The organism is Poseidonibacter parvus, from assembly GCF_001956695.1.
GTDB classification, from domain to species: Bacteria; Campylobacterota; Campylobacteria; order Campylobacterales; family Arcobacteraceae; genus Poseidonibacter; species Poseidonibacter parvus.
The window spans coordinates 2,479,874-2,537,544 of the sequence record NZ_CP019070.1; the positions used below are offsets into that span (position 1 = coordinate 2,479,874).

At 27.8% G+C, this 57,671-nt stretch carries 64 protein-coding genes (2 of these 64 running past the window's edge); 31 read left to right on the forward strand and 33 right to left on the reverse strand.

All coding sequences use genetic code 11. The features are described from left to right. The 5 genes from LPB137_RS12185 to LPB137_RS12205 form a co-directional block, all read right to left on the reverse strand. Positions 1–48, reverse strand: the start of a protein-coding gene (locus LPB137_RS12185) for a DMT family transporter (RefSeq protein WP_076088452.1). Its footprint begins 831 nt before the window's first position; 48 of the gene's 879 nt are visible here — the first part of the coding sequence; it begins with the start codon at positions 46–48; its stop codon lies beyond the left edge, outside the window. A gap of 95 nt (positions 49–143) precedes the next feature. After that, entirely contained in the window at positions 144–713 is a 570-nt protein-coding gene (locus tag LPB137_RS12190; protein WP_076088454.1) for a TetR/AcrR family transcriptional regulator, read from the reverse strand. 7 nt (positions 714–720) lie between these two features. Next, the gene (locus tag LPB137_RS12195; protein WP_076088456.1) at positions 721–1,224 is read right to left on the reverse strand and encodes a dihydrofolate reductase; all 504 of its coding nucleotides are present in this window, start codon (positions 1,222–1,224) and stop codon (positions 721–723) included. Between the two features lie 20 nt (positions 1,225–1,244). After that, positions 1,245–2,108, reverse strand: a complete 864-nt coding sequence (locus tag LPB137_RS12200; protein ID WP_076088458.1) for a thymidylate synthase — start codon at positions 2,106–2,108, stop codon at positions 1,245–1,247. 63 nt (positions 2,109–2,171) lie between these two features. After that, positions 2,172–3,149, reverse strand: a complete 978-nt coding sequence (locus tag LPB137_RS12205; RefSeq protein WP_076088461.1) for a hypothetical protein — start codon at positions 3,147–3,149, stop codon at positions 2,172–2,174. A gap of 176 nt (positions 3,150–3,325) precedes the next feature. Here LPB137_RS12205 and prpB point away from each other — a divergent pair, with 176 nt between their 5' ends. The 4 genes from prpB (at position 3,326) to prpF (ending at position 9,402) form a co-directional block, all read left to right on the forward strand. Further along, a complete protein-coding gene (prpB, locus tag LPB137_RS12210) occupies positions 3,326–4,210 on the forward strand; it encodes a methylisocitrate lyase (RefSeq protein ID WP_076088463.1) in 885 nt (294 codons plus the stop codon). A 54-nt stretch (positions 4,211–4,264) separates the two neighbouring features. After that, positions 4,265–5,413: a bifunctional 2-methylcitrate synthase/citrate synthase gene (gene prpC / locus LPB137_RS12215; RefSeq protein WP_076088465.1), complete on the forward strand. Its 1,149-nt coding sequence runs from the start codon at positions 4,265–4,267 to the stop codon at positions 5,411–5,413. 102 nt (positions 5,414–5,515) lie between these two features. After that, a complete protein-coding gene (acnD, locus tag LPB137_RS12220; RefSeq protein ID WP_076088468.1) occupies positions 5,516–8,113 on the forward strand; it encodes a Fe/S-dependent 2-methylisocitrate dehydratase AcnD in 2,598 nt (865 codons plus the stop codon). A gap of 113 nt (positions 8,114–8,226) precedes the next feature. Then, the gene (gene prpF / locus LPB137_RS12225; RefSeq protein ID WP_076088470.1) at positions 8,227–9,402 is read left to right on the forward strand and encodes a 2-methylaconitate cis-trans isomerase PrpF; all 1,176 of its coding nucleotides are present in this window, start codon (positions 8,227–8,229) and stop codon (positions 9,400–9,402) included. 81 nt (positions 9,403–9,483) lie between these two features. Here the strand turns inward: prpF and LPB137_RS12230 are convergent, their stop codons facing one another. The 6 genes from LPB137_RS12230 to murI form a co-directional block, all read right to left on the reverse strand. Next, positions 9,484–9,867 (reverse strand): glutaredoxin domain-containing protein, encoded by a 384-nt coding sequence (locus LPB137_RS12230; protein WP_076088472.1) that lies wholly within the window; start codon positions 9,865–9,867, stop codon positions 9,484–9,486. Between the two features lie 13 nt (positions 9,868–9,880). Continuing rightward, positions 9,881–10,423 carry a hydrolase gene (locus LPB137_RS12235; protein ID WP_076088474.1) on the reverse strand — a complete coding sequence of 181 codons (543 nt, stop codon included), beginning with the start codon at positions 10,421–10,423 and terminating at the stop codon, positions 9,881–9,883. Positions 10,424–10,501: 78 nt separating this feature from the next. Then, the gene (hemC, locus tag LPB137_RS12240; RefSeq protein WP_076088476.1) at positions 10,502–11,440 is read right to left on the reverse strand and encodes a hydroxymethylbilane synthase; all 939 of its coding nucleotides are present in this window, start codon (positions 11,438–11,440) and stop codon (positions 10,502–10,504) included. Positions 11,441–11,451: 11 nt separating this feature from the next. Then, the gene (locus LPB137_RS12245; RefSeq protein ID WP_076088478.1) at positions 11,452–12,294 is read right to left on the reverse strand and encodes a DsbA family protein; all 843 of its coding nucleotides are present in this window, start codon (positions 12,292–12,294) and stop codon (positions 11,452–11,454) included. A 66-nt stretch (positions 12,295–12,360) separates the two neighbouring features. Next, entirely contained in the window at positions 12,361–14,463 is a 2,103-nt protein-coding gene (locus LPB137_RS12250) for a DNA polymerase III subunit gamma/tau (RefSeq protein ID WP_076088480.1), read from the reverse strand. Beyond that, entirely contained in the window at positions 14,460–15,257 is a 798-nt protein-coding gene (murI, locus tag LPB137_RS12255; RefSeq protein ID WP_076088482.1) for a glutamate racemase, read from the reverse strand. The genes LPB137_RS12250 and murI overlap by 4 nt, the downstream gene beginning before the upstream one ends. A gap of 85 nt (positions 15,258–15,342) precedes the next feature. On the opposite strand from murI, the gene LPB137_RS12260 reads away from it, so the two are divergent. Further along, positions 15,343–16,005, forward strand: a complete 663-nt coding sequence (locus LPB137_RS12260; RefSeq protein WP_076088484.1) for a uracil-DNA glycosylase family protein — start codon at positions 15,343–15,345, stop codon at positions 16,003–16,005. Here LPB137_RS12260 and LPB137_RS12265 read toward each other — a convergent pair. The 4 genes from LPB137_RS12265 to LPB137_RS12275 form a co-directional block, all read right to left on the reverse strand. Further along, positions 15,992–17,020 (reverse strand): fatty acid desaturase family protein, encoded by a 1,029-nt coding sequence (locus tag LPB137_RS12265; protein ID WP_228144670.1) that lies wholly within the window; start codon positions 17,018–17,020, stop codon positions 15,992–15,994. The genes LPB137_RS12260 and LPB137_RS12265 overlap by 14 nt on opposite strands. Continuing rightward, positions 16,993–17,157 (reverse strand): hypothetical protein, encoded by a 165-nt coding sequence (locus tag LPB137_RS14680; RefSeq protein ID WP_228144671.1) that lies wholly within the window; start codon positions 17,155–17,157, stop codon positions 16,993–16,995. Before LPB137_RS14680 ends, LPB137_RS12265 begins: the two co-directional genes overlap by 28 nt. A gap of 73 nt (positions 17,158–17,230) precedes the next feature. After that, entirely contained in the window at positions 17,231–18,553 is a 1,323-nt protein-coding gene (gene rho, locus LPB137_RS12270; protein ID WP_076088486.1) for a transcription termination factor Rho, read from the reverse strand. Between the two features lie 195 nt (positions 18,554–18,748). Beyond that, positions 18,749–19,345 (reverse strand): peroxiredoxin, encoded by a 597-nt coding sequence (locus LPB137_RS12275; protein ID WP_076088488.1) that lies wholly within the window; start codon positions 19,343–19,345, stop codon positions 18,749–18,751. A 301-nt stretch (positions 19,346–19,646) separates the two neighbouring features. Here LPB137_RS12275 and LPB137_RS12280 point away from each other — a divergent pair, with 301 nt between their 5' ends. The 6 genes from LPB137_RS12280 to LPB137_RS12305 all read left to right on the forward strand — a co-directional run bounded on the left by LPB137_RS12280 (position 19,647) and on the right by LPB137_RS12305 (position 23,051). Further along, positions 19,647–19,922, forward strand: coding sequence for a 4Fe-4S dicluster domain-containing protein (locus LPB137_RS12280; RefSeq protein ID WP_076088490.1), 276 nt, complete (start codon positions 19,647–19,649; stop codon positions 19,920–19,922). Positions 19,923–20,041: 119 nt separating this feature from the next. Further along, complete coding sequence (gene ndk, locus LPB137_RS12285) at positions 20,042–20,455, forward strand: nucleoside-diphosphate kinase (protein ID WP_076088491.1); 414 nt, start codon at positions 20,042–20,044, stop codon at positions 20,453–20,455. Positions 20,456–20,481: 26 nt separating this feature from the next. Beyond that, positions 20,482–20,859, forward strand: a complete 378-nt coding sequence (locus LPB137_RS12290) for a hypothetical protein (protein ID WP_076088492.1) — start codon at positions 20,482–20,484, stop codon at positions 20,857–20,859. Between the two features lie 11 nt (positions 20,860–20,870). Beyond that, the gene (rpmF, locus tag LPB137_RS12295) at positions 20,871–21,023 is read left to right on the forward strand and encodes a 50S ribosomal protein L32 (RefSeq protein ID WP_076088495.1); all 153 of its coding nucleotides are present in this window, start codon (positions 20,871–20,873) and stop codon (positions 21,021–21,023) included. Next, positions 21,023–22,015: a phosphate acyltransferase PlsX gene (gene plsX / locus LPB137_RS12300; RefSeq protein ID WP_076088507.1), complete on the forward strand. Its 993-nt coding sequence runs from the start codon at positions 21,023–21,025 to the stop codon at positions 22,013–22,015. The genes rpmF and plsX overlap by 1 nt, the downstream gene beginning before the upstream one ends. 37 nt (positions 22,016–22,052) lie before the next feature. Further along, a complete protein-coding gene (locus LPB137_RS12305) occupies positions 22,053–23,051 on the forward strand; it encodes a beta-ketoacyl-ACP synthase III (protein WP_076088509.1) in 999 nt (332 codons plus the stop codon). Between the two features lie 68 nt (positions 23,052–23,119). On the opposite strand, the gene LPB137_RS12310 is transcribed toward LPB137_RS12305, so the two are convergent. Genes LPB137_RS12310 through LPB137_RS12320 form a run of 3 tightly spaced genes read right to left on the reverse strand, consistent with a single transcriptional unit; the run spans position 23,120 to position 24,563 of the window. Beyond that, entirely contained in the window at positions 23,120–23,440 is a 321-nt protein-coding gene (locus LPB137_RS12310) for a branched-chain amino acid transporter permease (protein ID WP_076088511.1), read from the reverse strand. Further along, positions 23,433–24,119 carry an AzlC family ABC transporter permease gene (locus tag LPB137_RS12315; RefSeq protein WP_083657258.1) on the reverse strand — a complete coding sequence of 229 codons (687 nt, stop codon included), beginning with the start codon at positions 24,117–24,119 and terminating at the stop codon, positions 23,433–23,435. The genes LPB137_RS12310 and LPB137_RS12315 overlap by 8 nt, the downstream gene beginning before the upstream one ends. Positions 24,120–24,128: 9 nt before the next feature. Then, positions 24,129–24,563: a hypothetical protein gene (locus LPB137_RS12320; protein WP_076088514.1), complete on the reverse strand. Its 435-nt coding sequence runs from the start codon at positions 24,561–24,563 to the stop codon at positions 24,129–24,131. Between the two features lie 42 nt (positions 24,564–24,605). Here LPB137_RS12320 and LPB137_RS12325 point away from each other — a divergent pair, with 42 nt between their 5' ends. Further along, positions 24,606–25,253: a transglutaminase-like cysteine peptidase gene (locus LPB137_RS12325; RefSeq protein ID WP_076088516.1), complete on the forward strand. Its 648-nt coding sequence runs from the start codon at positions 24,606–24,608 to the stop codon at positions 25,251–25,253. Here LPB137_RS12325 and LPB137_RS12330 read toward each other — a convergent pair. The 3 genes from LPB137_RS12330 to LPB137_RS12340 are packed head-to-tail and all read right to left on the reverse strand — an operon-like array spanning position 25,235 to position 27,666. Continuing rightward, positions 25,235–25,801 (reverse strand): aminotransferase class IV, encoded by a 567-nt coding sequence (locus LPB137_RS12330; RefSeq protein ID WP_076088519.1) that lies wholly within the window; start codon positions 25,799–25,801, stop codon positions 25,235–25,237. The genes LPB137_RS12325 and LPB137_RS12330 overlap by 19 nt on opposite strands. A 20-nt stretch (positions 25,802–25,821) precedes the next feature. Then, the gene (locus LPB137_RS12335) at positions 25,822–26,787 is read right to left on the reverse strand and encodes an aminodeoxychorismate synthase component I (RefSeq protein ID WP_076088521.1); all 966 of its coding nucleotides are present in this window, start codon (positions 26,785–26,787) and stop codon (positions 25,822–25,824) included. A gap of 3 nt (positions 26,788–26,790) precedes the next feature. After that, entirely contained in the window at positions 26,791–27,666 is an 876-nt protein-coding gene (locus tag LPB137_RS12340) for an aspartate carbamoyltransferase catalytic subunit (RefSeq protein WP_076088523.1), read from the reverse strand. A gap of 97 nt (positions 27,667–27,763) precedes the next feature. On the opposite strand from LPB137_RS12340, the gene LPB137_RS12345 reads away from it, so the two are divergent. From LPB137_RS12345 to LPB137_RS12355, 3 genes are all read left to right on the forward strand, one after another. After that, complete coding sequence (locus tag LPB137_RS12345; protein ID WP_076088525.1) at positions 27,764–30,091, forward strand: fatty acid cis/trans isomerase; 2,328 nt, start codon at positions 27,764–27,766, stop codon at positions 30,089–30,091. An 88-nt stretch (positions 30,092–30,179) separates the two neighbouring features. Next, entirely contained in the window at positions 30,180–31,364 is a 1,185-nt protein-coding gene (locus LPB137_RS12350; protein WP_076088527.1) for an aspartate aminotransferase family protein, read from the forward strand. Continuing rightward, positions 31,342–32,538, forward strand: coding sequence for a TolC family protein (locus LPB137_RS12355; RefSeq protein WP_076088529.1), 1,197 nt, complete (start codon positions 31,342–31,344; stop codon positions 32,536–32,538). The genes LPB137_RS12350 and LPB137_RS12355 overlap by 23 nt, the downstream gene beginning before the upstream one ends. 57 nt (positions 32,539–32,595) lie before the next feature. Here the strand turns inward: LPB137_RS12355 and pyk are convergent, their stop codons facing one another. Beyond that, a complete protein-coding gene (pyk, locus tag LPB137_RS12360; RefSeq protein WP_076086392.1) occupies positions 32,596–34,041 on the reverse strand; it encodes a pyruvate kinase in 1,446 nt (481 codons plus the stop codon). A gap of 126 nt (positions 34,042–34,167) precedes the next feature. Between pyk and LPB137_RS12365 the strand changes: the two genes are divergently transcribed. From LPB137_RS12365 to LPB137_RS12385, 5 genes are all read left to right on the forward strand, one after another. Beyond that, a complete protein-coding gene (locus tag LPB137_RS12365) occupies positions 34,168–34,890 on the forward strand; it encodes an OmpA family protein (RefSeq protein WP_076088531.1) in 723 nt (240 codons plus the stop codon). A gap of 69 nt (positions 34,891–34,959) precedes the next feature. Next, the gene (locus tag LPB137_RS12370) at positions 34,960–35,967 is read left to right on the forward strand and encodes an SAM-dependent methyltransferase (protein ID WP_172802486.1); all 1,008 of its coding nucleotides are present in this window, start codon (positions 34,960–34,962) and stop codon (positions 35,965–35,967) included. A gap of 26 nt (positions 35,968–35,993) precedes the next feature. Then, positions 35,994–37,901 (forward strand): FIST N-terminal domain-containing protein, encoded by a 1,908-nt coding sequence (locus LPB137_RS12375; RefSeq protein WP_076088533.1) that lies wholly within the window; start codon positions 35,994–35,996, stop codon positions 37,899–37,901. After that, complete coding sequence (locus LPB137_RS12380) at positions 37,898–38,563, forward strand: response regulator transcription factor (RefSeq protein ID WP_076088535.1); 666 nt, start codon at positions 37,898–37,900, stop codon at positions 38,561–38,563. Before LPB137_RS12375 ends, LPB137_RS12380 begins: the two co-directional genes overlap by 4 nt. A 5-nt stretch (positions 38,564–38,568) precedes the next feature. After that, entirely contained in the window at positions 38,569–38,901 is a 333-nt protein-coding gene (locus LPB137_RS12385; protein WP_076088537.1) for a YraN family protein, read from the forward strand. A 10-nt stretch (positions 38,902–38,911) separates the two neighbouring features. Here LPB137_RS12385 and LPB137_RS12390 read toward each other — a convergent pair whose 3' ends face one another. Next, a complete protein-coding gene (locus tag LPB137_RS12390; RefSeq protein WP_076088539.1) occupies positions 38,912–40,096 on the reverse strand; it encodes a YbfB/YjiJ family MFS transporter in 1,185 nt (394 codons plus the stop codon). Continuing rightward, positions 40,089–40,928, reverse strand: a complete 840-nt coding sequence (locus LPB137_RS12395) for an AraC family transcriptional regulator (RefSeq protein ID WP_076088541.1) — start codon at positions 40,926–40,928, stop codon at positions 40,089–40,091. The genes LPB137_RS12390 and LPB137_RS12395 overlap by 8 nt, the downstream gene beginning before the upstream one ends. 242 nt (positions 40,929–41,170) lie before the next feature. Here LPB137_RS12395 and LPB137_RS12400 point away from each other — a divergent pair, with 242 nt between their 5' ends. The 5 genes from LPB137_RS12400 to mqnE are packed head-to-tail and all read left to right on the forward strand — an operon-like array spanning position 41,171 to position 44,532. Further along, positions 41,171–42,265, forward strand: a complete 1,095-nt coding sequence (locus tag LPB137_RS12400) for an aminotransferase class I/II-fold pyridoxal phosphate-dependent enzyme (RefSeq protein ID WP_076088543.1) — start codon at positions 41,171–41,173, stop codon at positions 42,263–42,265. Next, positions 42,262–42,498, forward strand: coding sequence for a hypothetical protein (locus LPB137_RS12405; RefSeq protein WP_076088545.1), 237 nt, complete (start codon positions 42,262–42,264; stop codon positions 42,496–42,498). The genes LPB137_RS12400 and LPB137_RS12405 overlap by 4 nt, the downstream gene beginning before the upstream one ends. Further along, the gene (locus tag LPB137_RS12410) at positions 42,499–43,152 is read left to right on the forward strand and encodes a carbonic anhydrase (RefSeq protein WP_076088547.1); all 654 of its coding nucleotides are present in this window, start codon (positions 42,499–42,501) and stop codon (positions 43,150–43,152) included. Beyond that, complete coding sequence (locus LPB137_RS12415) at positions 43,142–43,462, forward strand: hypothetical protein (protein ID WP_076088549.1); 321 nt, start codon at positions 43,142–43,144, stop codon at positions 43,460–43,462. Before LPB137_RS12410 ends, LPB137_RS12415 begins: the two co-directional genes overlap by 11 nt. A gap of 8 nt (positions 43,463–43,470) precedes the next feature. Continuing rightward, positions 43,471–44,532 carry an aminofutalosine synthase MqnE gene (gene mqnE / locus LPB137_RS12420; protein WP_076088551.1) on the forward strand — a complete coding sequence of 354 codons (1,062 nt, stop codon included), beginning with the start codon at positions 43,471–43,473 and terminating at the stop codon, positions 44,530–44,532. 28 nt (positions 44,533–44,560) lie between these two features. Here the strand turns inward: mqnE and LPB137_RS12425 are convergent, their stop codons facing one another. Genes LPB137_RS12425 through LPB137_RS12440 form a run of 4 tightly spaced genes read right to left on the reverse strand, consistent with a single transcriptional unit; the run spans position 44,561 to position 48,323 of the window. Beyond that, positions 44,561–46,120, reverse strand: coding sequence for a hypothetical protein (locus LPB137_RS12425; RefSeq protein WP_076088553.1), 1,560 nt, complete (start codon positions 46,118–46,120; stop codon positions 44,561–44,563). Between the two features lie 20 nt (positions 46,121–46,140). After that, positions 46,141–46,755: a lysophospholipid acyltransferase family protein gene (locus LPB137_RS12430; protein ID WP_076088555.1), complete on the reverse strand. Its 615-nt coding sequence runs from the start codon at positions 46,753–46,755 to the stop codon at positions 46,141–46,143. After that, positions 46,755–48,065 (reverse strand): tRNA (N6-isopentenyl adenosine(37)-C2)-methylthiotransferase MiaB, encoded by a 1,311-nt coding sequence (gene miaB, locus LPB137_RS12435; RefSeq protein WP_076088557.1) that lies wholly within the window; start codon positions 48,063–48,065, stop codon positions 46,755–46,757. The genes LPB137_RS12430 and miaB overlap by 1 nt, the downstream gene beginning before the upstream one ends. A 15-nt stretch (positions 48,066–48,080) precedes the next feature. Beyond that, on the reverse strand, positions 48,081–48,323 hold the full coding sequence (locus tag LPB137_RS12440) for an HP0268 family nuclease (RefSeq protein WP_076088559.1): 243 nt from the start codon (positions 48,321–48,323) through the stop codon (positions 48,081–48,083). 157 nt (positions 48,324–48,480) lie between these two features. On the opposite strand from LPB137_RS12440, the gene nusA reads away from it, so the two are divergent. Continuing rightward, positions 48,481–49,653, forward strand: coding sequence for a transcription termination factor NusA (gene nusA / locus LPB137_RS12445; RefSeq protein WP_076088561.1), 1,173 nt, complete (start codon positions 48,481–48,483; stop codon positions 49,651–49,653). 1 nt (position 49,654) lies between these two features. Beyond that, entirely contained in the window at positions 49,655–51,058 is a 1,404-nt protein-coding gene (cysS, locus tag LPB137_RS12450; RefSeq protein WP_076088563.1) for a cysteine--tRNA ligase, read from the forward strand. An 80-nt stretch (positions 51,059–51,138) separates the two neighbouring features. On the opposite strand, the gene rpsR is transcribed toward cysS, so the two are convergent. The 4 genes from rpsR to holA all read right to left on the reverse strand — a co-directional run bounded on the left by rpsR (position 51,139) and on the right by holA (position 53,392). Then, entirely contained in the window at positions 51,139–51,396 is a 258-nt protein-coding gene (rpsR, locus tag LPB137_RS12455; protein ID WP_076088565.1) for a 30S ribosomal protein S18, read from the reverse strand. 18 nt (positions 51,397–51,414) lie between these two features. After that, positions 51,415–51,945, reverse strand: a complete 531-nt coding sequence (locus tag LPB137_RS12460) for a single-stranded DNA-binding protein (RefSeq protein ID WP_076088567.1) — start codon at positions 51,943–51,945, stop codon at positions 51,415–51,417. Positions 51,946–51,970: 25 nt separating this feature from the next. Then, positions 51,971–52,327, reverse strand: coding sequence for a 30S ribosomal protein S6 (gene rpsF / locus LPB137_RS12465; RefSeq protein ID WP_076088569.1), 357 nt, complete (start codon positions 52,325–52,327; stop codon positions 51,971–51,973). An 84-nt stretch (positions 52,328–52,411) separates the two neighbouring features. Beyond that, a complete protein-coding gene (gene holA, locus LPB137_RS12470) occupies positions 52,412–53,392 on the reverse strand; it encodes a DNA polymerase III subunit delta (RefSeq protein ID WP_076088571.1) in 981 nt (326 codons plus the stop codon). Positions 53,393–53,453: 61 nt separating this feature from the next. Here holA and LPB137_RS12475 point away from each other — a divergent pair, with 61 nt between their 5' ends. Next, positions 53,454–53,831 carry a flagellar assembly protein FliW gene (locus LPB137_RS12475; protein WP_076088573.1) on the forward strand — a complete coding sequence of 126 codons (378 nt, stop codon included), beginning with the start codon at positions 53,454–53,456 and terminating at the stop codon, positions 53,829–53,831. A 139-nt stretch (positions 53,832–53,970) separates the two neighbouring features. Continuing rightward, a complete protein-coding gene (locus LPB137_RS12480; RefSeq protein ID WP_076083344.1) occupies positions 53,971–54,333 on the forward strand; it encodes a hypothetical protein in 363 nt (120 codons plus the stop codon). Between the two features lie 62 nt (positions 54,334–54,395). Here the strand turns inward: LPB137_RS12480 and LPB137_RS12485 are convergent, their stop codons facing one another. Then, a complete protein-coding gene (locus LPB137_RS12485) occupies positions 54,396–56,249 on the reverse strand; it encodes an RNB domain-containing ribonuclease (RefSeq protein WP_076088575.1) in 1,854 nt (617 codons plus the stop codon). 132 nt (positions 56,250–56,381) lie between these two features. On the opposite strand from LPB137_RS12485, the gene ilvC reads away from it, so the two are divergent. After that, positions 56,382–57,404: a ketol-acid reductoisomerase gene (gene ilvC / locus LPB137_RS12490; RefSeq protein WP_076088577.1), complete on the forward strand. Its 1,023-nt coding sequence runs from the start codon at positions 56,382–56,384 to the stop codon at positions 57,402–57,404. A gap of 44 nt (positions 57,405–57,448) precedes the next feature. Then, on the forward strand, positions 57,449–57,671 hold the 5' end (the start) of the coding sequence (locus LPB137_RS12495) for a divergent polysaccharide deacetylase family protein (protein WP_076088579.1). It continues 920 nt past the right edge of the window; only the first 223 of its 1,143 coding nucleotides appear in the window; it begins with the start codon at positions 57,449–57,451; its stop codon lies beyond the right edge, outside the window.

A 57,671-nucleotide genomic window follows, 5' to 3' on the forward strand; every position in this document is an offset into this window, starting at 1 on the left:
ATATAATAGTATAAATAAAAAAGGTAGAATTGATTTTTTGATTAACATTTTTTACCCTTTTTAATTTACTTGACCAATTAGTCAAGTAAAAGAATAGCAAAACTTAATCACTTATGTCAAGTAAATTTATTAAAATAAAACTATTATTTGATTTTTAAAGAATTTAAATAAAATTCTAACTGTGAAATACAAGAGATATAAATATCTGAAGAATTGGATTTTTTAGCTGTTGCTAAGCATCCTTCAATAGAAGCTACAACAAAAACAGCTAAATCTTTAATATTTGGATGTGAGATTTCATTGTTTTTTACTGCCTTTATTAAAACAGTTTCAATAATCTCTTCAAAGTGAAAATATACTTTTTCTAAAGCTATTTTAAACTCTTCATCTTTAGATGAAAGTTCTTGTACAAGATTATTTAACCTGCAACCATAAGTGTAATTATATTTATCTCTTGTTGAAACTAGTTTGATTAAACCATCAATAATATTTTCTTCAAGTTTTAGTAAACTTGCATATTTATTTTCAATATAATCGTTTATATGAACTTCAATAACCCCAAGAGTTAACTCTTTTTTAGATTTAAAAAAATGATACATCGAGCCTTTATTCATAGCGGCTTTTTTTAAGATTTTATCAACTGAAGTAGCACTATAGCCATTTTCATATATCTCATTAAATGCTGTTTGAAGTAATTTACTTTTTGTATTCATTTTTATTCTAATCTTTTTTTACCCAAACTTTAAATTTCCAAGCAGGCGACTTTACCTTTCCATGTTCAAGTATTTCATCATAAGATTTTTCTTGCGCTAAATCCCAAGTTGAGAAGTCAATAGGCTTTAAAAATGCATCAGCAACACCTTCAAAATCAACTTCACTTAAATACATTTTATCAACATAAGGAAAAAGTGTTTCATAAATATTAGCACCGCCAATTATAAAAAGTTCTTCTTCAGCATTAGCTCTTGCAAAATTAAAAGCTTCTTGGACATCATTAAAAGTATGTACACCCTCATGTTCAAAGCCAGAATTTGATAAAACAAGTGAAGTTCTATTTGGAAGCGGTTTTCCGATACTTTCAAAAGTTTTTCTTCCCATTAAAATATGATGCCCTGAAGTTATAGTTTTAAAATTTTTAAAATCTTCACTTATATGCCATAACATTTCATTGTTTAAACCAATTTCCCAGTTCTTTCCGTAAGCTACTATCATTGAAATTTTCATAATTTTCCTTTAAGTTTCTACTATACAGCCATTACAGCTTTAATAGATTCATCACACTCATAATTAGTAAGTTCAAAATCACTCATTTTAAAATCATTAATATCTTTTATATCAGGATTAATTTTCATACTAGGTTTTTTATATGGAGTACGAGAAAGCTGTAAATTAACTTGTTCCATATGATTAGAATAAATATGTGCATCACCAAAAGTGTGAACAAAATCTCCTACTTCAAGCTCACAAACTTGAGCAATCATCATAGTTAATAATGCATAAGAAGCAATATTAAAAGGAACACCTAAAAACACATCTGCGCTTCTTTGATATAACTGACAAGAAAGTTTTCCATTTGCTACATAAAACTGAAAGAAAGTATGACATGGAGGAAGTGCCATTTTTTCTAACTCAGCTACATTCCAAGCAGATAAAATTAATCTTCTAGAGTTTGGATTAGTTTTAATTTGTTCAATTAATTCAGCTAACTGATCAATACTACTTCCATCTGTACCCTTCCATGATCTCCATTGAGCTCCATAAACAGGGCCTAATTCTTTAATTGTATCTGTGTTTACATAACCTAAGTCTTTACCTTGTGCATCTGCATTTGCAGTCCATACAGTTTTTTTGCCAATTAAATTTTCTGCCTTATCTCCAAAATTTATCTCAGCAAGTCTTCTTTCATCTGTGCTTCCTTCAATAAACCATAAAAGCTCTGAAATAATTGCCTTTAAATGTGTTTTTTTAGTAGTAACTAATGGAAAACCTTCATTTAAATCAAATCTCATTTGATATCCAAATACAGAAGTAGTACCTGTACCTGTTCTATCACCTTTAAAAACACCCTTGTCTAATATATGTTGTAATAAATCTAAATATTGTTTCATTTTCTACCTATTCTTTTATCTTTGAAATTGTAGCAAATTTAAAATAAACATGCTATTTTTATATTAATTTCTTCGCTGACCTGGCTTTGGTGCCGATACCTCTTTTTGTAAATCAAGGGATAAATTATGGTAAAAAAGCTCACCGTAATCTGTAGTTCTATTTATTATCTCATAAGCTTGAACTAATGTATTATTGTATTTTATAGCATCTTGTAGTATCTTAATTATCTTAACAGATTCTAAGAAATTCACATGAGATGGGGCTTCTATTGGTGAAGAGTAATACTTATGCATTCTTTCAACTAAGTTTTTATTTCTTATTTCAATAAATACAGACTCAATTGGTGATTTAAAAAATAGTATTTTTTGCTTTACATTAATAGATATATATGTTGTTTCCATTCCATATATTTTTCTAGAAAAAGAATCAAATAAAAAAAGTTTTTTATTATAATTATTATTGAATAATTCATATATAAGTTCAAGTATTTTAATCTTTTCTTCTCTTGAATAAAAATTTCCAATACTTGCAAAACAAAAAGATAATACTGATTTAATAGAATACCATTCTGTTGTATCATAATCATATCTTAGCATCTGATCAATTCTTCCTTGTTTCAACTCTTCTATGTCTTTACTAGATTTTGTTCTGTACACTTCTTGTACAGCAGTATCTCTATACATAGGTCCAGGGAACTGTGCTTGAATAACAAATCTTCTGTTTTGTTCTAGTTCCATGATGTATTTTAAACGCCCATAATAGTCTTCATCTATAATTCGCACCTCTTTTTGAGGTATTTGAGTAATTGATTTTAAAAACTCATCACTATGACAACCCTCTTCCCAAATATAATCAGGATATCTAAATATATTACAAATTTTATCTTTAATTTCATTACTTGGTTCAATATCTGTAACATTATCAATCCACGATGTAACAGTTCTTCTATCTTTATTAATAAGTGATGCAAATTTTGAAATACTAAGATTTGACCTTTTAAATATTTCAATAAATTTATCAATAGAGTTTTTATAATTCATCATTAACCTTCTTATTATCTTTAACAATAATTGTACCATTATAAAACATAAAAACAAATATTGTACATTATGAGACAATTGATGAAAAAGTTGCTATTTATAAAACAAAAATCATACAACAGCATAATCTATTAATGATGTATAATATTTCAACAAAACTAATTTAAAGGATGCACATGAGCGCAGGAAAAAAATTTAGAGAAGCATTAGAGGCAGAATCACCTTTACAAATCGTAGGAACAATTAATGCATACCAAGCATTACAAGCTACAAAAGTAGGACACAAAGCAATTTACCTTTCAGGTGGAGGAATTGCAAATGCATCTTACGGTTTACCAGATTTAGGTATGACTATGATCGAAGACGTTTGTATTGATGTAAGAAGAGTTACTTCAATTTGTGACACTCCATTAATCGTTGATGCTGATACTGGTTGGGGACATGCATTTAATGTTGCTAGAACTGTTAAAGAATTTATTAGATCTGGAGCTGCTGGTTTACATATTGAAGATCAAGTTGCTGCTAAAAGATGTGGACACAGACCAAATAAAGAGTTAGTATCTACTGAAGAAATGTGTGACAGAATTAGAGCTGCTGTTGATGCTAAAAATGAATTAGATCCAGATTTCTATATCATTGCAAGAACTGATGCACATGCATCTGAAGGTCAACAAGCTGCTGTTGATAGAGCATTAGCTTATGTTGAAGCTGGAGCAGATGCAATTTTTGCTGAAGCTGTTCATACATTAAAAGAATACAAAGAATTTACATCTCAAATGTCTGTTCCTGTATTAGCAAACATTACTGAGTTCGGTGCAACTCCAATGTTTACAACTGAAGAATTAGCTGAAGTTGGTATTGATATGGTTCTTTACCCATTATCTGCATTTAGAGCAATGAATAAAGCTGCTTTAGCTGTTTACCAAGAATTAAAAGACAAAGGTACTCAAGAAGGTGTTCTTGATACAATGCAAACAAGAATGGAACTTTACGATATGTTAGGTTACCACGATTATGAGCAAAAAATGGATGCATTATTTTCAAAAGGTAAAGCGAAGTAATTCGCTTTATTTAAACTAGAATAAAAATTAATTTAAAATAATAAGGGGAAATTTATGAGTACTACTACAGGATTTAAACCAAAAAAATCAGTTGCATTATCAGGACAATCAGCGGGAAGTACAGCAATCTGTACAGTTGGGAAAAGTGGAAATGACTTACATTATAGAGGTTATGATATTTTAGAATTTGCTGATAAATCAGAATTTGAAGAAATTGCACACTTAATTGTATATGGTAAATTACCAAACAAAGCAGAATTAGCTGCATATAAAACAAAACTTCAAGGATTAAGAGATATTCCTGCTGGAGTTAAAGTTGCATTAGAGCAATTACCAAAAACTGCTCACCCAATGGACGTTATGAGAACTGGTTGTTCAGTTCTTGGAGCAATTATGTCTGAAGATGAAGCTCATCCAAAAGATGAAGCACAAGCAATTGTTGATAAATTAATGGCATCATTTGGTTCTATGTTATGTTACTGGTACCATTATGCATATAATGGAAAAAGAATTGATGTTGTAACTGATGATGATTCAGTTGGTGGTCACTTCTTACACTTATTACATGGTGAAAAACCAAGAGAATCTTGGGTTAAAGCTATGCATACTTCTTTAATTTTATATGCTGAACATGAATTTAATGCATCTACATTTACTTCAAGAGTAATTGCTGGTACTAATTCAGATATGTATTCTTGTATTACTGGTTCTATTGGAGCTTTAAGAGGTCCTAAACACGGTGGTGCAAATGAAGTTGCATTCTATATTCAAGAAAGATACTCTTCAGCTGATGAAGCAGAAAAAGATATCTTAGAAAGAATGGCTAAAAAAGAAATTATTATCGGATTTGGACACCCAGTTTATACTTCTTGTGATCCAAGAAATGTAGTAATTAAAAAAGTTGCTGAAGATTTATCAAAAGAAAACAACAACACATTAATGTATGATGTTGCAGAAAGAATTGAAACAATTATGTGGGATAACAAAAAAATGTTCCCTAACTTAGATTGGTTCTCTGCTGTTTCTTACAACCAAATGGGAATTCCAACAGATATGTTTACTCCAATATTCATTATCTCAAGAGTTACTGGATGGGGTGCACACGTAATTGAGCAAAGAGAAGATGGAAAAATTATTAGACCATCAGCTACTTATACAGGACCTGAAGATTTAAAATTCGTTCCTTTAGAAGATAGAAAATAAGAACTTAATCTTAATCTAAAAAAATTCTAGCGCCACTTTGGCAAACAAAACTAAGGATGAGTTTCACTCATCCTTTTAATCTCAAATAAATGGATATACAATATGACAAATGATAAATATCTTAAAAAATTAGAAGGTTTTGACACAAGCTTTTATGATGTAAAAGCAGCTGTTGAAGATATTACTCCTGGTTCTTTTGAAAAATTAAACTACATTTCAAGAGTATTAGCAGAAAACTTACTTAGAAAATGTCCTAGTGAAGATTTAAAAGATTCTTTAATTCAATTAATTGAAAAAAGAACTGATAAAGATTTCCCATGGTACCCATCAAGAGTTGTAACTCATGATATTTTAGGACTTACTGCATTAGTTGATTTAGCTGGTTTAAGAGAAGCAGTTGAAGCTGGTGGTGGAGATCCTAAACAAGTTAATCCTGTTGTTCCTACTCAATTAATCGTTGATCACTCACTAGCAGTTGAATGTGGTGGATTTGATCCAGAAGCATTCCAAAAAAATAGAGATATCGAAGATAGAAGAAATGCTGATAGATTCCACTTTATTAACTGGACTAAAGAAGCATTTGATAATGTAGATGTTATTCCTCCAGGGAATGGTATTATGCACCAAATCAACTTAGAAAAAATGTCTCCAGTTGTACATAATATTGATGGAATTGCAAGTCCAGATACATTAGTTGGAACTGATTCACATACTCCACATGTTGATGCTTTAGGTGTTTATGCACTTGGTGTTGGTGGATTAGAAGCTGAAAATGTAATGCTTGGAAACCCTTCATTTATGAGAGTTCCTGAAGTTATTGGTGTAAATGTAATTGGTGTTAGAGCGCCAGGAATTACTGCAACTGATATTGCATTAACATTAACATCTTTCTTAAGAGAAAATAATGTAATTTCTTCATTCTTAGAATTCTATGGTGAAGGATTAAAATACTTAAACTTAGGAGATCGTGCTACTATTTCTAACATGACTCCTGAATATGGTGCAAGTGCTGCTATGTTTGGTATTGATGAGCAAACTTTAGATTACTTAACTTTAACTGGTAGAGAAGCAGAACAAGTTAAACTAGTTGAAGCTTATGCTAAAGCAAATGGTTTATGGGCAACAGAATTAACAAAAGCAACTTATGCAAGAGAATTAACTTTTGATTTATCAGAAGTAACAAGATCATTAGCAGGTCCTTCTAAACCTCATAAATTAGTACCAACAAATACATTAGTATCAGAAGGTATTATTAAAGATTTCAAAGAAGAAGATGAAAATAAAATCCCAGATGGTGGTATTTTAATTGCTGCAATTACATCGTGTACTAACACTTCTAATCCAAGAAATGTTATTGCTGCTGGTTTATTAGCTAAAAAAGCAAATGAATTAGGATTAAAAAGAAAACCATGGGTTAAATCTTCATTAGCACCAGGATCTAAAGTAGTTGAAACATACTTAAACGATGCAAAATTACTTCCTGAATTAGAAAAGTTAGGATTTGGTATTGTTGGATTTGCATGTACTACTTGTAATGGTATGTCAGGTGCACTTGATCCAAAAATTCAACAAGAAGTTGTTGAGAATGATATTTATTCAACTGCTGTATTATCTGGAAACAGAAACTTTGATGGAAGAATTCACCCATACGTAAAAGAAGCATTTTTAGCTTCACCTGCATTAGTAGTTGCTTATGCATTAGCTGGTTCTATTAGATTTGATATTGAAAAAGACTCATTAGGAACAGATAAAAATGGTAATGAAATCACATTAAAAGATTTATGGCCAAGTGATGAAGAAATCAACGCAGTTGAAAAAGCATCAGTTAGGCCAGAAATGTTTGATGCTATTTATGATCCAATGTTTGCTAAGAACTCTTTAGACAATGTTGAGATTTCACCATTTTATAAATGGAATACTCAATCAACATATATTAATAAGCCACCTTATTGGGAAGCTGAGTATATGGAAATGCCAGCTCTAAAAGGTATGAGACCATTAGGTGTATTCCCAGATAATATCACTACTGATCACTTATCTCCATCAAATGCGATTTTACCAACATCTGCATCTGGTGAATATTGTTTATCTAAAGGTCTTCCAGTTGAAGATTTAAACTCATATGCTACGCATAGAGGGGATCATCATACAGCTAGTAGAGCTACTTTAGCAAATCCAAAATTATTTAACGAAATGGTTAAAAATGAAGATGGAAGCGTTAAACAAGGTTCATTAACTAAAATCATGCCAGAAGGTACTGAATCTAGAATGTGGGAAGCAATAGAGACTTACACTACTAGAAAACAACCTTTAATTATTGTTGCTGGTACTAACTATGGACAAGGGTCTTCTAGAGACTGGGCTGCAAAGGGTGTTAGACTTGCAGGTGTTGAAGTTTTAATTGCTGAATCAATTGAAAGAATTCACAGAACTAACTTAGTTGGAATGGGTGTATTACCATTACAATTTAAAGATGGTGAAACTAGACATACTTACTCTATTGATGGAAGTGAAACTTTTGATATTGAAGGTGAGATTACTCCTAGAACTGATTTAACAGTTGTAATGACAAGAGCAAATGGTGAAGTTGTTAAGTTTACTGTTCTTTGTAGATTAGATACTTCTGCTGAAGTTGATGTTTACAAAAATGGTGGTATTTTACAAAAATTCGCTAAAGATGTTATTGCTTCTTCAAAATAGTAAAAAATATCTATAAACACTTTTAGGGTTCTTCCCTAAAAGTATTTAGAAGAAATTATCAAATTTTTTCTAAATACTTTTAAATATCAAAAAATTAAACTCAAGGAAAATAAATGTCTTACCAACCACAATTTAAAGTTAAAGCTACATATATGAGAGGTGGAACTTCTAAAGGAACTTTTTTCAATATTGCTGATTTACCAAAAGAGGCACAAGAAGATTCAAGAAAAAGAGATAAACTTTTACAAAGAATAGTAGGAAGTCCTGATGTTTATAAAAAACAAATGGATGGTATGGGTGGAGCTTCTTCTTCTACTTCAAAAGCTATCTTAGTTGGGAAATCTGATGTAGAAAATCATGATGTTGATTACTACTTTTGTCAAGTTGCAATTGATAAAGATTTTGTAGATATGAGTGGAAACTGTGGAAACTTAAGCTCAGCTGTTGGTCCTTTTGCAATTCATGAAGGTTTAGTAGATAATGTTCCCCAAAATGGAGTTTGTTGTGTAAGAATTTGGCAAGCAAATATCAAAAAAACTATTCTATGTTATGTAACAATGGAAAATGGAATGGTTAAAGAAATGGGTGATTATGAAATTGATGGTGTTGCATTTCCTGCTGAAGAAATTCAATTAGAGTTCGTAGAACCAGTTGATCCTAGTGAAGAATTATTCCCTACTGGAAACTTAGTAGATGATTTAGAAGTTGAAGGAGTTGGCACATTTAAAGCTACAATGATAACTGCAGGAATTCCAACTGTATTTGTAAATGCTGATGCTATTGGATATAAAGGTACAGAGCTTCAAGGTGATATTAACTCTGACACTGAAGCTTTAGCTAGATTTGAAAAAATCAGAATTGCAGGTGCGCTTAAAATGGGTGTTATGAAAGATGCATCTGATGCACTAACTCAACAACATACTCCAAAAATTGCATTTGTATCTCCTGCTCAAGATTTTACAACATCTTCAGGTAAAGAAGTAAAAGCAGCAGATATGGACTTACACGTACGTGCTTTATCAATGCAACAATTACACCATGCAATGATGGGAACAGCTTCTGTTGCTATTGGTGTTGCTGCTTGTATTCCTGGAACTCTTGTAAATATCGCTGCAGGTGGTGGAGATAAGGATACAGTTACTTTTGGACATCCAAGTGGTGCTATAAAAGTTGGAGCTGCATTATCACAAAAAGATGGGAAATATGTAGTTGAGAAAGCTTCAATGTCAAGATCTGCTAGAATTATTATGGATGGAAATGTTCATGTTCCAGCAGGAACTATGGATTAGTAATTAATCAAAAATTACTTGCATAAAAAAAGGCTTATGATTTTAAATCATAAGCCTTTTTTATTTGTTATTTTAAATATATTAAAAATCATCATCACTATCTAAAATTTTAAGAATATTACTTCTTTTTTGATAACCTTGAAACTCATATCTAATATGTAATTCACCCTCTTCTTTTTTTACAATAAATGAAGTTGGATAAACTTCTATTGGAAAAGCATAATTTTCAATTAATTCTTCATAGATTATATTATCATCTTGAACTTTCATATATTCAAAATTATCTCTATTTTCTTTTATTTTTTTTAGTACTTTTAATTGTCGTTCGCACCATGGACAAGAAGGAATACTAAACATAATAAATATATCCTTATTTGAAGGCATTTCTTTTACACTGTTAAACTCTTTTGCTTGAACTGCTATTAATAAACTAATAAAAAAACATAAAGTAAATACTCTTTTCATTTAACTCTTCTTTTTATTTCACTAATGATGAAATCTCTTTAAATACTGGATTCTTTGCATTTACAGTTAATTCAAAAAGAAGTGATTCATAAGTAGTTGGAATCACACCTGCTTGAATTAATCTTTGTATTGCAACATCCGTATCTCTTTGTTTTCTTGAAGTTACACAATCTGTAACAAGTACAGGTTGTAAACCAGCTTCAAGTAAATCAATACAAGTTTGTAAAACACAAACATGTGTTTCAATACCTGCAACTATTACTACTTTTTTATTAGCAGCTTTAATTGCATCCATTGTTGTTTCATTTTTACAACAAGAAAAAGTTGTTTTTTCAAAATGAGGATAATCATCAACAAGTTCTCTTAAACTTGGAATTGTTTCCCCTATTCCTTTTTTATATTGTTCATTTACAATAAAAGGAACATCATGAACTTTTAAACCTTTTACTAACGTAATTAAATTCTTTTCAATTTCATCTTTATTTGTAACATGAGGATATAACCTCTCTTGAACATCTACTAAACAAAATACTGTATCTTCAACATTGATTCTCATTTGTACTCCTTAATTTATATTATAAATAGTACTAAAATTTCATCTTTAATTCTTGGAAAATATTGCTAATTTTAACTTTTATTTAAAAGCTACTTTTTCTGCTCGCTCTAATAAATCTTTTGCACCTTGGTCTATAAAAGTTTGCGCTAAAATTTGTCCTACATTTTCATAATTTTTAATATCAGCTGTAATTTCTTCTGAAATTGACTCACTACCATCAGGCATTCCAACAATTGCTTGAACTCTAACAGAATTCTCATCTGCAATTGTAGCTTTTACTCCAATTGGCACTTGACAACCACCTTCTAATGTATGAACAAAACTTCGCTCAATAGTTGATTCAATTTGTGCATCATTATCATTTAATACAGATATTAACTCAACAATCTTAGGATCTGTAGTTGTTTCAATACCAAGTGTTGCTTGTCCCATTGAAGGTATCATTAAATCCGTTGAAATAGGTTCAAAATATTTAACTTCATTCTCAATACCAAGTTTTTGTACACCAGTTGCTGCTAAGATAATTGCATCATACTCACCTGCATTTAATTTTGCAATTCTTGTATTGATATTCCCTCTTAAATCTTTAAGTTCAATATCAGGACGTAAAAGTTTTAAAGCCATTCTTCTTCTTAAACTAGTAGTTCCAATTACAGCACCTTTTGGTAATTCATCAATTGATGAGTATTTATTACTTAATAAAGCATCTCTTGGATCATATCTTTTAGTAACTGCTGTAAGTTGTAAACCATCTTCAAATTGTGTAGGAACATCTTTTAATGAGTGAACAGCTAAATGTGCATTACCTTCAAGCATTGCTACTTCTAACTCTTTTGTAAATAAACCTTTTCCACCAATTTTTGCTAATGGTACATCAAGAATTTTATCACCTTTTGTTACAAATTCTTGTAATGTAATTTCCATATTGGGATAATGTTTTTTAAGTTCATCTCGTATAAATTCTGATTGCCATAAAGCTAATTTACTTCTTCTTGTTGCAATTACTAGTTTTTCCATATTTTATGCCTTTATTTATTTTTACCTAATTGTTCAAATTTAGTTTTCATTGTATCTTTTTCTCCATTAACAAATATAGTTGGAGTTCCTTGAACCATTACATCTTCACCCATTTTCATATCATTTTCAATTAATTCTAAAAGTTCAATTGATGATAAGTCATCTTGAGTAAATGATGTATTAAACTCTTTATTAAATCCATTAATTATCTTTTTTTCATCTTTTTCTTTTGAATCAAAATAATCATCCCAATTGGCTTTATAAACTTTTAATTCAATATCTTTAATACCTTTTTGCTTTGCTAAGTCCATTAATTTAGATAAAGGACCTGCTGCTGGATGTATTCTTAATAATGGGAAATGATAATAATATAAAGCAATTGAATCTTTATTTTTATTTACATGCTTAATTACATCAGGAACATAGTCCATACAAAATGGACATAAGGGATCTGAGAAAATTACAATTTTATCTTTTGCATTATGATTACCTGCAATTAATTTTGATTTATCATAATATTTTGAGCTTAAACTAGGACTTACTAAGTCTTTTAGAGATTTTCCATTTGTTGAATCTAATAAATCAAGTGAAATATATCTTCCGTCGGAAAATATAATATCTTTTGCATTTATAATTTTATCATCAATTTTAGCTTCAACATCTAAAACATAACCAAACCAACCTTTTACAGGTAATTCTTTTTTTGTATTTATTGTTATATTTTTTACTTCTAAGTTTGGGTTTTGAGATATTCTTTTCTTTTCAAATTTTATTACATTATCATCACTAACATTTGCAAATAAACTACTTGTTAATAAAACTGCAAGTGTTAATACTTTTGATACTTTTTTCATATATTTATTCCTTATAATTTAAAACTATTTATATTTTAACTGCATAGTATTAATCAAGAGTTAATACTAAGATCTTGATTTTACAGTAATTTTTTTAATATCAAAAAGCTCTTTTGCTCTATTTAACATAGGAGAATTAATAATATCATTTAATTGTAATTCTTGTTGTGCAGGAGTTTGAACTGCACTTTTATGCATATCAGCAACACAACCTGAACTCATTTCAACTTCTTCAATCATTGAACCTGATTCATTTTGGGTATTTACATTTTGATTTATTTCTTCTTTAATATCCTCGTTAACTTCTTCAACTTTTTTAATAGCTTCTTTTTTTAACTCAACGGAGGCTTCATCCTTTTTAAAATCTAACTCAACATCGTTTCCATAAACATCTTGGGCAAAGGTTCTAATTAATGCAAAGTGCTTATATAAAAACTTTCTATCTTCATCTTTAGCATAAGAAATAATTGATAATTTATTGTTTTCATAACCATTAAAGATAAAGTTTTTTTCAAAACACTCTCCTAAAGAGTAGTCTCTATCATAAACCTTTGATGTAAGTTGTTCATACATTTCATCTTTTTCTTCCATTTGTGGTTCATCAATGGGTACAACTTCAACTTCTTGAGATATATTAACTTCTTTATGCTCTTGAACAATTGGTTCTATTTGAACTTCTGCTGAAACTACAGGTGCTACTTCATTGAGATTTTTAACTTCTTTTTTTTCATTTGAATTTGTGTCTGTATTTATATTTGATAATGTCTCTTCTTTACTTGTAGGCAAATCATCAAAAGGTGTTGGATATGAAACTTCAGGAATTGAATCAATTACAGATAAATCAACCATTGAAGTGCTTTCAATTAAAACTTTATCAGCTTCATTTACCTCTTCAATCTTTGTTTCTGGAATGTTTTCCATAATTTCTTCAGTCATATTACTTTCAAAAGGATTAGATTCAATTACCTCAGGCTTAGGTTCTTGTTGTGTTTTTATTACCTGAGGAGTTTTTTCAACTAATTTTTCAACTGGCTTTTCTACTACTTCTTCTATCGGCTTTTGTATTATTTTCTCAACTGGCTTTTGTTCAGCTTTTGGTTTAATATCTTCAACTTGTGAAATTATTTCTTCAATTGTTTTAATATTTGTAGCTTCAATCATCTTCATTAAAGTTAAAATAAGAACAAAGCCACCATCAGAGTTAATCGATAAAAGATGCTTAGCATCTCCTATTATTCTAAAAAATCTATCAAATAAAAGTAAATCAAATCTTGCATCTTTTTCAAGCATTTTATGTTTTAAATAAATTGACATTTCATCACATACTTGTGATACATCATAATTTTCTAAATCTTTAATTATAGGTGTAATATCAGCTTTATTTAGAACTATTGTAAATACATTATCCATTACTTTTGGGTCTATTAAACCTAACATGTCAACTACAGTTGCTGTTGTAATTCTTCCACGCGAGAAAATAATAGCTTGGTCTAATAACGTTAGTGTATCTCTTAAGCTTCCCTGACCGCTTCTTGCAACAATTTCTAATGCATCTGTATCAAATTCAATATTTTCTTCATTTAAAATATGTGATAAATGATGAGTTACATCTGTATCTGATATTTTATTAAATCTAAAATGCTGAGTTCTTGAAAGAATTGTTGCAGGTAATTTAAGTGGATCTGTAGTTGCAAGTATAAACTTTACAAATCCAGGAGGTTCTTCAAGTGTTTTTAAAAGAGCATTGAAAGCTTGAGTAGTAAGCATATGAACTTCATCGATTATAAATACTTTAAATCGTGCAGAGCTTGGTTTGTATTTTGTATGTTCAATTAAATCTTTAATATCATCAATACCTCTATTTGAAGCAGCATCCATTTCAATTACATCTAGATGTCTATTTGCATTTGAGCTAACACAGTTATCGCAAACTTCACAAGGTTTTGAAGTTGGACCATTTGAGCATAAAAGTGCTTTTGCCATAATTCTAGCAGTTGAAGTTTTACCACTTCCTCTTAAACCTGAAAAAAGATAAGCATGTGATAATCTATTTGAATCTAATGCCAAAGATAAAGTTTGAGAAACAGTACTTTGACCTACTAAATCTTCAAATCTATGAGGTCTATATTTTAAAGCTAATACTTTTGTCTCTTGTCTTAATTCACTCATATATTGCATTTCCTAATTATAATTTTATTTTTATATTCACTTTTTTCAAATATTTTATTTATCATATTTTCATTAATATCATCTGTGGCATAGATTGTAATATCTAATGAACCTTCGTTAACATGACCTTTTTTACTACTTAGATCTATTAATCTTTTTGCAATTGCTAAACCAGTTTGAATTACTGTAATATCATATTTCATAATATTTTTGATTTGTTTTTCAATTAATGGATAATGAGTACAACCTAAAACAATTGTATCAACATTATATTCTATCATTGGCTTTAACCAAGATTCCAACATTGAATAAGTTAACTTTGAATCAGTTTGTCCTTTTTCAATTTGTTCAACTAATCCAGGGCAAGCTTGCTCATATAATTTAACTTTTTTATTCTCAAATAATTCATTAACAAGCAATTGATATTTATCACCTTTTAATGTAGCAGGAGTTGCTAAAACTCCAATATTATTTGTCTTCGTAGCTTCAATTGCAGGTTTAATACCAGGTTCTGTTCCTACTAAAATTAGCTTTGGAAATTTTTCTCTTAAATGTTTAACAGCAGCAGAAGTTGCAGTATTACAAGCAATAATTAAAGCTGATATTTGATGTTCTTTTATTAGAAATTCTGTTATATCAATACTACGCTTTAAAATCTGTTCTTGTGTCTTTTGTCCATAAGGTGCATATTTTGTATCAGCTACATAAAAAAGTTTTGCACCTTTAAATACTTCTGTTATAGAAGATACAACTGTTAATCCACCTAAACCAGAATCAAATACTCCAACTTTCAAATAAAACCTTAATATTATTTTTTAGATTATATCTAAATATGTTAAAATTCAATTAAAATTTTGTTTACCCAAAAGGTTGGTTTTCATGTTTCATCATTTTCATCCATATGAGCCATTTATAAAAGAAGATACTAAAAAACTAATAGTAGGAACACTACCTCCTCCTAGATTTTGTACAAAAGCGTATAAAGTAAATGATGTAGATTTTTGTTATGGTTCACAAGATGGATTATTATGGAAAGCTTTAGATGTAATTTTTGATTTAAAACTAGAATATTTAAATACAAAAGATGAAGTTACAAAAAGAAAAAACTTTTTAATAAAAGAAAAAATAGGGGTTTGTGATATTGTTAATTCTTGTAAAAGAGAAAAAATTGATGCAAGTGATTTAGGAATGAGTGAAGTTGAACTGCGTGATATTTTAAAATATATTAAAGAATTTAAAAACATTGAGACTATTATTTTTACAGGAGGAAATAGTAAGAATGGTCCTGAATATTTTTTAAGAAAAATTCTAAAAGAAAAAAATATAAAATTTATGCAAACTTCAAAAGAAATTCCAAAAGTTCATGAATTTAGTTTTGACAATAGAGTAATTAAAACAATAAGTTTAACCTCTCCTTCAAATGCAGCAAATAGATTTATTGGTTCAAATTCTTTGTATAAAGAAAATAAGATTAAAAATCCTGCTTATACTACTTTTGATTTTAGAGTTGAGCAATATGAAAAAGTTTTCAAATGCTATTAACTTTTAAAAGTTTAGTTTTTCCAACCATAAGTTCGATTGTCATATACATTCTTTTAAAAACACTTTCTTGTCTATATTCTAAGTTATGCTTTTTACATAAATCTTTTATAAGTGGTTGAAGCTTTTGATATTGACTTAGAGGTAAGTTTGGGAAAAGGTGATGTTCTATTTGATAGTTTAACCATCCATGTCCAAAATCAATTAAATTACTTCCTGTGTTGTAGTTTACACTTCCCATAATCTGTCTTAAGTAAAACTCACCTTGTGATTTATGAGGAGTATCAAACCTATATATATCTTCTGCTGAATGATTTGGAACAATTACTAAAAATGAGTGTAAGTTTGCAATATATTCAGCTATTAATGTAATAATAAAAACATTAAATACTGCTTCTAAACCTAATGGTAAAAATAGAAAAGGTATTAGTATAAATTTAACAGAAAAATATGGAAGTATATATTGTTTCCATAAAATTGCACCATTCTTTTTAAATGGACTTACTTCATAAGATTTAACTTCTTCTAGTTTTAACTTACGTCTTTTTTTATTCTCTAATATTTTCAAAGTATTTGGAGCATAATACGTAAGCTTCCAAGTTCCAGCAAAAGCATAAACAAAAACATATCTTAACCACATAGGAGTTTTTGATTGAATTAACCATTGCAAGTTATTCTCAACATTATCAGGATCTTCATCTTCCCCTAAATGATAGTGGTGCATAATATTATGCTCATGAATCCAAGCTTCAGGTTTAATCCAATCTAACCAGTCAAGATATCTTCTATTGTCTTTGGCAAATCCAGCTTTTGTATATCTAAAAGGAATTCCAGGAACTTTATCATATGCACCATGAAGTATAGGATGAGCAACATTAGCCCATCTTGATACATTTCCAACTGCAATTAAAGTTGCTGAAAATAGTGCTAGAATCCAGAAAAGAAATCCACTTAAAGCAAAAGATGATATTTCTAAAAAGCTTATAAGAGCTACAAGTCCATAGCCAGAAAAGTACAAGCCCTTCCCCAACGTTCTAGTTTTAGTAAATGTAAGAAGTCATCATAAGTACTTCCGTTTAAACTTTTTTTTACTTCGTCAATATCTTTTTTAAGTTGATTTTTATCAATATCTTTATAGTTTGCATAGGTACTCAATAATTTTCCTGAAATAAGTTTTTGTAATAAGTTTTGATTTAAATAGTTATAAAAAGTAGCCTAAAGCTACTTTTTATTCATTCATTCCAGCGAAGAATTCAGCGTTGTTTTTAGTTTTTTGCATTTTTGAATAAAGAAATTTTAAAGCTTCAACTTCATCCATTGAAGCAATTGCATTTCTTAAAATCCATGTTTTTTGTAAAATTTCTGGAGAAAGAAGTAATTCTTCTTTTCTTGTTCCTGATTTGATAATATCTAAAGCAGGATATACTCTTTTGTTAGCCGCATTTCTTGATAATACAACTTCAGAGTTTCCAGTACCCTTAAACTCTTCAAAAATAACTTCATCCATTTTTGAACCAGTTTCAATAAGTGCAGTAGAAATAATAGTTAAACTTCCACCCTCTTCAATATTTCTAGCAGCCCCAAAGAACCTTTTTGGTTTATGTAAAGCATTTGCATCAACTCCACCTGAAAGCACTTTTCCAGAAGATGGTGTAACAGTATTATAAGCACGAGCAAGTCTTGTAATAGAATCAAGTAAGATAACTACATCTTTTTTCATTTCAACAAGTCTTTTTGCTTTTTCAATAACAATTTCAGCAACTCTTACGTGATTTTGAGCAGGTAAATCAAAAGTAGAAGAATAAACCTCACCTTTTACAGATCTTTGCATATCTGTAACTTCTTCTGGTCTTTCATCAATTAATAAAACCATCAAAGTAGCTTCAGGATGGTTTTTAGAAATACCATGAGCTAAATCTTTTAAAAGTTCAGTTTTACCAGTTTTTGGAGGTGCAACAATTAATCCTCTTTGACCTTTACCCATTGGAGCAAATAAATCAAGCATTCTTCCTGTCATTCTTTTTGAATCATATTCAAATTTAAATCTTTCTGTAGAATATAGAGGTGTTAAGTTATCAAATAATGGTCTATTTTTTGATTCTTTTATTGGTAAGTAATTAATTGCTTCAATTTTTAATAAAGCATTATATTTTTCACTATCTTTATTAGGAGGTCTAACTTGTCCTGAAACAATATCCCCTGTTCTTAATGCAAACTTTCTAATTTGAGTAGCACTTACATAAGAATCATTTGATGTATCAGAGAAGTTTCCATCAATTGCACGAAGGAATCCAAATCCACCATCTTTAATCTCAAGAATTCCAGTGAATAAGATAAATCCACCAGCATCAATTTGAGATTTTAAAATGTTAAACATTAAATCTTGTCTTTTTAATTCTTGAGGGTTTTCTACATCTAATTCTTTTGCAATATTTAAAAGTTCTTCTAATGTAAGTTCTCTTAACTGCTCGATTTTATAACCTTCTACAGGTACGTGAGTTCTAGCTTTTCTAGGACTTTTAGTTTTATTCTGAGTTTTTGACTCTTCCATAAGTAATTTTTGCCTTTTTGATTGTACATTTAAGTATGTAATTTGTAGTTTTTTTGTAGTTTTCTATTAAGTATTATCGATATTGTAGTGTGAATTTTAAAATTTGTCAATAATTTTGACCTTTTATAAAATTAAAGACATAAAAAAAGCTATCAATATATATTGATAGCTTTTTTATTTAATTAAAAATGATTATTATAAATCACCCTCATGTTTTCCTAAGTATTCTGCAACACCTTCAGTTGAAGCTTTCATACCTTCGTCACCTTTTGACCAACCAGCAGGACAAACTTCACCATGCTCATTAGTAAATAACATTGTATCTACCATTCTGATCATTTCGTCAATGTTTCTTCCTAATGGTAAATCATTAACTACAGAGTGTCTAACAGTTCCATCTGCATCAATTAAGAAAGAACCTCTTAATGCAACAGCTTCACCAAATAATACATCGTAATCTTTTGAAATTTGTTTTGAAAGGTCAGCAACTAATGGGTATTTAATTCTTCCAATTCCACCATTATTTACATCAGTTTCTCTCCATGCAAAGTGAGAAAATTGTGAATCAACAGAAACACCAATAACATTAACACCTCTTGAAGTAAACTCTTCGATTCTTTTTGAGAAAGCAATAATTTCAGATGGACATACAAAAGTAAAGTCTAATGGGTAGAAAAATAATACTGCACCTTTTTCTCCAATATTTTCATATAAATTAAAATCTGCTACTATTTGACCGTCTGCAAGTACAGCTGTTGCTGTAAAATCTGGAGCTTTTTTTGTTACTAACATATATATTCCTTTTATTTTTGTTTAATTTTTTTGTATTGACATTATATAACAAATATTATAAATAAAAACTACAAATTAGCTTAAATTCTAAAATTTATAAAAAATTTTATTCTTTGATAATTTTTATCTTTTGTTTGCTATAATAATGAGTTCTTTATACACGAAATTAACTATTATTTTTTACATTTATTTAATTGTTTCAATTTTACTAATTTTTCTATTAATATTGATAATATATCTATTTTAAAGATAATTTTATAATTTGTGTGATAAAGTTTTTTAAAATTAAAAGGAGTTATATATGGCAGTAATAATTACAGATATTTGTATTAGTTGTGATGCATGTTTAGACGAGTGTCCTACAGAATCAATTGTAGACAATGATGAGAACCCAACAGGTGAAGATATTTATTATGTAAACCCAGAAACATGTACTGAGTGTATTGGTGATAATGATGCACCTGCATGTGCAGACGCATGTCCTACTGAAGGATGTATTCAATGGGATAATAGAGATTCAGCAGCTAATCCAGTTAGAGATGGAAAAACAGCTGGTGAACCTTGTGTTGAAGACTAATATTTAATTAGTTTTACACTTTTCACTACTTACAAAAAGGCAAGTAATTTTTAATTACTTGCCTTTTTTTTATTTTTTAGATATAATCCGCGACTTAATAAAAATCGAGGAATAACACTATGGAACAAACTTTATCAATCATTAAACCTGACGCAGTAGCAAAAAATGTTGTTGGAAAAATCTTATCAAGATTTGAAGACGCTGGATTAAGAATCGCTGCAACTAAAAAGATGCAATTAAGCAAAGCTGACGCTGAAGCTTTTTATGCTGTACATGCTGAAAGACCATTCTTTGGTGACTTAGTAGAATTCATGATTTCTGGACCAGTTGTTGTAACTGTTTTAGAAGGTGATAATGCAATGGCTAAAAACAGAGACTTAATGGGTGCAACTAACCCTAAAGAAGCTGAAGCTGGAACAATTAGAGCTGACTTTGCTGAATCAATTGATGCAAATGCTGTTCATGGTTCTGATTCAGTAGAAAATGCAAATATTGAAATTAATTTCTTCTTTGCACAGAAAGAAATTTGTTAATTATTGATTAATTAACTTATTTTATAATGAAAATAGAATTTAAAAAAGTACCACAAACTCCCAAAACTTTGGAAGCTGAGTTAAATTCAGTTAAAATTGAAGGTACTTTTTGTAAAATGTCGCAATCATTAGTAAAAATTGATGCAAAGTTAATTGGAAATACAAACATTGATTGTTGCCGATGTGGAACAATTGATAATATTGAAGTTAATGAAAAGCTAGACTTTTTATTAAGTGATGGTATATTCAAAAATGACGATTGCGAAGATTTAGTAATTGAAATAGAAGATGGTTTAATAGATTTTGATGAAATAATTCAAAGTGAACTTGAAGCTATAAAGAGTGATTATCATATTTGTGAACAATGTTCAAAAGATAATGATGATTTTGAAAAAGAATTTTAAAAGGAAATAAAATGGCAGTACCAAAGAGAAGAGTCTCTCATAGTAGAGCAGCTAAAAGAAGAACACACTACAAGATTACATTAAAAAGACCTGTTAAAGACACTGACGGAACATGGAAAATGCCTCATACAGTTAATCCAAATACTGGTGAATACAAAAACTAATGCATAAAATCGCAATAGATGCAATGGGTGGGGACTTCGGTCCTGAACCTATTATTGAAGGGCTTATTTCTGCTTTAAAAAGCAATAATAACTTTACTGCAATTGCAGTGGGAAAAAAAGATGTACTATTATCTTTAATACCTCAAAACTTTTTATCAAGAATAGAAATACTAGATACAGATGATGTAATTAGTATGAGCGATTCTGCTACTGATGCACTTAAAAGAAAAGAATCTACAATTTACAAAGCTATGGAATTAGTAAGAGATGGGAAAGCTGGAGCTGTTGTTTCTGCTGGTCATTCTGGAGCTTCTATGTCATTAGCAACTTTAAGAATTGGTAGAATCAAAGGTGTTTCTAGACCTGCTATTGCTACACTTATGCCTACAAGCGAAAATCAAAATACATTAGTATTAGATGTTGGAGCAAATGTAGACAGTGATGCAAAAAATTTATTCGAATTTGCTGTAATGGGTCAAGTTTATGCAGAAGATGTATTACAACTTGAAGATCCAATTATTGGATTATTATCTAATGGTGAAGAAGAAAGCAAGGGTAATGAAGTTACAAAAGAAGCTTATGGCTTAATATCAAAAGTTCCAAATTTCGCAGGTAATGTTGAAGGTAGTGATATCTTCAAGGGAACAGTTGATGTTGTTGTTTGTGATGGTTTTGTAGGGAATATCCTATTAAAAACTGCCGAAGGTGTTGCTGATACCATCGGAAAAATCATAAAGAAAAGTTTAAAGCGATCATTAATTTCAATTGCTGGTGCAGTACTAATGAGAAAAGTATTTAAAAACTTAAAAGTTAGAGTTGATTATGCTGAATATGGTGGAGCTCCATTACTTGGAGTAAAAGCACCTGTTATTATAGCACATGGTAAATCTAACCCAAAAGCTATTCATAATGCAATTCTTCAAGCAATTAGTGCAGCAAGTTCAAACTTGAACGAAGATATTGAAGAAAGATTAGCTAAATATAGTAAATAAGTTTTATTTATTATACTTTTATAATAAGGATATGTAAATGGCATATGCAGCTTTTAGATCTATTGGAGCATACGTACCTCCAAAGATTATGACAAATGCAGATTTTGAAAAAATAATTGATACTAGTGATGAGTGGATTACTAAAAGAACTGGTATTAAAGAAAGAAGAATCTCTGAAGAAAATGAAGCTTCATCTGATTTAGGTGCAAAAGCAGCAGAAGTTGCAATAAATAGAGCTGGAATCGCTAAAGAAGATATTGATTTAGTAATCTGTGCTACTGTTACACCTGACTATTTATGTATGCCTTCAACTGCATGTTTAATTGCATCAAAACTTGGACTTCCAGCTGTAATGGCTTATGATGTTAGTGCAGCTTGTACAGGATTTGTTTATGCTACTTCTATTGCAAAAGCTTTTGTTGAATCTGGTATGAAGAAAAATGTATTAATTATTGGAGCTGAAACTTATAGTTCAATCCTTGATTATACAGACAGAGGAACTTGTTTTATCTTTGGAGATGGAGCAGGAGCTGCTATAATTTCTGCAACTGATAATAAAGATGAAGCTATTATAGATGTAAATTGTTCAAGTGATGGAAACTATGAAGATTTAATTAAAACTCCAGGTGGAGGTTCTAAACATCCTTGTAGTCAAGAAGTTTTAGAAAATAAAATGGCTTGTATTAAAATGAAAGGAAATGAAACTTTCAAATTAGCTGTTAGAACTCTTACATCAGATGTAGAAGTAATGATGAAAAAACACAATATCACAAGTGAAGATATTAATCATTTTATTCCACATCAAGCAAATATGAGAATTATTACAGCAGTTGGAAAAGCTTTAGGAATGACTGAAGAGCAAACTGTTGTTACTGTTGATAAATATGGTAATACTTCAGCTGCATCAATTCCAATGGCAATGAACTACGCATATGAGCAAGGAAAAATAAAAGCAGGTGATACTGTTTTATTTGATGCTTTTGGTGGTGGTTTAACTTGGGGAAGTGCTTTATTTAAATTTGCACCAAATAAATAAACTTACTACTTAATATAAAAAAGGTCAAGTTTCTAGCTTGACCTTTTTTTATGTCTAAAATTTTCTAATCAAATATACTGAACCAAAAACATATAAAAGATTGTTCCAACAAAAATAGATATCAAATAATTCTTAAGTATTAAATGCAAAATAGCTGTAAAAGCTATTGCACCCACTTCTTTTAATCCATAAGGGAAAATCGAAAAATCAACATCTTTAACTGAATATACAATTAGTATTGTCATTATAATTGCAGGAAAGAATTTCTCAATAAAAACTATATAAGCGGGAAGTTCATTTTTTCTAAAAAACAAAAAAGGAAATACTCTTGTAAAAATATTTACAAGAGCCATTATTGCAATTGCAATGTATATTTCATAGTTAGTCATTTTCTATTTTCTTTCTAAAACTAAACATTAAAACTAGTGCAATTATTATTGACGCAATTAGCATTTTATCACTTGGAATAAAAACTAGTGAAAATAAAGAAGCTATAAGTCCAATAATAAAAGGAATGCTATTTTGTAAGCTTTTATATTGTTCAATACATAAAACTACAAATAAAGCAGTAAGAGAGAATTCTAAGCCTGCTGTATCAAATTTTATACCAGATCCTACAATAGCTCCTAAAGTTGAACCTATAAACCAATATGATTGATTAAAAGCTGTTAAAAAAAAGTAGTACCATCTTTTTTTTAATTGTTCATCATCTTTAATTGTTGTTAATAAAGCATAAGTTTCATCAGTTAAACCAAAGATTAAATATGGTTTTAATTTTCCTGTTTTTTTAAATCTTTTAAGAAGAGATAAACCATAGAAAGATTGTCTAATATTTACAAAATAAGATGCAATTGCAATATCTACAAAACCAGCTTTTGCATTAAAAAAATTGATTGCAACAAACTGTAAAGCACCTGCATAAATAAATAGTGACATAATAGGTGCTAAATACCAATCATAATCAAAGGAAACTAGTAATAATCCAAAAGCAAAACCTAAAACGCCATATCCCATCATTACAGGGATTGATACTTCAAAAGCTTTTTTTATCTCTTTTTCATGTTTCAAAGTTGTAATTTATTTAAATTTTTTATTATTTGGATTATTTTTAAATACATTCATAGAATTTTGTTCTAAATTTTTATTAAATTTATCAACTGTTGCAACAGAGTTAATATATAAAATAGATTCTTCTACAACAATTTGGAATATTGAATGTAAAGGAATTTTTGCAACTGAACCAAAGTTTTCACTTCCATAACCTGCTTCAAAAGATATAAAACCATCATCAATTCCAACCGTAGTATAAGTATAATTACTTAAAACAAATAAAGAAAATTTTGCTAATTGCTCTTTAATAGGTTTTGGTAATTCTGGATTAAAAGTAATCCCATCAATATTTGCAGTAATTGAGAATTCATGATTATTTTCTAATAAATAATCAATAGTTTCTTTCACTTGTTTACACACTAAATTTTTGTATTCTTCATTTTCTATAATATCTGTAATCATTTATTTAACTTTCATTTATAAATTTTACTGCTATTATAACTTATGAAACAAATAATTATGCTTATTTTTATAATATTTACTATTAGCAATTCTTACGCCTATGAGTTTAAACTAAATAAAAAAGATTATGAATATATAAACAACTCTTCAAAAAAGAAATTTATTGAAAATAGACTAGGTAAATATCAAACTTTAAAAGAAAAAGTTATTGATTATGAATTAATAAGAAAGCTCTCTCATGTAAATTCATTTATAAATAAAATATTTTCTAAACAAGATATTGATTCAAAGTCATCTCTTGATCATTGGGCAACACCAAAGGAATTTTTATTACAAGGTCATGGAGATTGTGAAGATTATGCTATTTCAAAATACTTCACACTTTTAGAGTTAAATATACCAAAAGAAAAACTATACTTTGGCGTTGTAAAAGTAAAAGGTTCAACTACTGCACATATGGTATTAATGTATTTAGAAAATAAAAACTCAACTCCATTAGTATTAGATAATTTAAGCTTTAGAGTAATTCCTCTGACAAAAAGAAAAAAACTTATTCCAAAATTTGCTTTTAATGAAATTGATGCTTATAAATTTACAAAAGAGAGATTTACACAAAAAGTAAAAGTCAACTGGGGAAAAGAAGATAAATGGAATAAATTACTAAAAAGAGTTTATAAACTTAAAGAGTAATCACTTATTTCATCAAAATCTATCATTGCATTCATTAATGCAATTTTTTCTGCTTTTTTTAACATTTCTAAAGTTATATCTTTTTCTATAATTTGGGTTTCATTTAAATATCTACTTCTTGTAGTTCCCTTTAACAAATATGACTTTGAAGTAATCCATGTACCTTCATATAAAATTGCTATATTTGCAATACTTGTATCTGTTACAATATTATTCTTAATAATTATGATTTCATCACTATTTTGTCTTTGATTAAATAGCTTATTTAACTCATCTCTATTTACAGTTTTTTTTGAATATGAAATATTATCATCATAAATTATTTTAAAAGATTTAATTTGTCTTTTTTTATATTCATCATATTGAACATCTAATATTCCACTTTCATCATAAATTACTTTACATTTTAATAACTTATTTGATGGAGGATAAATATATTCACTAAGATTAATATTTAAAGCTATTGTATTTGCAATTCTCTTACAATGATAATCAAGATTAAATATTTCATAATCATCGCATTTTATTGTTTCAAAATATTCTTGCATTAAAAACCTTTTTTTATTTTTTAGAAGGGTAAATATATTTTATCAAGCAGTTCTTGGTACTCATCTTTTACACTTGAATCACAAGTAATTCCACCACCACTTTTATAATATTTTTGAGCATTCTCATCTTCTTGAATAAATCTAATCATTACAGAAGAATCAAGATTCTTTCCATCAAAAATACCAAAAATACCTGTATAGAACTCTCTATCATACTCTTCAATTTCTTCTATGATTTCTATAGTTTTTTTCTTTGGAGTTCCTGTAATTGAGCCAGCTGGTAATAAAGAGGTAAGAATTGTTCCAATATTTTCATTCCAATTATCTTCTAAATGTCCAGAGATTTTAGAACTTACTTGTAGTAGTTTTTTATCTCCTGCATTTATTTTATCAATGTACCTGAACTTATCAACTCTAACTTTTGAAGAAACTATTGCTAAATCATTTCTTAATAAATCAACAACCATAGTGTGCTCAGCCATTTCTTTTATATCACCTAAAATTTTTGCTTGAGCATTTGCAATTGATGCATCAATTGTCCCTTTCATAGGATATGTTGATATTTTATTTTTTTTAATTTCAATAAAACGTTCAGGTGAGAAACAAACAAAGTTTTCATTTTCATTTTTAAATCTTAATTTAAATTTTGCATTTACTTTTTCATAAATTTCATCAAGAGAATATTCTGTTTTTATTTTTGTTCTAGCAGTTAAATTTGAAAGATAAGTATTTCCCATTTTTATTTGTTCTTGTAAAAAATCAAACTTTTTTTCATACTTTTTAAAGCTAATAGGATATTTTTCTATTTTAGTTTTATGTTTTATTTTTGAAGAAATATTAGTATTTATTTCAAATTTTATTCCTTTTGGAATTTTTGAAAGTTCTTTTACATAAAATTTTTTTAAATCATAAGAGATTACAAACAAAAAAGGCTCTTTTAAAGAGCCTAATTCATTAAGTTTTTTTTCTAGTTCTTTATTTTGCAAGTTTTATTTTACTAGTTTTTTAAGAATTGCCATTCTAACTGCAACACCATTTGTTACTTGTTCTAAAATTTTATTTCGGGGATCCTTTAACATTTCATCAGAAATATCAACATTTCTATTTACAGGACCTGGATGTAATAATAAAATATCTCTATTACCAAATGTTTCACTAGTAATACAATAATCATTTGCATATTCTTGAATTGATTCAAAGAAAATTTCATTATGTCTTTCAAGTTGAGTTCTTAAACTCATAACAACATCAACTTCATCAATGATTTCACGAATATTATCATATTGCTTGTGCTCATTATGTTCAGCTTTAAAACAATCAGGTGCAACAAAAACTACTTCCATACCAAATCTTGGAAGTAACCTTCTATTTGAACCTGCTACTCTTGAAGTTCTTACATCTCCAACAATTGCTATTTTTTTACCTTCAATATCATCATTAAAATGTTCTCTAATTGTATAAAGGTCTAGTAAGGCTTGTGTAGGATGAGCATGTTTTCCATCACCTGCATTTATAATTGGGCAATCAACATGCTCAACTAAAGTTCCAGGTAATCCACAATCACTATGTCTCATAATAATTGCATCAGGTTTCATTGCATTAATATTTGCAACTGTGTCAAAAATAGTTTCACCTTTGCTTCTTGAAGATGTTCCAACATCTAAAGAAACTACTTCAGCTCCTAATCTTTTTGCAGCAATTTCAAAAGCACTTCGTGTACGAGTTGAGTTTTCAAAAAATAGTGTAACTATTATTTTACCATCTAAAATTTTATTAGATTTCATATTTTTAAACTCTTTGGCATCCTTGAAAAGTTCAATAATCTCTTCTACACTAAAATCGGCTGTTCTAATTAAATGCTGCATTTTATTCCTTCAATTTTAGTTTGAATTGTAGCAAAAAGCTCTTTAAAAATTAGAAACTTTATGTATAATAATAAACTTTATTTTAGGAAAATATTATATGAAACTTCACTTACTTTTTTTAATTTTTATTACATTTCTTTTTACTGCTTGTTCTATCAAACCACTTGAACCAATAAAGTTTGAAAGTGTTAATAAAAAGATTTCTTTTGTTGATGATATTAAACCAATACTTGATAATAGATGTGTTTCATGTCACTCTTGTTATAACTCACCTTGTCAATTAAAACTATCATCTTTTGAAGGTCTTCAAAGAGGTTCTACAAAAGAAGATATTTATGCAAATAGATTAAGTGCAGCAAATCCTACAAGATTATTTACAGATGCAATAAATGAAAAACAATGGAGAGAAAAAGGTTTTTTCTCTATTGCTGATAAAATAAAAGACTCTGATGAATCTATAATGATGAGATACTTATTTCAAAAAGAAAAAAATCCTCTAAACATAGGAGAGTATTCTCCTGAAACTGATGAATTATCATGTGCAAAAGATAAAGATGAGTTAAATGAGTTTTTTAATGATAATCCACATAAAGGAATGCCTTATGGTTTTCCTGCACTTGAAAAAAATGAGTACAATCTTCTTTTAACTTGGTTAAAACAAGGATATAAAGATGATAGTATAAAAAATATTATTCCTAAAAAAGAACAAATACAAATATCAAAATTTGAAAAATTCTTAAATAATAATAGCTTAAAACATAAAGTAAGTGCTAGATATATTTATGAACATCTGTTTTTAGCTCATATTTCTTTTGATGATAAAAGCGAAAACTTTTATGAATTAGTTCGTTCAAAAACTCCTAGTGGAAAAGATATAGAAATTATTGCTACAAAATTTCCTTATGATAAAGTCCAAGGAGAATTTTTCTATAGATTTAGAAAAATAGAGTCTACAATTGTTCATAAAACTCATATGGTTTATAGCCTTAATGACAAAAAACTTTTAAGATATAAAGAACTATTTATAGATAAAAAATGGGATATTAATCCCTATCCAACATCTTACGACCCTAAAATTGCAGCTAATGCTTTAAAAGTTTTTGAACAAATCCCTGCACAAAGTAGATATGAATTTATGCTTGATAATATTCACTATACAATTATGACATATATTAGAGGTCCTGTTTGTAAAGGTCAAGTAGCTCTTAATGTAATACAAGATCACTTCTGGGTTATGTTTATGGATCCAAAATATGATGTATCAATCAATGATAAGTTCTTTTTACATGATAATATTGAAAATTTATTTATCCCAAATCAATACGGTGATAATCCAAGTATTTTGAAAACTGCCACAATTTTAGATAATTATGATTTAGCAAAAAAATACCAAAAAAATAAATCAGAAATATATAAAAGGTATTATCCAAAAGGATTAGATTTAAACTCTATTTGGAAGGGTAATAAAAATAGTAATGACTCAATTTTGACTATATACAGACACTTTGATTCAGCATCTGTTCATAAAGGTGCTTTAGGAAATATTCCTAAAACATTATGGGTAATTGATTATCCACTATTAGAAAGAATCTATTACTCTTTAGTTGCAGGGTTTGATGTTTTTGGGAATACTCCTCACCAACTATTAGTTAGAAAACATATGGACAGATTAAGAATTGAAGGAGAGAGTAATTTTTTAGAATATCTTCCAAAAGAGTCTAGAACAAACTATTTTAATTCTTGGTATCAAGGTTGGTTAGCATCTCAATTAAGTGTTTATATTCCATCACAAGTTCAAAGTAAAATAAAATATGAAACAAAAAACTATAAAGAAGAGTTTATTGAAAAAGTATTTGACTATACAAAGGTAGAAAAAGATTCAATAAATTACATAAATACAGATTATGTAGCAAGTAAAATAAAAGAAAAATATACAACAAAAGAAGAGATTGAAGAGACATTAAAAACTTTAACCCTCCCAAATTCTTCAAAATTGATAGAAACTTTTACAGGTTCAAAAGCTAATCTTGCGCATATTAGAATTAAAATGAATGATGGAAAAGATTTAGTTTATTCTATGGTAATAAATAGGTGGCATAAAAATGTTGCTTTATTATTTTCAGAAGAATCAAGGCTTGATGCTTCAAAGGACACAATTAATTATATAAAAGGATTTGTAGGTTCTTACCCAAATGCATATGCTGAAGTAAAACAAGATGATTTAAAAGATTTCTTCAATCTTTTAAAAAACTATAATGATTCTGTTTTAGATAAAAAAGAGATCTTAAAATATGTTATAAATAGAGCTAATCCTGATTTTTGGAAAAGCTTTGATTGGTTTAATGAAGAATTTAAAAAACGTGATAGTCTAAATTATGGATTAATGGATTTAAATAGATATATAAGTAAAGCAATTAATCAATAGGTATTAATAAATCGTTTAAATATTTTTGATATAATCCATTTATAAATAAAGTATAAATATAAACAAGTATATAAAATTAGGAAAAAGAATGATTGAACAAATAGATAAAGAATACGTATTACAAACATATGCAAGAAATTATGTTAATTTCAAAAAAGGTATAAATGCAACACTTTTTGATGAAAATGAAAAAGATTATATAGATTTCACAGCAGGTATTGCTGTAGTTTCAGTTGGACATGGAAATAAAAGAGTTGCTGATGCTATTTATAAGCAAGTTAGTAATATCACACATATGTCAAATCTTTATGCAATTGAACCACAGGCGCTATTAGCTAAAAAAATTGCCCAATTTTCAAATATGGATATAAAAATATTCTTTTCAAATTCAGGAGCAGAAGCAAATGAAGGTGCCATTAAAATTGCAAGAAAATATGGACAAACTCAATTTGAAAAGAAAAGATATAAAGTAATCACTTTAACACACTCTTTTCATGGAAGAACAATAACAACTGTAAAAGCAACTGGCCAAAAAGCTATGCATACACAAAATTTTGAACCATACCCTGAAGGGTTTTCTTATAATCACAGTATAAAAGATGTTTATGATGCAATTGATGATGAAACTGCTGCTGTTATGATTGAGCTAGTTCAAGGTGAAGGTGGAGTTCAACCTTTAGATAAAAAAGAAGTTCAAGATTTAGCTAATTATTTAAAAGAAAGAAAGATTCTATTAATAGTTGATGAAGTTCAAACAGGTATTTACAGAACTGGTGAATTTCTAGCTTCAAATCTTTATGAAATTACACCTGATATTGTTACATTAGCAAAAGGTTTAGGAGGAGGAGTTCCTATTGGTGCTGTCTTAACAACACATAAAGATATTTTAACATATGGAGATCATGGATCTACATTTGGAGGAAATTTCTTAAGTACAACAGCCGCTCTTGAAGTTCTTGATATTTTAGAAGAAACTAAAAATTCTGGAGCTTTAGATGAAACTATAATTCATTTCCAAAATAAACTAAGTGAAGTTTACGAAAAATTTACAAACTTATTTACAAAAGAAGTTGGTCTTGGTTTAATGAGAGGACTAAGAGTAAAAGATGGCGAAACATTAACTCAAATAATTAATGAAGCATTTACGCAAGGTGTTTTAGTTTTAAAAGCAGGAAAACATACATTAAGATTATTACCTCCTTTGACAATTTCAAAAGAAGAAATTAATGAAGGATTTAAAAGGTTAGAAAATGCACTTTCAAAAATCAAATAATATTAAACTACTATTATGTAGTTTAATATCTATAAATTTATTTGCAAATGAGTTCTCTTTAAATAATCAAGAAATTTTATCTGACACTAGAAAAAAGAGTATTGATTTATCACAAGAAAAAGCTAATGAAGATAGTGAAAAACTCAAAAAAGATTGGGTAAATCCAATTACATATAACTATACAAAAAACTTTGGAGAAGAGTATAAAAATGAAAAATCTGTTATTTCTATTGATCAGCCTATTTTTAGAAGTGGTGGAATTTATGAAGCTATTAAATATGCAAACTCTACACAAAAATATGCAAACCTAGAAATATCACAGCAAAGAAAAGAGTTGATTTATACTGCAACTAATCATCTTTTTTTAATAAAAAAAACAGACTTAAATATACAAAAAGCTAAGCTTTCTTTAATGAATGCAAAAATTGATGTTACAAGAAAAAAAGAGCAAGTTCTAAATGGCTTTTTAGATAGTTCATATTTAGATAATGCACTTTTAACTCAAAATGAAGCTAAGCATTCTTTAGTTGATTTAAAATATCAAAAACAAGAATTAATAAATAACTTCAATAATATTTCATCAAAAGATTATACAAATTTTTCTCTGCCAACATTAAAAATATTTAATGAAAAAGAGTATTTAGATAATAATATTGAAATTAAAAAAGCACAAGCAGATATAGAAAAGAAAGATCACTTCAAAGGTGTAACACAAGCAAATTATTTACCTAGTTTAAGTGCTTTTTATACATATACAAATAATCATTTTAAAGATGGTATTTCATCATTAGATGACAATTCTCAAACTTATGGATTAAGAGTTACTGTACCTTTTGATATAAGAACCTTTAATGATATTGAAAGTAAAAAGCTTGATTATTTAAAATCAAAAGTTGATTTACAAAATAAAATTACTGATGAAAAAACTTACTTTAAATCAAAACTTGAAAAGATAAGTATGCTTGATGATAGAATAAATATTACTAAAGAAGATTTAAATATTTATGACTCAATTTTAAGTATAATTTATGAAGAAAAAGAAGCACAATTAAAAACACAAAGTGATTTGGATACTTTACAAAACTCTCAAAAAATTAAAGTGATTGATTTGAAAACTTATGAAATTGATAAGCAAATTGAATTATTAAGCGTATATACAAAGTTACACAACTAATTTAACTATTAAAAAAACAAAGAGTCAAAGAATAACTTTAACTCTTTGTTTTAAAATCTACTTCTTTCCCTTAAAATTCAAATAATATTCAATCTCAGACTCAGTTAAAATCTTAATTGTATTTGTACTTCCTGGCATTCCTACTGGATACCCTACTGTTGCTACATAAGGTCCTTCTTTTTGAAGTAAGCCTTTTTGCTCTAATGATACTAACATCTTTTGAAACATTTTAGAGGCATGTGCTTCTTTTATTGTTCCTATTGGTTGTACTCCCCAAACTGCTGTTAATGAATTTAATACTTTTTTCTTATGTGTAAATGTTAAGATTGGAGTTTTTGGTCTATATCTTGACATTTTTATTGCTGATTTTCCTGAGCTTGTTAGAGCTAGAATTCCTTTTGCATTTAAATCATCTGCTAATTTTGTTACAGTTGCTTGTATTACATCAAATTCATCTAAGTATTCTAATTTACTTTGTTTATCAAAGTTATAAATATCTTCTGTTTTTGAAATAATATTACTCATTGTTTCAACTACATTTATTGGATCTTCACCAACTGCACTTTCTTCAGATAACATTACTACATCTGTTCCATCTAGAACTGCATTTGCAACATCAGATATTTCTGCTCTTGTTGCTCTTTCATTTTGTGTCATTGATAAAAGCATTTGTGTTGCTGTAATTACAGGCATTCCTACATTATTTGCTTTTTTAATTAGCATCTTTTGAATAGTTGGCACATCATAGTAAGGTACTTCAATACCTAAATCCCCACGTGCTACCATTAGACCATCAGATTGTTCTATAATATCATCAATATTTTCAACAGCATCAAACTTCTCTATTTTTGCTATTAATTTACCTTTATAGCCATTTAGAAGTTCTCTTGCTCTTTTCATATCATTACCATTTTGAACAAAAGAGATTGCAAAGTAATCTACATTATTCTCTACACCCCAAGCAATATCTTTTTCATCTTTTTTTGTAATTACATTAATATCAATTACTGTATTTGGGAAATTTACACCTTTTTTTGAAGATAGTATTCCATGGTTTTCAATACGAGCTATTACTTCACCTTCTATTTGAATTACTTTTGCTCTAATAGTTCCATCATAAAGGTAAATATATTCATCTATTTTTACTTTATCTAGAATATCAGGATAATTAATAGAAACTACATATTTTTTATCTTCTTTTTTATATCCTACAATTTCTTCTTTTAGAAAAGTGATTTCATCACCACGTAAAAGTTCAAAAGGTTCTTTTAAATCCCCTACTCTAACTTTCGGTCCTGAAATATCTTGTAATACTCCTACTGTTGTATTAAGGTTTTTCATAGCAGTTCTAATATTATTTAAAGTATCTAAGTGATATTCATGACTTCCATGAGAAAAGTTTAATCTAAACATATTTGCACCTGCTTTGATTAAGCCTTCTATTGTCTCTATGCTATGGCTTGCTGGGCCTAAAGTTGCTAATATTTTTGTTCTTTTTTCCATATATAATTCCTTAATTTAATAAAATAATTATAACACAAGTTTGTTACATACTAATTACTATTTTGTATAACTTTTATTTCACAATAATATGTTAAAATAATAAAATAAAATATTTGAGGACTTAAAATGAAACTAAATTTAAAATTAATGATATCTTCTCTTGTAGCAGCTACTATGATAAGTGGATGTGCAACAGGAACAGGAAATCCAACTATTGACGATAATCAAAAAGCAATTATTGGTACAACTTTAGGAGCACTTGCAGGTATTGCACTTGGGAATAATGTTGGTGGAGGAAGCAAAAGTAGAAATAAAGTAATTGGTGCAGTTGCAGGTGCTGCAATTGGTGGAGCTATTGGTTATAGTTTAGATAAACAAGCAAAAGAAGTAGCTGATAGTTTAAATACAAATGTTAATAATAATCCAAATGCTGTTTTAGATCCAAATCAAGATTTAATTGTATCAAATACTGATAATTACGTAAAAATAATGTTCAGAGATGCAATGATGTTTGAAACAAACTCAGCAACTCCAACTATGAGTGCAAGCTCAAAAATTTCTAAAGTTACAAGTGTACTTGAAAAATATCCAAACACTTTAGTTCAAGTAACAGGTCATACAGATAGCAGAGGTTCTCATTCTTATAATAAAACTTTATCAGAAAAAAGAGCTTCAAATGTGGGTAATATTATTTATAATGCAGGGGTACAAAATCAAATCTTTTCAAAAGGGTGTTCTTTTGATAAACCTGTAGCTCCTAATGATAATAATACAAATATGGCTTTAAATAGAAGAGTTGAAGTTTACTTATATCCAAACCAAGAATCAGTAATCGACACTTGTAAATAAAAAGAGAAATCTTTTTATTTACACCTCTCTTTCTTTATATCTCTCAAACAAATTTTGATACAATTACCAATGATAAAATTTAGTGAATACTTTAATCAATGGCTTTACGATAGTGATGGCTATTATGCTACATATAAACAAATAGGAAAAGATGGGGATTTTTATACATCCGTTTCTACCTCATCATTTTTTGGTGGTGCAATTGCAAAAAAAATTATAAAAACAATAGAAGATGGTTTTTTACCTAAAAATACTACTATTTTAGAAATTGGTGCTCATCATGGATATCTACTTGCAGATATAATTCAATTTATTTATACTCTTAAACCACAACTTCTTGAAACTTTGAATTTTTCAATAGTTGAAAGGTTTCCTAAACTTCAAGAAAAACAAAAAGAATATATTAAAGAGTCTTTTGGAAATACAATAAACTTAAAGCATTACAATGATTTAAATGAAGTTAAACTTGATAACGCTTATGTAATAGCAAATGAAATATTTGATGCTTTTGCATGTGAGTTAGTTTATACAAATGAGAAGGATGTTTTACAACAAGCTTTTGTAGAAAATCATAAAATCAAGTTTATTGATTGTATTGATAAAAATATTATAAATCATTGTAAAAAATATCAAATTACAAAAGGTGAGGTAGGTTTATCTTATGAAAGTTTTGTAAATACGCTATGTTCTAATATAAATAGTTTTGAATTTTTAAGTTTTGATTATGGAGATAGATATCCTAGAAATGACTTTTCTGCTAGAATTTATGAAAAGCATGAAGTATTTCCAATATTTGAAGAAGAATTAGATTTACAAAAACTATATAAAAATTCTGATATTACTTATGATGTTCACTTTAATCATTTAAGGGATTGTTTTAAAAATAATAAATTAGAAAATATAATATTTAATACTCAACTAAAAGCTTTAGTTGAATTTGGTATTATTGAATTATTAGAAATTCTTAAAGCAAATGTCGATGAATCAACATATTTAAGACAAACACAAAAAGTTAAAACACTACTTGAACCAACTGGAATGGGAGATAGATTTAAAATTATAAATGTTAGAAAATAACATAGTATATTATGATATAATCGATTATGAAAACCTATAATTATAAGCTAAAAAATGAAAACATTCAAGATATTATAAACTTTGATTTATTTAAAAATAAAGAGAATATTCTTATACAAGTTTTTTGCGGTCAAGAAAAATCAAGATTACAAGAAACGGTAGATTCATTATTTAGCTTTTTACCTAATGCATTTTGTATTGGAACTACAACTAATGGTGAAATTTATGAAGGTGAAGTAACTTCTTTTTCTATTATAATTTCTATTTCAATTTTTGAAGAAACATTTATAAAAGAATCTTTCCAAACACAAAAGAGTAGTTTTCAAAAAGGCTTGCAATTAGCAAAAGAATTAATCACTCCAAATACTAAACTTCTGATTTTATTTACAGATGCTTTACATACTAATGCAGATGAACTCTTAAAAGGAATAAAGGAAATAAATCCTTCAGTAATGATTGCAGGTGCAATAGCAGGAGATAATTCAAACTTTAAAAACACTTATATATCTTCAGGAAATAAAGTTTTTGATAATGGAACAGTTGGAATTTCTTTAAACTCAGATAACTTAAATGTTCAAAATGATTCAAGATTTAATTGGTCTCCTATTGGAATTGAGCATAAGATTACAAAAGCAGTAGACAACAGGGTTTATGAAATCAATAATATCAAAGCAATAAGTTTTTATGAAAAATATTTAGGAAAAGAATTTTCAGATTTATTTTTGCAAAATTCAATAGCCTTTCCTCTTTTAATAAAAAACAATAATTCATATATAGCAAGAGCAGCATTAAAGCTATTTGAAGATGGAAGTTTAGAATTTTCAGGCAATCTAAAAGAGGGTCAAAAAGTAAAGTTTGGGTTTGGTAATGCTGAAATGATTTTAAAAGACCCAATAATTCCTTATGATAAAGATTATAGTGATATACAAAGTTTTTTTATTTATTCATGTGTTGCAAGAAAAATTTTTGTTGGGGATTCAATAAATAAAGAAAATAGTGCTTATTCAAGTATTGCAAATACTGCTGGATTTTTTTCTTATGGGGAGTTTTACTATGAAAAAGAAAATACTAAACTACTTAACCAATGTTTTACAATGGTTGCTTTAAAAGAATCAATCACAAACAAAAATATTAACTCAAATTTAAATCAAAAAAATAAGAATATTACTTCTAGTAAGTATTCTAAAACTATGCAAACATTAACTCATTTAATTGAACAATCATCAAAAGATTATGATGAGCAATCAAAACACTTAGAAATAGAAAAAATAAATTCACAAATGCTATTAACCTCTCAAAAAATATTCTTAAGACATGCTGTACATGAAACAAATACACCTATATCAGTTATTATGAGTAATATTGAACTTTATGAAATGGAACATGGGAAAAATAGTTATTTATCAACAATTGAAGTTGCTTTAAAAAATATTTTTAACATTTACGATGATTTAAGTTATTTAGTAAAAAAAGATCAGTTTAATTATCCTAAAAGAGATATTGATTTTGTAGACTATATTCGTTCAAGAATAGATTTCTTTAATTTATCTGCAAAGCAATTTGGTTCAAACATAGTTTTTAATTCTATGTTTAAAACATTAACTTTTAATTTTAATGAAACTAAACTACAAAGAATTATTGATAATAACTTAACAAATGCGATAAAATACACTCAAGAGAATTCAAATATTTACATTACTTTGACAAAAGAAGAAAATAGTCATATTCTAACGTTTTCTTCTTGTTCTCAGTATATTCAAAACCCACAAAAAGTATTTAAAGAGTATTATAGGGAAGAATCTATAAAAGAAGGTTTTGGATTAGGCCTTAGTTTAGTAAAAAGAATTTGTGATGAAGAGAATGTAGATATAAAAGTTGAATCAAATGAATTTTATACCTCATTTAACTATATTTTTAATTTGGAGGCAAAATGAAAATCTTATTATTAGAAGACGATGTAATGCTAAATCGTGCAATTACTCAGTATCTTCAATCAACTAATCATGAAGTAAGAACAGCAAGAGATGGAACAAATTGTCTTAGAATATTGGATGAAGAAGCTTTTGAACTTTTAATACTTGATATTAATGTTCCAGATATTAATGGTTTTGAAGTCCTTGAAACACTTCATGGAAAGAATATAATTATTCCTACTATTTTTATATCTGCATTAATTGATATTGAAGAGATTTCAAGAGCTTTTGAACTTGGCTGTTATGATTATTTAAAAAAACCTTTTCACTTAAAAGAGTTAACTTTACGAATAAATAAAATATCGCAATCACAAATAGTTCCACAACAAAATAAAGTACTTTCACAATGTTATAGTTTTAACTCAAACTCTTTAACACTTATGTATAACAACACTACTCATACTCTTACAAAAAGACAATTACAAATTATTCAACTACTTGCAAGATATAAAAACGCTACAGTTAATTATGATATGTTTAGAGAATATGTTTGGAGAGATGATAATATTGATAACGCAACAATAAGAGCAGAAGTTAATAGACTAAAAAAAGTATTAAAAGAAGATTTTATTACAAATATTAGAGGTCTTGGTTATATGATTGAGTATGAAAAAGAAGAATAAAATTTATGAGTAAGAAAAAAGGTGATGAAGCAGAAGAAAAAGCTAAATCTTTTTTGCAAAATTTAAAGTATGAGATAATTGAACAAAATTTTTATGCCAAGAAACTTGGTGAAATAGATATTATTGCAAAAAAAGATAATGTTTATTTCTTTTGTGAAGTAAAATCTGCAAATGATTATGAAGTTGCAGTAAATAATATAACTCCTTCAAAGCTATCAAAAATCAAAAGAAGTCTAGATTATTATTTACAAATTAAGAAGCTAAATGTTGCTTACTGCATACATGTCATTATTGTTACACCTTCAAGTATAGATTTACTTGAAAATGTAACACTTTAATCTTCAAGTTTTACGAAACATAACTTTTAAATTTTTTTGCACCTAAAAGCATTAAAACTCCAGAAAATACAATAGCTGCAGTTACATATAAAGCATAATCATAATTTCCAGTCCAATCAGTTAAACTAACAGCATATAAAGGAGCAGTAACTTGACCTATTCCATATGCAGTTGTAAGTGCTCCCATAAGCATAACTGGATTCTTTCCAGCTAATTTACCACCTAAGTTCATAAATAGTGCAACAAGTCCAGTAAACGTTCCACCGTATAAAATTCCACAAAATAAGTTTAAATACATATTTGTAGTCATTGTAGGTATTAATATTCCAACTATTTGTATAGACATTGCAATTATAATTATATTTATACTTCCATATTTATGTGCAAGTTTCATCCAAATAATTGCAGCAGGAATTCCAGCAAGTCCAACTAGTAACCAAGATAAACCAGCAACTGCTTCTAAACCTGAAATTGATTTTAAAATAGTTGGAAGAAAAGTTCCTTGAATTACAAACCCAACACCTTCTGTAAAATATGCTGCAATTAATATTATAACAAAGGGTGAAAATAAAGATTTATTTAATGGATGTTTTTCATTACTAGAAGCTATTTGCTTATCAAAAGATAATATATACAAAGGATAAAAAGTCACAAGTGCACCTATAATAGTTAAAACAATCCATGATGTTTGCCAAGAAGAAATAGATAAAATAAATCTACTTATAATATCAGAAGAAGCCAAGGCAATTCCAATACCTGAAAAGTATATTCCCATTGCTTTTGTTTTATCTTCGAAATCTAATTTAGTCATTACAATAGCAGCACCAACAACTAAAGCCATAGCTGAACCAAAGCCTGCAATAATACGACCTATTGACCATAAAATATCATTTGTTGTAATACCCATAATTAAAGTTGTTAAAATACAAAGAACTGTACCTATTCTAAAATATTTAACTTTTGTATTAATATCTTTTATAAAAATAGCAAAAATTGAACCTGATAAATATCCAACATAATTCAAAGAAGCCAAAACTCCTGAAAAAGTTAAAGACAAAGTTTGGTCTTCAAGCATTGAAGGAAGAAGCGAAGTATATGAAAACCTTGCAACTCCAACTCCAATAAAGAGTCCAATTATTCCTGCTAATAAAATATTGAAATTATTGTTTTTATCTAATAAATTAAAACTACTCATCTTTTTCCTTTTTTCTACTTTTATTTATATCATTTTGATATGCTTTTGGTGTTAATGCAAAAACTTTTTTAAATACATTTGTTAAATGACTTTGATCATAAAAACCTACTTCAACAGCAGCTTCTGAAATATCGACACCTTGGCTAATTAATTTTTTTGCTCTATGAACTCTTTTGTTTACAATATAAGCATTAGCTGATAATCCAAAATCTTGGTTGCAAATTCGTATAATATGATAGGGACTCACTTTTAACTCTTTTGAAATACTAGTTAATGTCAATTTTGATGAAATGTTTTTTTCAACATATTCTTTAAAATCTTTTGCAATTTTTGTTGTTTCATCAATTTTTAAAAATGTTTTTTCAGAAACATATTTATTAAAAATATTTTTCAAAAAAGTTAACAATTCTAACTCTTTTTTTATTACATCACTTTTCTCATATAATATATTAAATAATTCAAAAAACTCTTTATTTAAATCCAAGTCATCTATTATATTTGATAAGGCAATAATGTCTTTTGTGTCAAATAATTGATTTTGCAAATTTTTATACCAATCTCTTTGAATATAAATCACATAATAATCTTTGTTTTCATCATCACAAATTGAATAATGAACTTCATTTGGATTAATAATAATTAATCTCTTTTCTTTTAAAATAAGTTCTTTATCATTAACAATAAATTTTGCTCTACCTTCTTTTAATCCTATTATACATATCATATTATGATAATGTTTTTGTGGACATTCAAAAAATCTTGTACTGTATTTTAACTCTAGATATGAAAGTTGGGGTATTTTAAAAATTCTGTTATTTGTATTTTCTATCATTTTGCTATCTTACATAATAAAAGTTTAAAAGTCTTGGAAAATATTGCTATTAGTGATTTAAAGGTGAAAGAAAAGTTGTTAGTAAACTTTCACCTTGCGTGTTTTAGCTTGTATATAAAAATTAGTGGAAAAAGTATAACAACAATTAGTAGCATTAAACTAGCATGATTATTACTTTTTAATTATTCAACGATTATTTAGCAATTTTAAGTTAATATAATTAAACACTAACGGAGAACTTTTTGTATTCAAAAGAACTATCATCTATCAAAAAATCAAATCGTTTTAGAACTCGAGAAATATTTTCAAAAGATATAATTGATCTTGCATCAAATGATTATTTAGGCTTATCTACGAATAAAGATATTTTCCAAAAAGCTTATGAAAGAGTACTAAAAGAGCAATACACTTCACCAAAAGCTTCTATGCTTGTAAATGGCTACAATCAAATTCATAAAGATTTTGAAGATCTTTTATGTAAAACAAATAAGTTTCAAGCAGGTGTAGCTGTTGGTTCTGGATTTCTAGCAAACATTGCAATGATTGAAGCATTATGTAGAAAAAATGATACTTTATTTATTGATGAAGATTATCATGCAAGTGGAATACTTGCCACTAAACTTTTAAAACCAGAACAAGTAGTTGTATTTAAACATAATGATTCACTTGACTTAGAAAATAAAATTTTACAAAACACTAGAAGTGGTAGAAATATCGTAGCAATTGAAGGTGTTTATTCTATGGGTGGAGATTTAGCACCCATAGAATTATTTCATATTCAAGAAAAATATAATACCCTACTTTTAGTTGATGAAGCTCATAGTTCAGGTGTAATTGGCGATAATTTACTAGGTATATTTGACCATTATAAAATTAAACCTAATAAGTATCATATTAAAATGGGCACACTTGGTAAAGCTTATGGCTCTTATGGTGCATATATATTAGCTTCAAATGAAATCATAGATTTTTTAGTAAATAGAGCAAAGCCAATAATTTACTCAACTGCTCCTTCCCTTTTTGATATAGCACTAGGCTTTGAATCATTAAAATATATAATTGAAAATAAAAAAACTCTAAAAGAAAAGATAAATGAGAATTTAACTATTATACGTACTATATTAGGTATAAAATCTAATAGTTTAATTATCCCTATTGATATAGGTGATAATAAAAAAGTAAAACAAATACAAGCTGTTTTACAAGAAAAATCATACCTAGTTGGTGCAATTAGACAACCGACTGTTAAAAGTGCGATTATACGGCTAATTGCAAAAATAGATATTAATGAAAATGACTTAACCAAGGTATGTCAAGTTTTAAAGGAATTAAAATGAGAATAGTATTAATTAGTTTACTAACATTATCTGCAGCTTTTGCTCAAAATACTATAAATATGAAAAAATGTGAACTACTAGAAATTTCTCCATATACAAAATTATTCTCATGTCATAAAATTGACTACTTAGTTGAATATAAAATAGAAGTAGATTTAAGCGAAGCAGATAGTATTAAAAAAATTACAATGATTACACCAACTTCACAAACAGTAATCAAAACAGGAAAATAAATGATAATAAATGATTTAGTAAAAGGTAATAAAAAATTTAGAGAAGTTAACTTTCCTAGATTTCAAGGAAATATTAAAGAGCTAGTTGAACATGGACAAAAACCAGAAATTCTTTTTGTAGGATGTAGTGATAGTAGAATTACACCTGATTTAATGCTTGATACAAAGCCTGGAGATATGTTTATTTTAAGAAATGTAGGAAACTTTGTTCCTCCATATAGTCCTGATGAAGATTACCATGGTAGCTCAGCTGCAATTGAATACGCAGTTTCAGTTTTAGGAGTTAAACATATTATTATTTGTGGTCATTCACATTGTGGTGCTTGTAAAAGTTTATACAAAGATATAGGTGATTCACCTGATTTAATTCACGTAAAGAAATGGTTAGAACTTGGTAAGAGAGCTAAAGAATATACACTTTTAGCAATTCAAGATAAAAGTGATAAAGAGAAATTATATAGAGCAACTGAGAGAATTTCAGTAGTCCATCAATTAGAAAACTTACTTACATTTCCAGATGTTGAAAGAAAAATAAAAAGTGGTGAATTACAAATTCACGGCTGGTATTATAGAATAGAAGATGGTACATTAGAGTCTTATGATGGAGAAAAATGTTCATTTGTTCCATTAATGGAAGATAATTATGGAAAATAATGAAGTAAGAAGATTACCAAAAAAAACCATTATAATAATTGTCATATTATTTCTTGCAGGTTTTGCAGTATTCATGACATTAAAAATATTAAAACAAGACAAAATGACCGAAATTCTTGCAACCTTAGGACATAAAAATATAGATAAAATTGAAGTAATAAATAAACTAAGTGTTGAAGATAAAGAAACAAGATATAAAAGTAAAGTGTATAAAGTTATGTTTCACGATATTGATTTAGATAAAACATGTATTGGTTTTATTCATATGGGTAGATATAACAAAAATACTAAAGACCTTGATTGTAAATAGGAATAATTATGAGTATTATAGAAAAATTAGAAAACAATGAAAGATTAAATTACGAAGATGCCATTAAACTTTATGATTTAGATTTATTCATACTTGCAAAATATGCAAATAGAATAAGAGAAGAGAAACATGGTAAAAAAACATATTTCAATATTAATAGACATATAAACCCAACAAATATTTGTAAAGATGTTTGCCAATTTTGTGCTTATAGTGCAAGTAGAAAAAACCCTTTACAATATACATTAACACATGAAGAGATTTTAGAAATTGTAAAAACTTCATCAAAAAAGGATATTAAAGAAGTACATATTGTATCAGCACATAATCCAAATACTGGCTTACAATGGTATATGGATGTATTTAAAAAGATAAAAGAAAACTTTCCATCAATTCATGTAAAAGCTTTAACAGCTGCTGAGATTCATTTTTTAAGTACAGAGTATAATCTTACATATGAAGAATTGATTGCAAAAATGATTGAGCATGGAATTGATTCAATGCCAGGTGGTGGAGCTGAAATTTTTGACGAAAAAGTACGTAAAAAAATCTGTGGAGGAAAAGTTACTTCACAACAATGGTTAGATATTCATAGAACTTGGCATAAAGCTGGGAAACAAAGTAATGCTACTATGCTTTTTGGACACGTTGAAAGTAGAGAACATAGAATTGATCATATGATTAGACTTCGTGATTTACAAGATGAAACAGGAGGTTTTAATGCCTTTATTCCACTTGTATATCAAACAGAAAACAATTACTTAAAAATTGATGCACCATTAACAGGTGTTGAAATTTTAAAAACTTATGCAATCGCAAGAATTGTTTTAGATAATATTTCAAACATCAAAGCATATTGGGCAACTTCAACTGTAAAACTTGCTTTAATAGCACAAGAATTTGGCTCAAACGATGTAGATGGTACAATTGAAAAAGAATCAATTCAAAGTGCTGCAGGAGCAACAAGTGCAAAAGGAGTTGCATTAAAAGAGTTTGTTGACTTAATAAGAAATACTGGATTTACTCCTGTTGAGAGAGACTCTGTTTATAATGAACTAAAAACTTGGTAAAAGTTTTTAGTTTATCTTTTTCAAATTATTATTTAGGTTGATTAAATACTAATTTAAACTCTATTTCTAAACCATTTAAAGTTTTTAACATACTTATAGGATACATAATATTTATTGAATAAAGTTCATTGTTTAACATTTCTATTGTTTTAAATAATTCAACAGGACTTTTAACTAGCATATTAACTGAATAGTAAAACTTAGTAATATCTTCATTTTTACTAGAATTAAATTTAATAATTGTATCTTCTGGGAATAAAATTTTCAATTGCTCAGTTACCCTAGAAATTGGCATAAACTCATCTGTGATATATTTATCAGTATAAGTTTTATAAACCACATCTTCAAGTTTTAGAGCACTTAAAGCTATAATTTTTGCATCTAACATATTCTTTTTATTTTTATTATTTTCATCTATGTTAATTTCTATTTTATTATAAATATCTTCTAATGCTGGTTGAACCGATTTGATAAAAGTGTCATCATTTAAAAGTGTAGCATTAATTTCTAAACTATTTTCTTGAAGTTTTAAATCTTTTAATACAATATCATAAGGTATTCTTTTAAAAATAGATTTTATACGTTTCTCGATTTTATCATTGATATTAACATGATCTGGTAGCTTAATAAATTTTCTAACTTCTTGTTTTTCTTCTTGCTTTTGTTCATTTATATTTAAATATAATTTATATAAACCAAAAAATGCTAAAACAAAAAATACCAAAATAAACAAACTGTTAAAGTTGGTTTTTTTAGCTTTCTTTCTAGGCTTGATAAAACTCTTTTTTAAATGTTTATCTTTAGTTAGTTCAAAAATTTCTTCATCGATATTTATTGGATGATAATCAATTGGTAAAATTAATTCATCACTTAATTGAGTAATTTGTTCACTTGATAATTGTTTAACTACATATAAAATTACAATTTTTTCAACAAATACATCTTTTGATTCTTCATAAAATTTATTAAGTGTGTTATGAATTATTTCATTTAATTCTAAATAATAAATTTCATCAAAAAGCTTTTGTCCTGTAATATCATCTTCATAAAAATGTGTTTTTTTAATTGATTCAAAATTTGGTAAATCAACTGTTTTATTAAATACTATAGAAGCATCGTTTCCTAAAATTAATATAAAAGCTTTATTATTAAATAGAAAAATTAATAATTGATTTTTACAAATATTTTGTTCTAAATGCAAGTTTAAAATATGAAATGCTGAATAAATATAATCAATACCCGTTTTTTCAAAATAGTTTTTTGTTTCAAATAATGTTGTTTTTAAAACTGCTATATCAAAATCTGCATTTAACTCAGAAATTTCACAATCTTTTAATTTAGAAGATAAAGTCTTAGGAACAAGTTTAGTAGTATCACTTATCAATAAAGTTGAAATATAAGTATCTGCAATCTCTTTTTGTGAAGCATTTAATTTTAGGGCAATATCACGTGAAAGAATTTCATCATCAACTAAAAAAACAGAATTATTAGCTTCTACAATTTGATTGTCACTTAATTTTTTATAATCAAGTTTAAGTTGAGTATCATATTTAATAGCATTGATATATAAAGACTCTTTAGTAAACATATATTTCCTATTTAAACTTTTTAAGACATTGCATTTATCATCATCTTATCTTTTATAAACTCTTTCGCTTCATCAAATTCTAAACCTTCAATACTATAAGGTTCAGATAAATAAAAGTCAATTCTTCCAAAAGGTTTTGGTAAAACAAATTTATCCCAAGAATTAAACTGCCAATATTTTGAGGGTTTTGAGTTTAATACAATAATTTTAGCATTACTTTTCTTGGCAATTGCTACAACACCATCTGCAATAGTATACCTAGGACCTCTTGGGCCATCAGGAGTAAGTGCAACATCACAACCATTTTTTATTTCTTTTATTGTACTAATTAAAGCTTTAGCCGCACCTTTAGAAGATGAACCTCTAATTAATCCAGTTCCTAAAAGAGCATATATTTTTGCAATTATTTCGCCATCTTTATTATGACTAATCATTGCTTTTACATTTCCATTGGGTCTGAATTTAAAGTAATTTGTAGGTTGTGCTAGCAAATCGCCATGCCAAGCAACAAAGATAAAAGCTTCATCACTGCTAACTTTAGAGTGATGAAAAACTTTTTTGTTTGTAGAATAAATGAATTTTACTAAAAAGTAAAGTATATAAGGTAAAATATTTAACTTAAAATATTTTTTCATTACTCTACAATTTCACCTTTAAGTGAAGTTCTAGTATTTGATGTAATTTTAACATTTACAAATTTTCCAAGTAAAGAATCACTTCCACTTGTAAATACTTGTAAGTAATTATCAGTGAACCCACAAACTTCACCATTTGGTTTTAAACTTTCAACTAATACGTTTAAAGTTTGTCCAACATAAGATGGCATTACAGCTTCTAAATGTCTTTTGTGTAATTCGATTAAATCAATTAATCTTTTGCTTCCAATTTCATCAGGAACTTCTTTTTCTTTCATATTAAGAGCTTCAGTTCCAGGTCTAGGAGAATATTTAAAGTTGAAAATTTGATCAAATTTTACTTGATTTACAACATCTAAAGTATCTTCATAATCTTCTTGCGTTTCTCCTGGAAATGCAACAATAATATCAGTTGTAATTCTTAAATCAGGAACTAGTGATCTTAATTTTGTAGCTCTGTTTATAAACCACTCTTTTGTATATCCACGCTTCATTGCTTTTAAAATTTCAGTTGAACCACTTTGTAATGGCATATGAATACATCTAGATATTTTTTTATTTCTTGCAAACTCTTCAATAAAATCATCATCCATATGCAAAGGATGAGGAGATGTGAATCTAATTCGCTCTAAACCTTCAACTTTTGAAACTTCTTGTAAAAGTTTAGTAAAAGTTGATTTTTCTCTACCATCTGAAAATCTTCTTCCATAAGAGTTTACATTTTGCCCTAGAAGCATAACTTCAACAGCACCTAAATCAACTGATTTTTGAACTTGGTCAACAATCATTTCAATAGGTATAGAAATCTCTTCACCACGTGTACTAGGAACGATACAGTAAGTACACTTTTTATCACAACCAATTGAGATATTTACACTTGCTCTGTATTTATTTGTTTTTGCAGTTGCAAATTCGTATGTTGATTCATCATGGTCAATACTGATTTCAACTGAACCTTTTACATCAACAACATCTTTAATTTTAGAAATATTTCTTGCACCTACAACAAAATCAACATATGGAGCTCTTTTGATAATATCTCTACCAAGATGAGATGCCGTACAACCACAAACACCTATTTTAGCTCCATCTTTTTTCTTTTTATTAAACTGACCAATTTCAGAAAATAGTTTCTGAACTGGTTTTTCTCTTACAGAACATGTATTTATGATAATTAAATCAGCATCTTCCATTTTATCAGTTTGTGAATAATCTTTATGTTTTTCTAACTCAGCTGCGATATGTTGACTATCTGTGTCATTCATTTGACAACCAAGTGTTTGAATAAATAGTTTTTTATTTGAACTCATAGTTTTTATCACTTATTAAAGTGCATGAACCTCATACATATACTCATCATCAGCTAATCCATATTTTACTTCTCTAAAATATACGTTCACACCTTCATCTTCTAAAGCATCAACTAATGCCATCATGTCTTTATGTGAATTATCTCTATCAAAATAGAATATTTTTTCACCATCTTTTTGTAAATCTTCTTTAATCTTATCTAGTTGGACTTTTTTAGGTTTTTCACTTAATTCAGTTCTTGCAAATAATAATTCCATATATTAAACCTTTTGTTTTAATTAGCCAATTATTTTATCCAAAAATTACTTTTATTTTTATAAAAGGAGATTTAGATATAATATCTATCTACACTACATTGAATTCAAAACATTACATTTCAATGTCAACAAATAAAAAGATATTAGAGGGTTATTAATGGACAAAATTATAGATATTTTAGACTCAATTGCATATGAAAAAGGTCTACAAATCAAAGATGTTGAGAATGCATTAAAAGAAGCATTGATTAAAACAGCAGAGAAAATGGTAGACGAAACATTAAGATTCGATGCAAATATAGATAGAGAAAATAAAAGATTACAATTATCACAAAAGATTGAAGTATTAGCAGTTGGAGATGAGAAACTAACTGGTGAAGTAGAAGATGAATACGGAAATGAAATGAATGCTGAAAACTTTATAGATTTAGATGAAGCAAAAGAGATTGATGAAGATTTAGAAATCGGTGATTTTATTGACTACGATTTAGAGTTTGAAAATATGGGAAGAAATGCAGCAACTATCTTACATAGTAATTTTGAATATAGAATACAAAGATTTATAGAAGAAAACCTAGTTGGAAAATATCAAGATAAAATAGGAAAAATTGTATCAGGTGTTGTTACAAGAGTAGATAGACAAGAAAACACTTATATTGAAATCGGTGAAGTTAAAGGTATGCTTCAACGAAAAAGTAGAATTAAAGGTGAAGTATTTAAAGTAGGAGATACTGTAAAAGCTGTTGTTCGTGGTGTTAATATTGATAAAACAAATGGTTTATTAATTGATATTTCAAGAACATCTCCTAAATTCTTAGAGTGTTTACTAGCTCTTGAAGTTCCTGAACTTAAAGACGAAAAAGTAACAATTGAAGCTAGTGCTAGAATTCCTGGATCTAGAGCAAAAATTGCATTAACAAGTATTGACCCTCAAATTGACCCAATTGGTTCAGTAGTTGGTGTAAAAGGTGTAAGAATTTCATCTGTATCATTCCAATTAAATGGTGAGAATATTGATTGTGTTGAATATTCTACTATTCCTGAAATGTTTATATCTCGTGCACTTTCACCTGCAATTATTTCATCTGTTAAAATTGAAAAAGCACCAGAAGGAAATGAAAAAGGTAAAGCAATTGTAACAATTCCAAGTGACCAAAAGTCAAAAGCAATTGGAAAATCTGGTTTAAATATAAGACTTGCTTCTATGCTTACTAAATATGAAATTGAACTTGTAGAAATTGAAGGTTCAACTCCTACTGATGAAGGTAATAATAAAAGAAATGAAGAAAGAACAACTGATACATCGTCATTAGAAGCGTTATTTAAATAACATGAATAAGATATATATTTATGATTCAGTAAAAAAAGAAAAAGTTTTATTTGAAGCAATAGAAGAAAAAAAAGCAAAAATCTATGTGTGTGGACCAACAGTTTATGATGATTCACACCTAGGTCATGCAAGGTCTGCTATTGCTTTTGATTTACTTCATAGAGTTTTGAAAAATAATGACTATGAAGTAACAATGACAAAAAACTTTACTGATATTGATGATAAAATCATAAAGAAAATGTATGAAACATCTAGAAGCTTAGAAGATATTACAAGTGAATATATAAAAGCATATAAAGCTGATATGAGAGAACTTAATGTCTTAGATAATACTATTGAACCAAAAGCTACACAAAATTTAGAAATTATGAAAGATATGATTAATAATCTAATTTCAAAAGATATTGCTTATGTAATTTCTAATGGTGTTTATTTTGATACTTCAAAAGATTCTACTTATGGTTGTATTTCAAATCGTGCTAGTGATGAAAATTCACAAGCAAGAGTTGAAGTAAATACTGAAAAAAGAAACCCATCTGATTTTGCTTTATGGAAATTTGCAAAAGACGAAGATGTAATATTTGAAGCAAGCTTTGGTAACGGTCGTCCTGGTTGGCACATAGAGTGTTCAGCTATGATAGAAAAGCATCTTGCGTATAAAAATACAGCTTACCAAATCGATATTCATGGTGGTGGAGCAGATTTACTTTTCCCTCATCATGAAAATGAAGCAGCACAAACTAGATGTTCTTCAAATCAAGAAATTGCAAAATATTGGATGCACAATGGTTTTGTAAATATTGATGGAGAGAAAATGAGTAAATCTCTTGGAAACTCTTTTTTCCTAAAAGACGTTCTTAAATCTTATAGTGGTGAAGTTATTAGATTTTATCTTTTAACTGCTCACTATAGAACAGATTTTAACTTTAATGAAGAAGATTTACTTTCATCAAAAAAGAGACTTGATAAACTTTATAGAGTTAAAAAAAGAGTTTACGGTGGAGCTTCAAGCACTGTAAATAAAGAGTTTAAAGAAAAAATGATTAATGCATTGAATGATGATATAAATACTTCAAAAGCAATATCTTTTATTGATGAAATGATTGCAAATGCAAATGATAAACTAGATATTAACCCTAAAGACAAAGCTTTGAAAAAAGAACTTGTATCAAATATAGAGTTTATTTCAGATGTTCTTGGAATTGGAAATAGTGATGCATATTCGTACTTTCAGTTTGGAATTTCAAATGAAGAAAAAACAAAAATTGAAGAATTAATAGAAAAAAGAAATGTAGCTAAAAAAGCAAAAGATTTTGATACTGCAGATAAAGTAAGAGATGAAATTTCTGCTTTAGGAATTTCACTTATGGATACACCATCAGGTGTTGTTTGGGAAAAAGTTTAATACTTTTTTCTAAACTATGTAGGCATAAAAAAAGGGAAGAAGTTAAAACTTCTTCCCTTTTTTTGTGCTTTAACTAGAGATTATCTAGCAAATGCTGCATCAGTAACATTTTTAGTGTTAACGATGTATGGAACTAGTGCCATATGTCTAGCTCTTTTGATTGCTTTTTCTACCATTTCTTGAGAATTCTTAGAGTTTCCTGTAAGTCTTCTAGGCATAATTTTACCTCTTTCACTCATAGAAATCTTTAATAAATCAGAATTCTTATAATCAATGAAATCAACTTTCATTTCAGTATATTTACAATATTTTTTTCCGTATTTTCTTCTTTCAGCCATGTCGTTTTCCTTTAATTTCTAAAACGGTATTTCGTCTTCGTCGATATCTATTTCAGGTATTTTTTGCTCAGGCATTGAAGCTGCTTGAGGTTTATTACCACCATAGTTGTTCTGTCCATTTTGAGCATTAGAAGTTTTGTTATATTGATTTTCTGCTGGTTGGCTATACGATCCTTGAGGATTATAACCTTGGTTATCCCCAGCATTATTATTCATTGAATCACTTTTTGAATCTAACATTTTCATAGTTTCAACTCTTAAAGAGTGTCTATTTCTGTTAGTTCCATCTTGAGCAGTCCACTGTTCAAATACAAGTCTACCTTCTAATAAAACTTTTGAACCTTTTCGTAAGTATTGATTAGCAACTTCAGCAGATCTACCAAACATATTAAAATCTAAAAAACAAACTTCATCTTTTTGTTCTCCAGCAGCAGATTTATACTTAAAAGATGTTGCAAGAGCAGATTTTGCAATTGCTGCACCAGATGGTAAATATCTTAATTCAATATCTCTAGTTAGGTTTCCTACCATAATTACTTTATTATACATACTTAAGTCCTTAGTTTATAATTTACTACTTAGCAGCTTTTGCAGCAGCAGCATCACTCATTTTTGTCCATGCAGCAATTTCTTTTTTATTTTCATATTTAATGAAAATGAATCTCATGATATTTTCATTGATTCTATAGTTTCTTTCGATTTCAGCAAGTCCAGCTGGTTCACCTTTGAAATAAATAACGAAGTAGTAACCTCTTTTATTTTTTTCAATTTCGTAAGCTAATTGCTGAGAACCCATATCGTCGCATGCAGCGATTTCTCCACCATTCTTTTCAATTGTTGCTTTAACAGCATCGATTTGTGCTACAGTTTCTTCTTCAGTTAATGTAGGCTTAACAATAAACATTGTTTCGTAATGTTTTAATTTAGACATCTAATTTTCTCCTTATAGATTATGCCGGTATTTTTAGTTTTAACTAATATCAGCAAGGGTACTTTTTTTATAAAGTCATGGATTTTATCCAAATAAAACTGTAAACTTTCTTAGAGTTGCTTGTAAATATAAATTAGTGTTATCAATTTTAGAACTTTTTAATTCTAACTCTAAATTTAAAAGAAACTCTAACATCTCTTGGAACATCTGAGGTTTTATATTAATAGCTAGTTTTGATTTTTTTTCCCAAACAGCTTTAGGAGGAATAAAACCTAAAATTTCTTTTGGATTAGGAGCTCCATATGCTCTTGCATATGATGCTATCAAAAACAATTGCTGTACAAATGATGTAACTTGAGTAACTAAAAACACTTCATTTACACCCTCTTCTAGTAATAAGTTCAAATCATTACTTATATCTTTTCCTGATAATAAATTATGTAAGAAATCTTCAAAAGAGACTATTCCTATTCCAAAACAATGCGTATTTATTATATTAGATGTTATCTTTTCTTCTAAAATTGCAAGTTTTGATAAATCATTTATACATAATGATAAATCATTTTTATGCATAAAGTATAAGTGATTTAATGCAGACATTTCATAATTTATATTATGTTTTTTTGCTTCATTTTCTAAAAGTCTTACTGCTTCATTGTCATTTGGAGCAAACATTCTTACAACTGCAGAGTTTGTTTTAGCTGTAAAACTCTTTTCCATAGTTTTAAAATCACCATCTCCCATACATGAAAAAATAACTGTGCTATCCATGTTTGTATTGCAAGCATCGATTAAAGCATCAACTTCTTTTTTTGGAAGTTTTTTCTCGCACTTTATTAATAGAATATTATTAGATGAGAATAGTGAAGATTGAAGAAGTTTATCTTTTGCATATTTAAAATCATATTCATCAAAATATAATTTTTCAATCTCATCAGCCAAACCAAGTGAAGTAGCAACAATATTAGTGTAAAGTTCAACTAAATATGTTGACTGTCCATAAAACATGTAGGCATTAAATTTCTTATTTTGTCTTAAATGATTATCAAATTCGTTTTTATACATAGGATATATCTTATCCTAAGTTATCTTTTAATATTATTCATAATCTAACAAAAGGTTTATAATGTATAAAATAGAACTACCACTATTAGGTTTTGAAAATATTAAAGAATTAAATATAAAAACTATTGATAATAATTTTTCCACTTTAATTTTAAATGAAAATAAAAAACTAAATATAAACATTGTAGATATATCTTATTTTAAAAAAATGAATTTTAATTTTAATATTGATGATGAAGTATTAAAAAAACTACATATACATGAACAAAAAGATTTTAAAATATACTTTTGTGTTGTAATGCAAAATCCAATTGAAGACTCAATTGTAAATTTAGCAGCACCTATTTTAATAAATGAAAAACATAAATTAATAGGTCAATATGTTATTAAAAATAAAATACCTAAGTTACTTACAACTTTAAAAGATAACATACTTTAAACATTAATATTTTTAACTTCTAAAACTCAACACTACACAAACAATAAACGAACTCTTTACGCAAGATACACATAAAAAATCTATAATACACTTATCAAACAAACGAAAATAAAAAATTAATATTTAAAAGGATTTTAAAATGAAAAAATTATCAACAACTATTATAGGATTAAGTTTATTAGCAGGAAGTGCATTATCAGCACAAGATACATTTGCAAGTTTTTACCCAGTTGAGAACGATGACACTCCAAGTTATCTTTCTTCAGTTCAAGATGATTCAAAAGCTTATCAAACTTTAGCAGTAGCAACTAGTGATAACAAAGTATTTGCATCTTTTTATCCACTAGAAAATAGTGATACACCAGATTATTTAAGTTTTAACAATACACAAACATCAGCAGCAAGTACTAATATTTTAGCAGCATCTGCTATTAGTCATTGTACACTAGCTTCTTTCTATCCAGAAGAAGATACTGATACTAGACTTCATACTTCTTGTTAATATTTTAACAAGAAACCCCTCTCCTTAATTTAAGAAGCTAGCAATTTATTTTGTTAGCTTTTTTAATATTTAACCGAACATATTACTTGTTTAGTAATAATATCAACCTCTTTAATTTTTACTCTTAATTTTGTGAAAAGTTTCTGACCTTTCATATTATCAATAGTCACTTTTAATCCAGAAATAGTATCATATGAAACTGCCCTATTTCTATCAGTATCTACTATTTTTACTTTTATTTCACTTCCAATATTATCATTTGCCCAACGTGCATATTTTCTATCTTCATAATCCCAAACTAATTGAGCTACTTTTCTTTCATTTAAAGAGATATGCTCACAAATTTCATCAATATTTTTTGGAGTTTGCTTTGATTTTAAAATTCTATGTAAAACTAAATCCGAATATCTTCTAATTGGAGATGTAAAGTGAGAATATGAAGAAAAACCTAAACCAAAGTGACCTAGATTTTTTGAGCTATATTTTGCTTGAGTTTGTGATTGAATAATAAGTTCATCAATCTCTTCACTCATCATTGAAGCTTTTGCTTTTTTCTGAATATGTGTAATTGTATCATGAACATCATTTTGTACTTTTACTTTTACACCTAAAATATTTACATCATCAACTAATCTTGAAATTGCTTTTAAAGATGGCTCTTCATGAATTCTATAAATTCCTACATTATTAACTTTTTTACTAGCTTCAATATTTGCTAAAAGCATACACTCCTCGATTAATTGATGAGAAGCAGTTGAACTTTCACTATCAACTGATACGATTTTGAAGTTTTTAAGTTTTTGTCGCAATTCTGTAGTTCTAAAGTCATAACCATTTTCTAATCTTTTAGCTCTAAAGTTTTTAGTAATTTCATATAAAGGTAATATATAATCAAATATTGTTTTATCTACATCTCCATATTGATCCAATTTACCTTCAAGAACTCTATCTATTCTTCCATAGGAATATTTTCTATGTGAATTTATAATAGCTTCAAAAAGTTGTGATTTTTTAGCACATTTATTTTTTAAATCTAATTGGATTTTAAAAACATAAGAGTATCTGTCAACTCCTTCTTTTAGTGAACACATCTCTTCACTTAATTCATTTGGAAGCATTGGTAAAACTTTTCCTGGCAAATAAATTGAAGTTGATTTTAAAAATGCTAATTTATCTAAAGCACTTCCCTCTTTTACAAAATAAGAAACATCAGCAATTGCTACATATAAAACTTCTTCATCTTTATCATAATAAATAGCATCATCGTGATCTTTTGCAGAATTTGGGTCAATTGTACAAAAAGGTAAATGTGTTAAATCAACTCTTTGATTTTCATCATTCATTTTTGCGTCAACTTCTAAAGGTTTTTGTGTTCTTATTACTTCATTATATAAATGTAAAGAGATAAGTTCATCTATTTTTGGATCAGCAATATTTCCTAAACTTTTTATTAGTTCAATAGATTTATTATCAACTAATAAAACCTCACCTTCTTCATATGAAGATGCACCTTTATTTTCTAATTTGATATTTTCTTTTACAGTATAAAAAGATTTCTCTTTTATATAAACTAAAATATCATTTTTCTTTCCATCTAAAACTTCAATGATATTAGCTTTTACTCTTGACCTTGGATTAAAAACTCTTTTTGCTAATACTAAGTCACCATTATAAGCTCCATTTAATTGATCAAACTCTATTTTTATGTTTTTATGTTCACTTATTAAATCTTCAAGTATTACTAAGTTTTTTCCAACATTAACAATTGCGACTTTATATTTTGAATTAAGTTCATAAGTTTCATCATCTAATTTAATGACAATACCTTTTTTAATAAACTTTTCTATTTCGATTAATTCAGTTTTATTATATGTCTTATCTGCACTTTGTATCTTTTTAAAAAGCTCTTTTAGCAAGTTAATTCCTTGTTTATATATAATGTAATCCTATCTAAAATATCTTGAGTATTACTATTTTTTATCTTTAGTTACTATGTTTTTAGCTTTTTTTGGGTATAATCTCTAAAATTTTACTAGAGGGACATAATAATGGCATTAGACGTATACTATGATAAAGATTGTAATATTGATTTAGTTAAATCAAAAAAAGTAGCAATGATTGGTTTTGGATCACAAGGTCACGCACACGCAGAAAACTTAAGAGATTCTGGAGTTGAAGTTGTTGTTGGTTTAAGAAAAAATGGAGCTTCATGGGCTAAAGCTGAAGCTAAAGGTTTTGAAGTTAAAACTGTTGCAGAAGCAACTGCTATTTCTGATATCGTAATGATTTTATTACCAGATGAAAATCAAGCTGATATTTACAAAAATGAAATCGAAGCTAACTTAAAAGATGGTGCTACTGTAGCATTTGGACATGGTTTTAATATCCATTATGGAAGAATTGCACCTGCAAAAAACATCAATGTAATGATGGTAGCTCCAAAAGCTCCAGGTCATACTGTAAGATCTGAATTTGTTAAAGGTGGAGGAATTCCAGATTTAATTGCAATTCACCAAGATGCAAGTGGAACAACTAAAGAATTAGCATTATCTTATGCTTCAGCAATTGGTGGTGGTAGAACTGCAATTATTGAAACAACTTTCAAAGATGAAACTGAAACTGATTTATTCGGAGAGCAAGCTGTATTATGTGGTGGTGCTACTGCATTAGTTCAAGCAGGTTTTGAAACATTAACTGAAGCTGGATATGATCCACAAATGGCATACTTCGAATGTTTACATGAGTTAAAATTAATCGTTGACTTAATGTTTGAAGGTGGAATCGCTGATATGAGATATTCAATTTCAAATACTGCTGAATACGGTGATTATATTGCTGGTAAAAGAATCATCAATGATGAGTCAAAAGCAGCTATGAGAGAATTATTAAAAGAAATTCAAGATGGTAGATTTGCAAAAGACTTTATCTTAGAAGGTCAAGCAGGATACCCAAGAATGAATGCTGAAAGAAATAATCAAAGAGAAACACTAATTGAAAAAACTGGTGTTGAACTTAGAGAAATGATGCCTTGGATTGCAGCGAATAAAATCGTTCAACAAGACAAAAACTAATAAAAGAATTAAGGAAGATTTTCTTCCTTGATTTATAACTTACTATGAGTAATAAAAAAACTAAACGAAAAACTAAAAAATCATCACAAGTTTCAAAATCTAAATTAGCAAAGATTTTCCTACTAATATTTTTATTTGCATTTATAGCTAGTGGCTTAAGCTATTTTATAATGAAAAATGAGAATTCAAATAAAACTATTAATAATGACATTCTAAAATCAGAAAAAAAAGAAATTACTGAACTCAAAAAATTCCAAAATGAAAAAC

What these genes read in the sequence shown, in the direction of transcription:
- LPB137_RS12190 (WP_076088454.1), bottom strand. Translation starts at nt 713, where the DNA reads ATGAATACAAAAAGTAAATTACTTCAAACAGCATTTAATGAGATATAT.
- LPB137_RS12195 (WP_076088456.1), bottom strand. Translation starts at nt 1,224, where the DNA reads ATGAAAATTTCAATGATAGTAGCTTACGGAAAGAACTGGGAAATTGGT.
- LPB137_RS12200 (WP_076088458.1), bottom strand. Translation starts at nt 2,108, where the DNA reads ATGAAACAATATTTAGATTTATTACAACATATATTAGACAAGGGTGTT.
- LPB137_RS12205 (WP_076088461.1), bottom strand. Translation starts at nt 3,149, where the DNA reads ATGAATTATAAAAACTCTATTGATAAATTTATTGAAATATTTAAAAGG.
- prpB (WP_076088463.1), top strand. Translation starts at nt 3,326, where the DNA reads ATGAGCGCAGGAAAAAAATTTAGAGAAGCATTAGAGGCAGAATCACCT.
- prpC (WP_076088465.1), top strand. Translation starts at nt 4,265, where the DNA reads ATGAGTACTACTACAGGATTTAAACCAAAAAAATCAGTTGCATTATCA.
- acnD (WP_076088468.1), top strand. Translation starts at nt 5,516, where the DNA reads ATGACAAATGATAAATATCTTAAAAAATTAGAAGGTTTTGACACAAGC.
- prpF (WP_076088470.1), top strand. Translation starts at nt 8,227, where the DNA reads ATGTCTTACCAACCACAATTTAAAGTTAAAGCTACATATATGAGAGGT.
- LPB137_RS12230 (WP_076088472.1), bottom strand. Translation starts at nt 9,867, where the DNA reads ATGAAAAGAGTATTTACTTTATGTTTTTTTATTAGTTTATTAATAGCA.
- LPB137_RS12235 (WP_076088474.1), bottom strand. Translation starts at nt 10,423, where the DNA reads ATGAGAATCAATGTTGAAGATACAGTATTTTGTTTAGTAGATGTTCAA.
- hemC (WP_076088476.1), bottom strand. Translation starts at nt 11,440, where the DNA reads ATGGAAAAACTAGTAATTGCAACAAGAAGAAGTAAATTAGCTTTATGG.
- LPB137_RS12245 (WP_076088478.1), bottom strand. Translation starts at nt 12,294, where the DNA reads ATGAAAAAAGTATCAAAAGTATTAACACTTGCAGTTTTATTAACAAGT.
- LPB137_RS12250 (WP_076088480.1), bottom strand. Translation starts at nt 14,463, where the DNA reads ATGAGTGAATTAAGACAAGAGACAAAAGTATTAGCTTTAAAATATAGA.
- LPB137_RS12260 (WP_076088484.1), top strand. Translation starts at nt 15,343, where the DNA reads ATGTTTCATCATTTTCATCCATATGAGCCATTTATAAAAGAAGATACT.
- rho (WP_076088486.1), bottom strand. Translation starts at nt 18,553, where the DNA reads ATGGAAGAGTCAAAAACTCAGAATAAAACTAAAAGTCCTAGAAAAGCT.
- LPB137_RS12275 (WP_076088488.1), bottom strand. Translation starts at nt 19,345, where the DNA reads ATGTTAGTAACAAAAAAAGCTCCAGATTTTACAGCAACAGCTGTACTT.
- LPB137_RS12280 (WP_076088490.1), top strand. Translation starts at nt 19,647, where the DNA reads ATGGCAGTAATAATTACAGATATTTGTATTAGTTGTGATGCATGTTTA.
- ndk (WP_076088491.1), top strand. Translation starts at nt 20,042, where the DNA reads ATGGAACAAACTTTATCAATCATTAAACCTGACGCAGTAGCAAAAAAT.
- LPB137_RS12290 (WP_076088492.1), top strand. Translation starts at nt 20,482, where the DNA reads ATGAAAATAGAATTTAAAAAAGTACCACAAACTCCCAAAACTTTGGAA.
- rpmF (WP_076088495.1), top strand. Translation starts at nt 20,871, where the DNA reads ATGGCAGTACCAAAGAGAAGAGTCTCTCATAGTAGAGCAGCTAAAAGA.
- plsX (WP_076088507.1), top strand. Translation starts at nt 21,023, where the DNA reads ATGCATAAAATCGCAATAGATGCAATGGGTGGGGACTTCGGTCCTGAA.
- LPB137_RS12305 (WP_076088509.1), top strand. Translation starts at nt 22,053, where the DNA reads ATGGCATATGCAGCTTTTAGATCTATTGGAGCATACGTACCTCCAAAG.
- LPB137_RS12310 (WP_076088511.1), bottom strand. Translation starts at nt 23,440, where the DNA reads ATGACTAACTATGAAATATACATTGCAATTGCAATAATGGCTCTTGTA.
- LPB137_RS12320 (WP_076088514.1), bottom strand. Translation starts at nt 24,563, where the DNA reads ATGATTACAGATATTATAGAAAATGAAGAATACAAAAATTTAGTGTGT.
- LPB137_RS12325 (WP_076088516.1), top strand. Translation starts at nt 24,606, where the DNA reads ATGAAACAAATAATTATGCTTATTTTTATAATATTTACTATTAGCAAT.
- LPB137_RS12330 (WP_076088519.1), bottom strand. Translation starts at nt 25,801, where the DNA reads ATGCAAGAATATTTTGAAACAATAAAATGCGATGATTATGAAATATTT.
- LPB137_RS12340 (WP_076088523.1), bottom strand. Translation starts at nt 27,666, where the DNA reads ATGCAGCATTTAATTAGAACAGCCGATTTTAGTGTAGAAGAGATTATT.
- LPB137_RS12345 (WP_076088525.1), top strand. Translation starts at nt 27,764, where the DNA reads ATGAAACTTCACTTACTTTTTTTAATTTTTATTACATTTCTTTTTACT.
- LPB137_RS12350 (WP_076088527.1), top strand. Translation starts at nt 30,180, where the DNA reads ATGATTGAACAAATAGATAAAGAATACGTATTACAAACATATGCAAGA.
- LPB137_RS12355 (WP_076088529.1), top strand. Translation starts at nt 31,342, where the DNA reads ATGCACTTTCAAAAATCAAATAATATTAAACTACTATTATGTAGTTTA.
- pyk (WP_076086392.1), bottom strand. Translation starts at nt 34,041, where the DNA reads ATGGAAAAAAGAACAAAAATATTAGCAACTTTAGGCCCAGCAAGCCAT.
- LPB137_RS12365 (WP_076088531.1), top strand. Translation starts at nt 34,168, where the DNA reads ATGAAACTAAATTTAAAATTAATGATATCTTCTCTTGTAGCAGCTACT.
- LPB137_RS12370 (WP_172802486.1), top strand. Translation starts at nt 34,960, where the DNA reads ATGATAAAATTTAGTGAATACTTTAATCAATGGCTTTACGATAGTGAT.
- LPB137_RS12375 (WP_076088533.1), top strand. Translation starts at nt 35,994, where the DNA reads ATGAAAACCTATAATTATAAGCTAAAAAATGAAAACATTCAAGATATT.
- LPB137_RS12380 (WP_076088535.1), top strand. Translation starts at nt 37,898, where the DNA reads ATGAAAATCTTATTATTAGAAGACGATGTAATGCTAAATCGTGCAATT.
- LPB137_RS12385 (WP_076088537.1), top strand. Translation starts at nt 38,569, where the DNA reads ATGAGTAAGAAAAAAGGTGATGAAGCAGAAGAAAAAGCTAAATCTTTT.
- LPB137_RS12390 (WP_076088539.1), bottom strand. Translation starts at nt 40,096, where the DNA reads ATGAGTAGTTTTAATTTATTAGATAAAAACAATAATTTCAATATTTTA.
- LPB137_RS12395 (WP_076088541.1), bottom strand. Translation starts at nt 40,928, where the DNA reads ATGATAGAAAATACAAATAACAGAATTTTTAAAATACCCCAACTTTCA.
- LPB137_RS12405 (WP_076088545.1), top strand. Translation starts at nt 42,262, where the DNA reads ATGAGAATAGTATTAATTAGTTTACTAACATTATCTGCAGCTTTTGCT.
- LPB137_RS12410 (WP_076088547.1), top strand. Translation starts at nt 42,499, where the DNA reads ATGATAATAAATGATTTAGTAAAAGGTAATAAAAAATTTAGAGAAGTT.
- LPB137_RS12415 (WP_076088549.1), top strand. Translation starts at nt 43,142, where the DNA reads ATGGAAAATAATGAAGTAAGAAGATTACCAAAAAAAACCATTATAATA.
- mqnE (WP_076088551.1), top strand. Translation starts at nt 43,471, where the DNA reads ATGAGTATTATAGAAAAATTAGAAAACAATGAAAGATTAAATTACGAA.
- LPB137_RS12425 (WP_076088553.1), bottom strand. Translation starts at nt 46,120, where the DNA reads ATGTTTACTAAAGAGTCTTTATATATCAATGCTATTAAATATGATACT.
- LPB137_RS12430 (WP_076088555.1), bottom strand. Translation starts at nt 46,755, where the DNA reads ATGAAAAAATATTTTAAGTTAAATATTTTACCTTATATACTTTACTTT.
- miaB (WP_076088557.1), bottom strand. Translation starts at nt 48,065, where the DNA reads ATGAGTTCAAATAAAAAACTATTTATTCAAACACTTGGTTGTCAAATG.
- LPB137_RS12440 (WP_076088559.1), bottom strand. Translation starts at nt 48,323, where the DNA reads ATGGAATTATTATTTGCAAGAACTGAATTAAGTGAAAAACCTAAAAAA.
- nusA (WP_076088561.1), top strand. Translation starts at nt 48,481, where the DNA reads ATGGACAAAATTATAGATATTTTAGACTCAATTGCATATGAAAAAGGT.
- cysS (WP_076088563.1), top strand. Translation starts at nt 49,655, where the DNA reads ATGAATAAGATATATATTTATGATTCAGTAAAAAAAGAAAAAGTTTTA.
- rpsR (WP_076088565.1), bottom strand. Translation starts at nt 51,396, where the DNA reads ATGGCTGAAAGAAGAAAATACGGAAAAAAATATTGTAAATATACTGAA.
- LPB137_RS12460 (WP_076088567.1), bottom strand. Translation starts at nt 51,945, where the DNA reads ATGTATAATAAAGTAATTATGGTAGGAAACCTAACTAGAGATATTGAA.
- rpsF (WP_076088569.1), bottom strand. Translation starts at nt 52,327, where the DNA reads ATGTCTAAATTAAAACATTACGAAACAATGTTTATTGTTAAGCCTACA.
- holA (WP_076088571.1), bottom strand. Translation starts at nt 53,392, where the DNA reads ATGTATAAAAACGAATTTGATAATCATTTAAGACAAAATAAGAAATTT.
- LPB137_RS12475 (WP_076088573.1), top strand. Translation starts at nt 53,454, where the DNA reads ATGTATAAAATAGAACTACCACTATTAGGTTTTGAAAATATTAAAGAA.
- LPB137_RS12480 (WP_076083344.1), top strand. Translation starts at nt 53,971, where the DNA reads ATGAAAAAATTATCAACAACTATTATAGGATTAAGTTTATTAGCAGGA.
- ilvC (WP_076088577.1), top strand. Translation starts at nt 56,382, where the DNA reads ATGGCATTAGACGTATACTATGATAAAGATTGTAATATTGATTTAGTT.